Origin of the sequence: Stenotrophomonas sp. AG209 (assembly GCF_003550055.1) — a bacterium.
Taxonomy (GTDB): Bacteria; Pseudomonadota; Gammaproteobacteria; order Xanthomonadales; family Xanthomonadaceae; genus Stenotrophomonas.
This window is the reverse complement of the sequence record NZ_QXDB01000001.1, coordinates 1,657,542-1,714,866: the sequence shown is the minus strand read 5'-3', so window position 1 is coordinate 1,714,866 and position 57,325 is coordinate 1,657,542. Positions and strand designations below refer to the sequence as shown.

Here is a 57,325-nt window from a genome sequence, read left to right as displayed (position 1 = left end):
AGGGCGGCGGCCGATGCCGGGGTGCGGGGCGTGCGTGGCATCGGTCAGTCGCTGTCGGATTGCCACAGCAGTGGATTCTGGCTGGCACGCGCGTAGCCTTCCTCGCCCAGCAGCAGGTCCAGCGCCAGTGTGCCGAGGTCATCAGCCACCGGTTCCAGTGACGGGTCCTTTTCCAGATACAGGATCTTGCGGTAGCTGTGGCAGTGGTCGCAGGTTTCCGCGCGCACCGCGCTCTCGCGCACGGCCTGGCCGGTATCGCCGTCGGCATCGGCCAGGGCGCGGTAGGCGATGTCCTTGCCGGCGGCACCACACTGGCTGCACTGCACGCGCACGTAGTGCCACTGGCAGGCGCACAGCGAGCACGACAGGTAGCGGTAGGAGGCGTAGGGCGGACGAGCCTGCACCACGCTGGTCACCGGCAACGTGCCGCACAGCGGGCATAGCCCCGGCGCATCGGCCAGCGGCTTCAGGTCGGTGGGGCGGAAGCTGGCCGCCAGCACTGTCCAGTACACCTGCAATGCATTCATCACCAGCAGCGCAGCGACTGCGTCGACCGCGGGCGCGTCATCGCGTTCCAGCACGGCGTGGGCCTGTGCATCCAACCAGGCATCCTCGGCGGCGGCGACGCGCAGGAGTTCGTGCCGGGTTTCCGCCGGCAGCCTGGCCTCGTCGGCGCAGTGCCGGCACAGCGTGCGCAGCCAGTCGCGCCAACGCCCATCCAGCTGAAGCGTATTGGCAGGTCGCAACGGCATGCCGGCGCCGGCCGCCGCACTCGACTGCTGCGTCCGCGCCTGCGCCTGAAGTTCCTCGCGCTGCTGCGGTGTCAGATCCTCCAGCAGCGCCTGCTGCGCATCGGCCAGTGCCGCCAGCAGCTGCAGGTAACCGCCGATGGCGCTGTTTCCCGCCAGACTGCGCAGCCGGTCCGCGCGCGCGGCGAACAGCGACTCGGTATCGGGCAGGATGATGCGCGGAACATCGCGCGAGGCCAGCGTCTCGATCTCACCGGGTTCAAGGATGCGTTGCGCCATGCAGGGCCAGCCAGAAGAACCAGCCTCCATCCTCGCCGTTGTAGGCGCCGGCGTCCAGCGCACAGACGGCCATTTGAAATGGTTGGGGTCAGATCCGTTTTCCATAGGAAAACGGATCTGACCCCATCGGTTGTTGCCGTGTTCATCGTGTCGACCAAGGTCGACACCCACCAACAGCACCGGGAAACTGTTGAAGGCGGAGTGGGTCCGGTTGCGGGGGTGTCCGCGGCATGGATGCCGCGGCCAAGCCCCCATGGACGGGTTTACGGCGTCCCCCGCAACCGGACCCACCCCGCCATCTCGCAGGAGACCTGTCTTTGACGTTGACGTTGACGTTGACGTTGCTTCTGCGGGTGCAGGGCCGCAGGCCCTGCCGCTACCCCTGTTCCCGCCGTCCGCGCAGGATGTCCCGGAACCACTGCCGGTGGTGCTTGTACGCCCACCCGTAGGTCACCTTGCCCTGGGTCATCGCCCGCACCGAGCCCTTGATCCAGATCGCTGCATAGATGTGCACCACGATCGCGCACACCAGCACCCAGCCGAACAACGCATGGGCGAGCACCGAGAAGCGGATCACCCCGATCGGGAAGAAGTGGCTGAAGTACTGCCGCCAGATCACGAAGCCGGTCAGCAGCAGCGCCGACAGGCAACCAATGATGGCCCAGAACAGCAGTTTCTGGCCGGCATTGAAGCGGCCCACCGGCGGCAGCTTCTCATCCTCGTTGCGCAGCACATCGCGCATGCCGCGCATCCACTTGCCATCGTCGGCGGTCGGCAGATTGTCGCGCCACATACGGAAAGCCAGCAGCGCAAAACCCACCACCATGGCCAGGCCGATGAACGGATGCAGGATGCGCGTCCATGGTCCGCCGCCGAACAGCTGGGTCAACGGGAACAGGGCAGGGTGGAACAACGCCAACCCGGACAGTGCCGTCAGCACGAAGCAGATCGCCACGATCCAATGATTGATGCGGGTCGGCGCGCGGTAGCGGATGATCTGCCGCGGGTGCGGGGCGTACTTCATGGCCGCTGCTCCTCTTCGATCTTCTTCGCCTCGTGCTCGGCTTCCTCTTCTTCCTCGTCATTGACCGTGTTGCGGCCGATGCCGATGTAATGCAGGAAGCCGGCGAAGGCGGTAGCGGCAATTGCAAGCACGCCCAGCGGCTTGGCCACGCCCTTCCAGACTTCCACCATCGGGCTGATACGCGGGTCCTTGGGCAGGTCGGCGTACAGCTCGGGCTTGTCCACATGCTGCAGCACGTACATCACGTGGGTGCCGCCCACACCCTGCGGGTCATACAGGCCGGCGTTCTCGTAGCCACGCGATTTCAGGTCCTCCACGCGGCCGGCGGCATGCTCGGTCATCGCCTGCTTGCTGCCGAAGGTGATCGCACCGGTCGGGCAGGTCTTCACGCAGGCCGGTTCCTGGCCCACCGCCACCCGGTCCGAACACAGCGTGCACTTGTAGGCCTTGTGGTCCTTCTTGGAGATGCGCGGCACGTCGAACGGGCAGCCGGTCACGCAGTAGCCGCAGCCGATGCAGTTCTCTTCCTGGAAGTCGACGATGCCGTTGGCGTACTGGATGATCGCGCCCGGCGACGGGCAGGCCTTCAGGCAGCCCGGGTCGCTGCAGTGCATGCAGCCTTCCTTGCGGATCAGCCACTCCAGCTTGCCCTTCTCGTCCTCGTACTCGCGGAACTTCATCACCGTCCACGACTGTTCGCTCAGGTCGGGCGGGTTGTCATAGCTGCCGACGCAGCTGCCGACCTCGTCGCGCAGGTCGTTCCATTCCATGCAGGCGACCTGGCAGGCCTTGCAGCCGATGCACTTGCTCACATCGATCAGCTTGGCGACCTGGCCGGTGTGCGCACCGCGCGCCTCCGGCGAGGGCGTGGTGGTGGCCGAGCGGCGGATGATGTCCAGGGATTGCAGTGACATGGCGTGTCTCCTACACCTTCTCGACCTTGACCAGGATGCACTTCGATTCGGGGGTCTGCGAGTTGCCGTCACCGATGGCGTTGGTCAGCGTATTGGCGATGTATCCGGGCTTGGCCGCACCCAGGAAGCCCCAGTGGATCGGCACGCCCACCTGGTGCACGGTCCGGCCATCGATCTGCAGGGCCTTGATGCGCTTGGTCACCATCGCCACCGCTTCGATATGCCCGCGCTTGGAACTGACCCGCACGCGGCTGCCGTTGTTGATGCCCAGCTCGTCGGCCAGGGCCGCGCCGATCTCGACGAACTGCTCGGGCTGGATGATCGCGTTGAGCTTGCCGTGCTTGGTCCAGAAGTGGAAATGCTCGGTCAGGCGGTAGGTGGTGGCCACATGCGGGAACTCGTCCGGGGAGCCGATCTGTGCGCGATCGCTGGCGAACACGCGTGCCGCCGGGTTGTTCAGCGTCAGTGCCTGCCCCGGGCTGAGCGGGTTGCTGCGCAGCGGGGTGTCGAACGGTTCGTAGTGCTCCGGGAACGGTCCCTCGGCCATGCCGGCCTTGGCGAAGAAGCGGGCGATGCCTTCCGGATTCATGATGAACGGGCCCATGCCGCCGGCGGGATCTTCGTCGGCCTTGAAGTCCGGCACGTCCACGCTGCCCCAGTTCTTGCCGTTCCAGGCCAGCAGCGTGCGGCGCGGATCGAATGGTTGGCCAGCCACGTCGCACGACGCGCGGTTGTACATCACGCGGCGGTTGGCCGGCCACGCCCAGGCCCAGCCCAGCGTGTTGCCGATGCCGGTGGGGTCGCTGTTGTCACGCCGCGCCATCATGTTGCCGGTCGGGCCCCAGGCGCCGATGTAGATCCAGCAGCCGGAGGACGTGCTGCCGTCGTCGCGCAGGTCGCCGAATGCGGCCAGCTGCTCGCCAGCCTTGCGCACCAGCTTGGTCGGGTCCTTCGGATCGAACACGTCGGCCAGCGCCTTGCCGTTGTATTCCATCGCCAGTTCTTCCGGCGTCGGCAGTTCCGGGTTGGAGTACTTCCAGGCCAGGTCGCGCACCGGCTCCCACCATGCACCGCCATCCTTCTCGTACATCGCCTTGATGCGATGGAACAGCTCGGACATGATCTCGATGTCGCTGCGCGCTTCACCCGGCGGATTGGCCCCCTTCCAGTGCCACTGCAGCCAGCGCGAGGAATTCACCACCGCGCCGTTCTCCTCGGCGAAGGAGGTGGTCGGCAGGCGGAATACTTCGGTCTGGATCGTGCTCGGGTCGACGTCGTTCAGCGCGCCATGGTTCTGCCAGAAGGCAATCGTCTCGGTTTCCAGCGGGTCCATGCTGACCATGAACTTCAGCTTGGAGAACGCACTGATCAGCTTGCCCTTGTTCGGCGCCGAAGCCAGCGGGTTGAAACCCTGGCAGATGTAGCCATGGATCTTCCCCTCGTTCATCAGCTCGTACGCCTGCAGCATGTCGTACGGCTTGTCGAGCTTGGGCAGGTGGTCGAAGCACCAGTTGTTGTCGGCGGTGGCGGCGTCGCCCCACCACGACTTCATCAGGCTGACGTGGAACTTCGGGTAGTTCTGCCAGAACGACATCTGGTTGGCGCGCAGCGGCTTCTGCGTGCGCTTGGCGATGTAGGCGTCGTAGTCCTGCTCGTCCTGTTTCGGCAGGGTCAGGTAGCCGGGCAGCAGGTCCGACATCAGGCCGATGTCGGTCAGGCCCTGGATGTTGGAATGCCCGCGCAGCGCGTTCATGCCACCACCGGCCACGCCGATGTTGCCCAGCAGCAGCTGCACCATGGTGCCGGCGCGCACGTTCTGTGCGCCGATCGAGTGCTGCGTCCAGCCCAGCGCGTACAGGATGGTCATCGCCTTGTCCTTGCCGGCGGTGGACGCGATCATCTCCCACACCTGTCGGATGCTGTTGGCCGGCGTGCCGCAGATGCGTTCGACCATCTCCACGGTGTAGCGCGCGTAGTGCTGCTTGAGCAGGTTGTAGACGCAGCGCGGGTCCTTCAGCGTCGGGTCGCTGCGCACGAAGCCATCGTCACCGTACGCGTAGTCCCAGCTGGAGCGGTCGTAGCTGCGCTTCTCCTCGTTGTAGCCCGAATACAGGCCGTCCTTGAAGGCGAATTCGTCCTTCACCAGGAACGACATGTCGGTGTAGTTCAGCACGTACTCGTGCTGGATGCGGTCCTCGGTCAACAGGTAGTTGATCAGGCCGCCCAGGAACACGATGTCGGTGCCGGTACGGATCGGCGCGTACACGTCGGCCACGGCGGCCGAGCGGTTGAAGCGCGGATCGACCACGATCAGCCGGGCCTTGTTGTGTGCCTTGGCCTCGGTCACCCATTTGAACCCGCACGGATGCGCCTCGGCGGCATTGCCACCCATGATCAGGATCAGGTCGGCATTCTTGATGTCGACCCAGTGATTCGTCATCGCACCACGGCCTAGCGTCGGGGCAAGACCTGCCACCGTCGGGCCGTGTCAGACACGTGCCTGGTTGTCGAATGCCAACATGCCAAGGGAGCGCACGACCTTGTGGGTCAGCACCGCGGTTTCATTGCTGGTGGCCGAGGCGGCCAGCATGCCGGTGGTCAGCCAGCGGTTGACCGTCTGCCCGGCCTCGTTCTTCTGCACGAAGTTGGCATCGCGGTCTTCCTTCATCAGCCGCGCGATGCGGTCCAGCGCATCGTCCCAGCTCAGCCGCTTCCACTCGTTCGAGCCCGGTGCGCGGTACTCGGGGTAGAGCAGGCGCGACTTGCTGTGGATGATGTCGGCCAGGCCGGCACCCTTCGGGCACAGCGTGCCGCGGTTGACCGGGTGGTCCGGGTCGCCCTCGATATGGAAGATGCTCGGCTCGGCATTCTTGGCACCGTCGCCGAGGCTGTACATCAGGATGCCGCAGGCCACCGAACAGTACGTACAGGTGTTGCGGGTCTCGGTCGCGCGGGTCAGCTTGTACTGCCTGACCTCCGCGAGCGCGATGCCGGGCGCGAAGCCCATCAATGCCAGGCTGGAGCCGACCAGGGTTGTCCCGGTCACTTTCAGGAACTGGCGGCGGCTCATCGATGGCATGCCGTTCTCCTGGGATGGCGGGGAGGCGCAGGCCTCCGGGCTGTCGTTGGGTACGGCCCGGTTATAGCACAGGCCCCCGGATGCCCATGTGGCACAAGGCCCGGCGCCTGCCGGACGGGCGCGCAACCGGGCCGCTCTGGTAAAGTTGCGTGCCCGCCCCCCGGGGAAGCGTCTGCCGGGCCTGGTTCCAGGATGTTCCGCGCAGCCCCCGCCGTCCTGGCGCGATCCTCCGCGCCGGATCTGGAACATCGAGGAAAAATCTTGCGAAATCAACCCGTTGGATCCCCCGCATGAGCGCCCCGTCGAAGCCGTCGGACGCCGTTGCGCGCGGCACGCTGTACATCGTCGCCGCCCCGTCCGGTGCCGGCAAGAGCAGCATCGTCAATGCCACCCTGGCGCGTGACCCGCAGATCGCCCTGTCGATCTCCTTCACCTCGCGCGCGATGCGCCCGGGTGAGGTGAACGGCCAGCACTACCATTTCGTCTCTGCGGAAAAGTTCGAGGAAATGATCGCCGCTGGCGACTTCTTCGAGCATGCCTGGGTGCACGGCGACTGGAAGGGCACCGCCCGCCAGTCGGTGGAACCGCAGCTGGCCGCCGGCCAGGACGTGCTGCTGGAGATCGACTGGCAGGGCGCGCAGCAGGTGCGCCAGCTGGTGCCGGGCACGGTCACCGTGTTCATCCTGCCGCCGTCCAAGCAGGCCCTGCAGGACCGCATGCGCAAGCGCGGCCAGGACAGCGAGGCGGTCATCGCCCAGCGCCTGGGCGCGGCCCGCGATGAGATGCTGCACTTCAACGAGTTCGACTACGTCATCGTCAACGAGGTGTTCGACACCGCGGTGGACGAGCTGTGCGCCATCTTCACCGCCAGCCGCCTGCGCCGGGAGGCCCAGAAGGTCCGCCACGCCGGCCTGATCCAGGCCCTGCTGACCCCCGATCCGGGCGCAACTGACTGATTCCAAAAGAATCGGGTAGGGGTTGGCTTGATTTTGTCCAGCCCCTGCCAGTACACTCCGTCCCCTTTCCCTCATTCGACTGAGCGGCCGACCGGTCGCCGGGAGCCCGTATGGCCCGCATCACCGTAGAAGATTGCCTGGAAGTCGTTAACAACCGTTTCGAACTGGTCATGATGGCTTCCAAGCGTGCCCGCCAGCTCGCCAACGGCGTGCAGGCCACGCTGGACAACAGCGAGACCGAGGACAAGCCGACCGTGCTGGCGCTGCGCGAAATCGCCGCCCGCAAGATCGACAACGCGCTGATCGACGAAGTCGAGAAGGCCGAGCGTGAGCGCGCCGAGCGCGAAGCGCTGGAGTGGGCCGCCGCGGAAGTGGTCGCCGACGAAGACATGTCCAAGAACGACGATTGATCGCATCGATCAACGTAATCGTTGGATGTGCCGAACAGCCCGCCCCGTGCGGGCTGTTTCGCATTCAGGATTTGCCGTAAACGTCGCGCTGGAATAGGCTGCGGGCATGAACCCAGGCCCCACTGCCAAGGTCGCCGCAGCCCCCACTGCCGCCGTACCCGACTACGTCCTCCAGCTTGAACGCGCCGCCCATTACCTGCCGCCGGAACAGCTGCCGCTGTTGCGCCGTGCCTGGGAAGTCGGAGCCTCCGCGCACGCTGGGCAGACGCGCAAGTCGGGCGAGCCCTATATCACCCATCCGGTGGCCGTGGCCCAGGTGCTGGCCGAGCTCGGCCTGGACGTGGAGGCGCTGATCGCCGCGATCCTGCACGACACCATCGAAGACACCCCGCTGACCCGTGAGGCGCTGGCCGCCGAGTTCGGCGAAGCCGTGGCCGAACTGGTCGACGGCGTCACCAAGCTGGACAAGCTGAAGTTCCGCGACCGCCAGGAGGCTGCCGCCGAGAGCTTCCGCAAGATGCTGCTGGCGATGTCGCGCGACCTGCGCGTGATCATGATCAAGCTGGCCGATCGCCTGCACAACATGCGCACGCTGGGCGCGCAGAGCCGCGAAGCACGCGGCCGCATCGCCCGCGAAACGCTGGAGATCTACGCGCCCATCGCCCAGCGCCTGGGCATGAGCCTGGTCAAGAGCGAGCTGCAGAATCTGGGATTCAAGGCGCTGTACCCGTGGCGCCACGCCATCATCGAAAAGCACATCCGCAGCCAGCCGGTGGTGCGCCGCGAAGCGATGGCACAGGTGGAAGTGCAGCTGTCGCAGCGCCTGGCCAAGGAGGGGATCGAGCATCGGCTGATCAGCCGCATCAAGACCCCGTGGAGCATCTACAACAAGATGCGCGACGAGAACAAATCCTTCGACCAGGTGATGGATGTGTTCGGCTTCCGCCTGGTCGTGCGCAGCGTGCCCAGCTGCTACCACGCGCTGGGTTCGGTGCACGCCACCTTCAAGCCGCTGGATGGGCGCTTCCGCGATTTCATCGCCATTCCCAAGGCCAACGGCTACCAGTCGCTGCACACCGTGCTGTTCGGGCCGTATGGCTCGCCGATCGAAGTGCAGATCCGTACCGAGGAAATGGACCTGATCGCCGAACGCGGCGTGGCCGCGCACTGGACCTACAAGTTCGGTGGCGATTCGCCCAACAGTGCACAGAGCCGCGCCCACGCCTGGATCGTCGAGCTGATCGACTCGCAGCGCGCCGCCGGTTCCTCGCTTGAGTTCCTCGACAACGTCAAGGTCGACCTGTTCCCGGACGAGGTCTACCTGTTCACCCCGAAGGGCAAGATCCTCGCCCTACCGCGCAACTCCACCGCGCTGGACTTCGCCTACGCCGTGCACACCGACGTCGGCAACATGGCGGTGGCTTCGCGCGTGGACAAGAAACTGGTGCCACTGCGCACCAAGCTGGTGTCGGGCCAGTCGGTGGAGATCATCACCGCGCGCTCGGCCACGCCGAAACCGCAGTGGCTGGAATTCGTGGTCACCAGCAAGGCACGCACCGCCATCCGCCACCAGCTCAAGCAGCTGGAGCACGAAGACGCCGTGCAGCTGGGCCACCGCATGCTCGACCGTGCGCTGGAAGCAATGGATTCGTCGCTGGAGCGGCTGCCGAAGGGGCGCCTGGATGCGTTCCTGGCCGAACACCGCTTCCCGCGCCTGGAGGCGCTGCTGGCCGAGGTCGCACTGGGCAACTGGATGCCGACCCAGGCCGCGCAGGCGCTGATGGCCTACGCCGAACTGCGGGGCGGCCCGCATTCGCGCCACCACTCGCAGGAAAAGATCCTGATCAACGGCAGCGAGCGTGGCGTGGTCACCTTCGCCGGCTGCTGCCAGCCGATTCCGGGCGACGAGATCATGGGATACCACACCGCCGGCAAGGGCATCGTGGTGCATCGCATGGACTGCCCGAACCTGGCCGAGCTGCGCAAGTCGCCCGAGCGCTGGGTGCCGATCGGCTGGGACACCACCGTTTCCGGCGACTACGACACCTCGCTGGTGGTGGAAGTGGAGAACGGCACCGGCGTGCTGGCACAGCTGGCCGCCGCCATCGCGCAGAGCCACTCCAACATCGAGCGCGTGGACTACCTGGACCGCGACTTCAACGCCGCCGTGCTGGCGTTCAACATCCAGGTACGCGACCGCAACCACCTGGCCGAAGTGATGCGCCGCCTGCGCCGCCTGTCGGTCGTGCAGTCGGTACGCCGCCAGTAGATCCACGCCATGCGTGGATGATGTCCCGCGCACACGACGCATGGGGTCGGATCCGTTTCCCGCCGGGAAACGGATCCGACCCCAGCCGATACCGCCCCCACCCGGTACAATCACCGCTCTGTTTTCCCCCAAGCACCGGAGCGACCCATGTCCCGCCAGATCATCAACACCGAAAAGGCCCCCGCCGCCATCGGCCCGTACTCGCAGGCCGTGCGCGCCGGCAACACCGTGTACTTCTCCGGCCAGATCCCGCTCGACCCGGCCACCGGCGACATCGTCGGCGCCGGCGACGTCGAAGCGCAGGCCCGCCGCGCCTTCGACAACCTCAAGGCCGTGGCCGAAGCCGCCGGCGGCTCGCTGGACAAGGTCGTGCGCCTGGGCCTGTACCTGACCGACCTGGGCGAGTTCGCCAAGGTCAACGCCGTCATGCAGGACTACTTCCAGGCCCCGTACCCGGCCCGTTCCACCATCGAAGTCTCCGGCCTGCCGAAGGGCGCCAACTTCGAGGTCGACGCGGTGATGGTCATCGACTGACCGCTACGTGGCACGCAAGGCGGCGGTCACCCCGGTCCTGTCACCGTCCGGCGAAGCATCCCTGGCGATGCTTGCGGGCGTGGGCCCGGCCGTGGCCGCCAAACTGCAGGCGCGTGGCCTGGCCACCCTGCAGGATCTCTGGCTTCATCTGCCGCTGCGCTATGAAGACCGGACCCGGCTGACCCGCATCGAAGACCTGCGCAACGGCGTGCCGGCGCAGGTGGAAGGGCGGGTGGTCGCGGTCGAGCGCGGCATGCGCTACCGGCCGATGCTGAAAGTGGCGATGGAAGACGAAGGGCAGGGCACCCTGGTGCTGCGCTTCTTCCATTTCCGCCAGCAGCAGGTCGGCCAGTTCGCGGTCGGCAACCGGCTGCGCTGCTTCGGCACCCCCAAACCCGGCCATCTCGGCCTGGAAATCGTCCATCCCAGCTACCAGGTGCTGGGCCGCAACGACGATCCCGAACTCGGCGACCGCCTCGACCCGGTGTATCCCACCGTCGAAGGCGTGGGCCCGATGACGATGCGCAAGCTGATCGGCCAGGCCCTGGATCGCCTGCCCGAGGAAAGCACGCTGGAACTGCTGCCCAGCGGCTGGCTGGATGGCCTCGGCCTGCCGTCGCTGCGCAGCGCGCTGCTGACCGTGCACCGGCCACCGCCGGATGCCGATCTGGCCGCCTTGGCAGCAGGTACCCACCCGGCGCAGCGTCGCCTGGCGATGGAAGAACTGCTGGCCCATCACCTCAGCCTGCGTCGCCAGCGCATTGCCTTGCAGGCGCACCATGCGCCGCCGCTGGCCGGCCCCGGCAAGCTGGCCAGGGCGCTGCTGAAGCAGCTGCCGTTCGCCCTGACCGGCGCACAGGCGCGCGTGTTCAAGCAGATCCGTGAAGACCTCGCGCGCCCCAGCCCGATGCTGCGGCTGGTGCAGGGCGATGTCGGCTCCGGCAAGACCGTGGTGGCCGCACTGGCCGCGATGCTGGCGGTGGAGCAGGGCAAGCAGGTCGCATTGGCCGCCCCCACCGAACTGCTGGCCGAGCAGCATCTCAACAATCTGCGCGGCTGGCTGGAACCGCTCGGCGTGCGTATCGCCTGGCTGGCCGGCAAGGTCACCGGCAAGGCGCGCGCCAAGGTGATGGAACAGGTCGCCAACGGCGAAGCGCAGGTGGTGGTCGGCACCCACGCGCTGATGCAGGAAGCGGTGGTGTTCCAGGATCTGGCCCTGGCCATCGTCGATGAGCAGCACCGCTTCGGCGTACACCAGCGTCTGGCCCTGCGCGACAAGGGCGCGGGCGGCAACAGCGTGCCGCACCAGCTGGTGATGACCGCCACGCCGATTCCGCGCACGCTGGCGATGTCCGAATACGCCGACCTGGATGTCTCGGCCATCGACGAACTTCCGCCCGGCCGCACACCGGTGCAGACCGTGGCACTCAACAACGACCGCCGTCCCGAACTGATCGAGCGCATCGCGCTGGCCTGCCAGGAAGGGCGGCAGGTGTACTGGGTGTGCACGCTCATCGAGGAAAGCGAAGAGCTGGATGCCACCCCGGCACAGGCCACCTACGAGTCGCTGCAGGCGCTGCTTCCGGGCGTGCGCGTCGGGCTGGTGCATGGCCGCCTGAAGGCCGCCGAGAAGCTGGCGACGATGGTGGCGTTCAAGGCGGGTGAGATCGACCTGCTGGTGGCGACCACCGTGATTGAAGTGGGCGTGGACGTGCCGAATGCCTCGTTGATGGTGATCGAGAACGCCGAACGCCTCGGCCTGGCCCAGCTGCATCAGCTGCGTGGCCGCGTGGGCCGTGGTTCGGCGGTGTCGCGCTGCGTGCTGCTGTACCAGGCACCGCTCTCGCAGATGGCGCGCGAGCGCCTGCAGACCATGCGCGAAACCAACGATGGTTTCGTCATTGCCGAGAAGGATCTGGAGCTGCGTGGCCCGGGTGAACTGCTGGGCACCCGCCAGACCGGCCTGGCGGGTTTCCGCATCGCCGACCTGGCCCGCGACGCCGGCCTGCTGCCCGGCGTGCACGAGTTGGCCGAGCGACTGCTGGACCAGCAGCCCGCGCTGGCCGACCGCGTGGTGCAGCGCTGGATCGGCACCGCCGTGCGTTACGCCTCGGCGTAAATTGCGGGGTCAGAGCCCTTTGCACAGCAAAGGGCTCCGACCCCATCCCCGGGACGCTCATCCACGCATGGCGTGGATCTACTGCACGCTGCGCGCGTGAGTCGAGCATGGCTCGACTCTACAGAGAGCCGATTCGATCAATCCGTGGATGTGTCGACCAAGGTCGACACCTACCAGAGCAGAACGCCGTTCCGACAGACCGCGGGAAATTGTCGAAGGCGGGGTGGGTCCGGTGGCGGGGGCGTGAGCGCCATGGATGGCGCGACCGAGGCTACATGGACGTATTCACGCCGTCCCCCGCCATCGGACCCACCCCGCCATCCCACGGATAGCCAGCTTTTGCTCTTGCCGTTGCTCCTGCCTCGGCGGGTGCAGGGCGCAGCCCTGCCAGAACCCCCACACCCGTACTTGCAACGGTCATCATCCCGGTCCACACTTCGTTGCCGATCTGAAGACGGCAACGATGACCCACAAGATCCCCCTGTTGATCGACACCGACCCCGGTGTGGACGACGCCCTGGCCCTGCTGATGGCCTTTGCCGATGAACGGCATGACGTGGTCGCCCTGACCATCGCCGCCGGCAATGTCGGCCTGCAGTACACCGTCCGCAACGCCCTCAAGCTCTGCGACATCGTCGGCCGCGCCGACGTGCCGGTGTTTGCCGGAAGCCCGGATCCGCTGCTGCATCCCTCCGTCGACGCTGCCCATGTGCACGGCCGTGATGGTTACGGCGACGTGGACCTGCCGCCGCCGAGCCGCCAGGCTGAGGCCGAGCACGCTGCGCTGGCCATCCTGCGCCTGTCGCACGAGCATGCCGGCGAACTGATGCTGGTGATGCTTGGCCCGCTGACCAACCTGGCGCTGGCATTGAAGCTGGACCCGACCCTGCCCCAGCGCATCAAGCGCATCGTGGTGATGGGCGGGGCGGTCACCTGCCACGGCAACATCACCCCGGCGGCCGAATTCAACATCGCCTTCGATCCGGAAGCGGCGCATGTGGTGTTTACCTCGTTCAAGCACCTGCTGGTGTCGGACTGGGAGGCCACCGTCGCCCACGGCCTGCCGCTGGAAGAAGCCGAGAAGTGGCTGCAGGCCGACTCCGATCGCGCCCGCTTCTACGAGCTGATCTCGCGCAAGACCCGTGGCCTGTCCGAAGACAGCAAGGGCGGCCGCTGGTACACCGCCGATGCGGTCGCCATGGCCTGGGCGCTGAACCCGGAAGGGCAGCTGCAGGTCGAATCGCGGCCGCTGAACGTGGAGCTGAACGGCACGTTCAGCCGCGGCGCCACCATCGTCGACTGGAACCGCCAGACCGGCCAGCCGGACAACTGCGATCTGCTGATGGCCTACGACCAGCAGCGTTTCGAGGCCCTGGTGCGCCAGGCCCTGGGCGCGGACTGAAGCCGATTGACCGGCACCGGTTGCCCCGGGCGGCAACCGGTGCTTATAATGCCGCTCTTGACCACCAGCCCATTTACGGTGTGAGCCCATGAAGGCCGATATCCATCCGAACTACCGCGACGTCGTCTTCCATGACGTCACCTCCGATTTCAAGATCCTGACCCGCTCGACCATGGCGACGAAGGAAACCATCAAGTGGGAAGACGGCAACGACTACCCGCTGGTGAAGGTTGAAATTTCCTCTGCTTCGCACCCGTTCTACACGGGCAAGCACAAGGTCATCGACACCTCGGGCCGTATCGACAAGTTCCAGAAGCGCTACGCGCGCTGATCTGTCGATCCAGCTTCGAACCGACGGCCGCGCTCTGCGCGGCCGTTTGTTTTTCCCCAACGCCAACCCAACGGGCGTTTGGATGGACGGAACACTGCGTTCGTGTGACAACGCTTTTGCCGATCCGGGCCGCTTGCTGGCCGGGTTCTGGCCGCCTGCCGTCTACGACTTCTGTCTAGCGCCGGGCAAATGCTGCTGTGCGATAATGGCGTGATCCCCGGCACAGGCCGAGGACGTCATTCACGTGCCTGACCAATGCGCTTGGGCAGGCGCCTTCCCATGAAGGAGCGCACACAGTGTCCGATCTTGATCAGGTCACGCTCAACGCCGGCGATAAGTCCGTCGTTCTGCCCGTCATCAAACCCACCCTTGGCAACGACTGCGTCGACATCGCGAAGCTGACCAAGGAAACGGGGTTCTTCACCTACGATTCCGGCTTCACCGCGACGGCCAGCTGCAAGTCCGCCATCACTTACATCGACGGCGACAAGGGCGTGCTGCTGTACCGCGGCTACCCGATCGAACAGCTGTCGGAAAAGTCGAGCTACGTCGAAGTGGCCTACCTGCTGATCAACGGCGAGCGCCCGAGCGCCGAGCAGCTGAAGGCCTTCACCGATGAGCTGACCGCCGAAGCCAACGTCGATGATTCGATCAACACGCTGATCGGCAGCTTCGCCAAGGATGCCCACCCGATGGCCATCCTGGCAGCCGCGATCGCGCAGCTGTCGGCCATCTACCACGACTCGCTGGACCTGTCCGACGCCGAACAGCGCCGCCAGGCCGCCGTGCGCCTGATCGCCAAGGTGCCGACCCTGTCGGCGCTGATCTACCGCCACGGCAAGGGCCTGCCGGCCAACAAGCCGGACACCTCGCTGGACTACGTCAGCCGCTTCCTGAAGCAGACCTTCGAGTCGGCTGACGGCCAGTACGATCTGAACCCGGACGTGGTCAAGGCGCTGGACCTGCTGTTCATCCTGCACGCCGACCACGAGCAGAACGCCTCGACCTCGACCGTGCGCCTGGTCGGCTCGACCGGTGCCAACCCGTACGCGTCGGTCGCCGCTGGCGTCACCGCGCTGTGGGGTCCGGCCCACGGCGGTGCCAACGAAGCCGTGCTGAAGATGCTGGAAGAGATCGGCAGCGCCGACAACGTCGAGTCCGCCGTGGTCAAGGCCAAGGACAAGACCTCCGGCTTCCGCCTGATGGGCTTCGGCCACCGCGTCTACAAGAACTTCGACCCGCGCGCCAAGGTCATCGGCGAGATGACCAGCAAGGTGCTCAAGCAGCTGGGCGTGCAGGATCCGCTGCTGGACGTGGCCGTGAAGCTGGAACAGGCCGCGCTGCAGGACGAGTACTTCGTCGCCCGCAAGCTGTACCCGAACGTCGATTTCTACAGCGGCATCATCTACAAGGCGCTGCAGATCCCGACCGAAATGTTCACCGTCATGTTCGCCCTGGGCCGTACCTCCGGCTGGGTCTCGCATTGGCTGGAACAGCAGGTTGACCCGGAAATGAAGATTGGCCGTCCGCGCCAGGTCTACACCGGCAGCGACGTGCGCGACTACCAGGGCTGATCGCCCCGCGTAGGTTGTGCCGAGAACGCCCCGCGTCCGCGGGGCGTTTTTTTTTGGAGCGGACCTGGTAGGTGCGGACCGTTGGTCCGCACGATTTCGGCGCCCGCGAAAAATCATCCACGCATGGCGTGGATCTACTACGGCCTTCCGCTTCCGGTAGGTGCCAACCTTGGTTGGCACGCTCTTCACCGCGGCAAGACCGCGTGATTCAAGGGTCTCGCCAGCTTCACAAGCGCTCGCGCAGCCTCAGGACGCCAGCTGCATCCGCAGCATCTGATCCGGAGCGTCCGTCCCATGAGTACCCGATTCGACCCACCCGAGCGCGGCCCGCTCGGCCCAGACGTCGCCACTGTTGTCACCGCCCCTGTCGTCGCCCCTCCCAGCGAAAGCGCCGTGTCCTGGGGCGCGATCTTCGCCGGTGCCGCCGCCGCCGCTGCACTCTCCCTCATCCTGCTGATTCTCGGCGTGGGCCTGGGGCTCTCCTCAGTGTCGCCGTGGTCGTTCGAAGGCGTCAGCAAGGAAACCTTCGGTTGGTCCAGCATCATCTGGCTCACCTTCACCGCGCTGGCGGCTTCGGGTCTGGGGGGCTATCTGGCCGGTCGCCTGCGTACCAAGTGGACGCAGATCCACGGCGATGAAACCTACTTCCGCGATACCGCGCATGGCTTCGTGTCGTGGGCGGTGGCCACGCTGCTCACCGCCGGTCTGCTCACGTCGGCCATCGGTGGGGTGCTGGGCACGGGCGCGAAGGTGGCAGGTGCCACGGCTGGTGCTGCAGTATCCACCGCCGGCGTCGCCGCAGCGGGCGCCGGTAGCGTTGCGGCGGCTGCGCCGGAAGGCGACCTCAACTACTGGGTGGACTCGCTGTTCCGCAGCGCCACCAGCGCAGGGCCGTCTGATCCTGCAGTGCCGCCGCCGGGTGCACCGATGGATCCGAATGCCGCCCCGCCGCCGCCGGCGGCAAGCGTCGGCCCGCGGGACACGCGCATGGCCGCACCGCCGCGTCCGACGCCCGGCAATGGCCCGATGGGTGATCGTCGCGAAGTGCGTGCCGAGGTGAATCGCATCATCGTCAACAGTCTGCAGGGAGATGGCCTGGATCCGGCCGACACCCAGTACCTGTCCCAGCTGATCGCGCGCGAGACCGGCATGAGTCAGGCCGAAGCGCAGGCGCGCGTGACCGATGTGCAGACGCGCATGCGTGCTGCGCTGGAGAAGACCAAGAACACAGCCAAGCAGGCGGCCGACGACGCCCGCAAGGCAGCAGCATATGCCGCGCTGTGGCTGTTCATCACGCTGCTGATCGGCGCGTTCTTCGCCAGCCTCAGCGCCACCTGGGGCGGCCGCCGTCGCGACCTGTAACCCCCGTTCCATGTAAGGAGACCTGCCATGAAAATGATTCTGCTCTGGTTGTTGGGCGTGCCGATCCCGCTGCTGATCCTGTACGCGATCTTCTTCTGATCGCGCGCCAATACGAGGTCCACGCGCATGCGTGGATGGCTATTTGTAGAGTCGAGCGGTGCTCGACTCCCGTGCGCAGCGCGGACAGCAGCCGAGCACAGGCTCGACTCTACAAAACCTTGCTTCAGGATCTGAACGAATTCTGACACTGAGTGTCGCTTTCACATCTTTTCGGATCTATTTCATAGGCATCACATCCGAGGCGATAGAACCTGAGGGCACTTACTCAGCCATGGAGAACACCATGAACCGACTGCTTGCCATTGCCCTCATCGCCACGCCGTTGGCCCTGCTGAGCCCACAGGCCTTCGCGCAGTACACCGGTCCAGGTGCAGGAAGCGCTGCAAGTACCGTCGCCGATGCGCGCGCCCAGCGCGACGACCACCCGGTGGTGCTGCGAGGCACCCTGGTTGCCAAGCTTGGCCACGAGCGTTACCAGTTCCGCGACGCCAGTGGCCAGATCGAAGTGGAGATCGACGACGAAGACCTGCCGCCGCAGGCCATCGGTGCCGATACCGTGGTCGAGCTGCGTGGCAAGGTCGACACGCATCGGTTCAAGCCGACCGACATTGATGTTGATCACGTCACCGTGGCGCCCGCCGGTTGAGGATCGCTCGCAATTGCGACATGTAGAGTCGAGCCATGCTCGACTCACGCATGCAGCGCGAACCGCAGTCGAGCACGGCTCGACTCTACAAAAGCAAAGCAATGAGGTTTTTTGCATTTACCGGATGAGGGAAATTGCATAACCCTCAAACATTGAACGCCTTCAAGGATTCTCCTTAACGTTCAATGTTTTAGGAAAGCTTGAATGGCCTGCACAGCAAGGGATTTCTAACATTCTCTCCGTCGCCCGCACCCATCCCCGCGGGCGGCGCTTCCCTCCCTTTTCTCCTTGGGGAGGGGAGCTTTCATATTCCCCCTTGTCCGAGAGAGACAACCCATGCACGCCACTATCAAGAAGGCCGCGCTCGCTGCAGCGCTGGCCACGGCTTCGCTGTCCGCGCACGCCGTGGAAACCAAGATCTCCGTCTACGCCGACGTCGACCCGACCCTGGCCCTGCTGCGTGATGATGGCAGCGCGCTGCCCGATCTGATCACTCTGACTCATGACCCGATGCGCGGCCTGATTCCGGACACTCAGCGCGTTCGCATCCATACCAACGATCAGGACGCCGATATCGAAGCCAAGATCGGCGGCGCATTCGTGCTCGCCAATGGTGACGGCAAGGTCACCGTGCCGATGACGGTCAGCCTCAACGGTCGCGATCTGGGCCTCACCCCGATTGAGTACGCTGCAGCCGATCTGTTCACCGGTGCCGGCTCCACCCCGGGTGCGTCGATCTCGATGCCGCTGGTCATCTCACAGACCACCCCGGCCCCGATCGCCACCAAGGGTGCGTATACCGGCGTCGTCAACATCGTGTTGAACCAGAAGGCCACCACGCCGTAATTCCCGCGCCGGCCCGTACGCCGGGCCGGCTGCCTTACCCGCGGTACCCCCATGACATCACACGCCCCCGCCGTCACCCGGCTGGCGGTCGCGCTCGCCCTGGCGCTGGCAACGCCGCTGGTGGCCGCGCGCGGCGTCCCGCCCGGCTTCGAGGATCTGGTCGAAGGCCAGACCGAGCAACTCGATATCCAGCTGTTCGGCCGCTCGGCCGGGCTGTCGCCGGTGCGCGTGACCCTGGACCACGTGCAGCTGGAAGATCCAGCAAGCGTGCTGCAGTCGCTCGACCTCCCGGCCGAGGCGCAGGCCGCACTGCTGCCCGCGTTGTCGCAGCCCATGCCGCGCAACAGCCATCTGGCCTGCCGCTTCGGTGGCGCCACCGCCGGCTGCGGCTATCTCGATCCGCCGGAAGACCCCGCCGCCGTGCGCGCGCTGTACGACGAAGGCGAGGGCGCAGTGCGCCTGTTCGTTGCCCGCCAGTGGATTCCCGGCAAGCCGGCCGCCGAGCGCTTCCACACCGTCAGCGCCAACGCCGAAAACGCGTTCCTGCACCAGCAGGTGATCAATGTGAGTGGCAGCCGCGACTACCAGACGCTGTCCGCGCGTGGCACCGGCGTGCTGGGCCTGTTCGATCGCGGGCATGTTTCCGCCGAATGGAACTTCAACCAGCAGCGCTATCGCAGCCGCGGCAGTGACAGCGCGTTCCAGTTCGACAACGTCTATTACCGCCATGACCTGGGGCAGGCGCACTACCTGCAGGCCGGGCGCATGGACCGCCGCAACCTGTCCAGCCCGCAGGGCGGCACTTTCAGTTTCAGCATGCTGCCGCTGGACCGCCTGCAGGGCCTGCGCGTGGGCACCACACAGGCCTATGTCGATTCCGACGCCGCCGTGCAGGCCACGCCGCTGACCGTGCTGCTGGCGCGCGATGCACGCGTGGATGCCTACGACGGCACGCGGCTGCTGCAGACCTCCTACCTGCAGGCCGGCATCAACCAGATCGACACCCGTAACTTCCCGTTCGGCAACTACACCATCACCCTGCGCATCTACGAAGACGGCGTGCTGGTGCGCAGCGAAGATGCGCCATTCGACAAGGGCGGGGACTGGACCAACAGCCAGTGGCAATGGTTCGTGCAGGGCGGCAAGCGCAACGAGCGCCGCAGTGACCGCTTCGATGGCGAACGCGTGGCCGTGGCCGGCATGCGCGTGCCGCTGGGCCGCGACGTGGCGATGGTGGCCGGCGCCGCCGACCTCGGCGGCTTCCGCTACGGCGAGCTGCGCGTGGACCTGCGCCGCGTGTACGCCACCCAGGAACTGCGCGCCAGTTTCGGCGGCATGCGCGGCAACGATGGCAGCACCGGCCAGCAGCACCAGCTGTCGTACCGCCGCACCGCGTCCTGGAACATCTACCAGCAGCGCATGCGCGGCAAGGCCTGCCAGTTCGAGGCCGACGCCCGCGACCAGCTGGGCTGCACCAACTCGCTCAGCGCTTCGATGGCGCTGCCGCTGGCTGGTGGCAGTGCCTATGTGGGCTACACGCGGCGCCAGACCTGGCGCGCAGGACGCATCCTGCCGGGCGCAGAAGACGATCCGCTGGCGGGGCTGGACCCGCTGCTGCCACCGCGGCCGCCATGGCAACCGCGCCGCGAGCCGCAGCTCAGTCGTACCTGGCAGGCCAGCTTCAGCCGCAGCCATCGCTGGCAGGATTTCAGTGTCTCCACCCGCGTGGGCGTGTGGCAGCAGCGCGCCAGCGACAGCCTGCGCGGCAGTGACCAGCGCGATCGTGGCATCTACTTCAACCTGAGTCTGACCCGCCTGCCGCGCGGCACCGCCGGCAGCGGCCAGCGCCGCTACAGCGTGGACGTGCGCCAGCCGCAGCACCAGCGCCCGGACATCAACTACAGCGTCGGCCACAGCCTGCGCCAGGACGTGGATGCGCAGTACCGCGAGCTGTCGGCCGAACTGCGCGCCAACAACAGTGACCGCTACAGCGCCACGCTCAGCGGCCAGCTTCAGAACAGCCTCGGCCAGAGTGGCGCCACGCTGGCGCACTACCAGCAGCGTGGCCGCAGCGAGACCGCCTACAGCGGCATGCACAGCTCCGGCTTCGCACTGGGCAAGCGCGGTTTCTATTGGAGCGGCAGCAACGGCGCCGACGCCGGCCTGGCCGTGCAGGTGGCCGACACCGACGACGTCGACCTGCGTGGCGTGGCGGCCGAACTGCAGGTGGGCGGCTTGCGCAGGCAACGCCTGCAGATTGGTGAGCGCCGGTTGCTGCCGCTGTCGTCGTATCAGTCGCACCGCGCCGAAGTACAGGACGCCAGCACGCTGGACAGCATCGCCGCCATCCGCGTGACCGGCGTGGGTGGCGCACGGCCGATGTTCCTCAGTCCTGGGCGGCTGATGCGCATGCCGGTGCCGATCGAGGTGACCTACACCTTCATCGGCAACGCCAAGGATCTTGCCGGAGCGCCGCTGGGTGGCGCCCGCATTCTCAATGCGCCGGTGCCCGGCACCAGCGCCAACGGCGGCTTCGTCGCCGATTTCCCGCGTCGCGAATCAACGCTGTACCTGCTGCAGGACGACCGCCTGCTGCATTGCCCGCTGCAGGTGCGCGAGCGCCGCCAGGTGGTGCTGCTGGTCGGCGCGGTGCATTGCGAGCCGCTGGCCGTGGCCCAGCTGCCGGCGGAGATCCGCCAGCAGGCCCGCGTGACCCGCCTGCTGCAGGAACGCGCGTTGATTGCCGCCACGCCCCAGACCGCTGCTGCAGGAGGAACGCCATGAACCGGCGTGTGTTGTTGGTGTTGATGCTGGTGTGTGCGCTGGTCGTGCTGGCGCCGAGGGCGTGGGCGCAGTGGCCGCCGGAGACGCATCCGGTGGATCAGAGCCGGGACATCGTGATGACCTGGGATCGCTCGGCGATGCCGGGTGATGTGGAGCTTTGGGCGCCGCGGACGGTGTTGGGATTCAGTCACGACCTGGCGATGAAGTATGGGCAGATCCATGTGGTTTGTGGGTCTGCTTCTGATAGTGAGTTTGGGAAGTGCCCTGTCGATGGTGAGCCGGGAGTGTCGCTTGGTAGTAGCAATGTCGATCTGCTGTTCGTGGAGCAGAGGACTGGCCTGCGCAGTGAACTTCGGGCTCAGGGATATTTGCAGAGAGTCATGTCGGATTGGATTTGCGCTGTCGACTACTGGGACACACTCAGAAGGCAGTTGAATGCGTCCTTTTGGTACATATGCAGTTCGGGTCAGCCAGTTGGCACAGGGGTGCATCTGGAGCTCCCAGCAACCGAGCTTTCCAGACTCGTTGCAGGCCACTGGAAGGCAACGATGCGCCTGAACATCAAAGCCGACCCAGCCGCAGCTCCGGCAGCCACCGCCGTCTTCAACTTCGACTTCACCGTCACCGACTACGACGCCATTTCGATTTACTTCCCCGGTTTCGACGGCGTTGCACCCCTGGTCAATATGGACCTGCGCTACGACCCCATCCGCAAGGTCGTCGCCGGGCGCAAGGACGTGGACATGTGCCTGTACGACGGCGTGGGTTCGCAGAGCGAGTTCCTCGGCGTCACCGTGCGCGACAGCGGGCCACGCCCACCGCCTGGGCGTGACTTCGCGGTCTGGCATCAGGACGGCGGCAGCGACGATACCCAGCGCCTCGACTACCAGGTCGGCCTGAACTACGGCGGCAACCTGCTGGCCATGAAGCACGGTGAGGAACAGCTGCTGCGCGGCATCGACAGCGCACAGCTGCGCATGGTGCTGCTGCCCGGCATCAGCCAACCCGTGTACTGCGTGCCCACGCCACTGACGCTGGAAACACCGCCCACGCCCATCGCCAGCAAGCGCCCAGGTCTGTACGAGGGCGGGCTGACGGTAGAGCTGCGCGTGCCGACCGCCAAACCCTGATCCCCACCGAGGCCCATCATGAAGAAGCTGCTGTTCTGCCTGTTGCCGTTGAGCGCACTGCTGGCCCCGCCGGCACAGGCCAATCTGTCCATTCATCCGATGCGTGCAGCGGTGGACGCCAAGCACGGCACGAAGATTCGCGTGTACTCGCAATCCACCCAACCGCAGTACGTGCAGGCGCGGCTGCTGCGTATCGACAATCCGGCACAGCCGGGTGAGGAAGAGATCGAAGTGGAAGCTGCCGATGCGGCGATTGCCATCACGCCTGGCAAGTTCGCACTCAGCGGTGGTGGCAATCGCCTGATCCGGGTGATTCCGCTGCAGACGGTGGAGAAAGAGGCGGCCTACCGCATCTACTTCGAGGGCGTGAAGGGCCCTGACGGCACGATCCTGGAAGGCGATGAGCAGGCGGCGCAGGCCAACGTCGGCGTCAGCCTGGTCTGGGGCGCGCTGGTGAACGTAGTGCCCGCCAAAGGCAGCGTGGATCTGCAACTGCAGGGCAACACCCTGCGCAACACCGGCACGCTGCGTGTGGGCATCACCGGTGCTGCCGAGTGCAACGCCGGTGGCGTGTGCACGCCGCTTGAGTTGTCCAGAAGTCTCTACCCCGACGCTGCGCTGACCTTGCCGTTCCAACTCCAGCCGGGCAGCACCCTGCAGCTGCAGTACCGACTGTCGAACGACAGCTATCGCGATCACGTAACGACCCTGGCGCCAAGCGCCTGACCTTCATCGCCCCGCGCAAGCGCGGGGCTTCATTTCCCTTGTCCTGTTAAGGAAAAAAATGAATCACATCTATCGTCGTATCTGGAATCACGCCAAGCAATGCTGGGTGGTTGGTAGTGAACTGAGTTCTGCGCGCGGAAAACGGGCGAGTGGTCGAGCCACCGCGCATGGGTTGATTGTGCTGTCGGTGATTGGTCTGGTGCCAGCGGGCGTTGCTGCCAGTGAGGTGCAGGAACAGGTGGAATAGCGGGAATACGCGAAATCACTAGGCCTCCGTAACACGGAAGCCAAGGATATCGTCAGCGTAGCCGTTCCTTTCTCTAGCGCGCTCGGCACTATGTCCGTCTCGCCGCTTTCAGCACAGATGTCCTCACAATACCTTCAGCTCGCCATTGTTTCCGATACCAACTATCGCGATTCGACTATAAGTGGAAACCACATGCTGGTCCTTGGTTCTCGCTCTTCGCTACGAGGGAACTACTCCGTGGGTTACGGAAGCGCGATAAGTACCAGCGGTGAATACAATACTGCGGTTGGCTACAATGCCGTGATAGGCAATGGCTACAGTACAGCGATTGGTGCTCGGGCCCAGACGAGCGGGATCGGCGCTACTGCGCTGGGTAACAACGCACTCGCCATGCAAACCAATTCAGTGGCGATTGGCAGCGGCTCCTACGCTAGTTCGTCCAATTCGATTGCTATCGGTGCCAATTCTGTTGCCGATAGTAGCTATACCGTCTCGGTGGGGAACAGCACTACAAAGCGAAAGATCGTGAATGTCGCCGCAGGCAATACTTCATATGGAAGCTCTGATGCGGTAACCGGTGGGCAGCTATACGAAACCAATCAAGCCGTTAGCTCGGTGAGGAATACTGCGAATTCGGCCTACTCAACCGCAAGTACGGCCCAGATTACGGCCAATACGGCGAGGACCAATGCCGACAGCGCGCTGAGCAAGGCGAACACGCTGGGTGGACTACTGAGCCAAGCATCCACGTCTGGGAATGTCCGCCTGGGCGGCGGCAACAGCGGTGCCGTTCTGGACGTCCGCAACAGCGCTAACGCCAACCGCAAGATCACCGGCGTGGCTGATGCCACGCTCAGCGCCACAAGCACTGAGGCCGTTTCGGGCAAGCAGCTCAACGCCACCAACAGCAACCTCACGGCCGCACGATCCGTCGCTGACTCCGCGAAGGTCAACGCGGATAGTGCGTTGTCGAAAGCCAACACGCTCACTGGGCTGCTGAGTCAGGCGTCCGCCTCGGGCAACGTCCGTGTGGGTGCAAGCAATAGCGGCACCGTACTGGACGTCCGCAACAATGCAAACGCCAGCCGCAAGATTACGGGCGTGGCAGATGCCGTGCTCAGTGCCACAAGCACTGAGGCCGTATCTGGCAAGCAGCTCAATGCTACCAACAGCAATGTCACGACCGCCCGATCCGTTGCTGACACCGCGAAGACCAATGCAGACAGTGCGCTGACCAAAGCCAACACTCTCTCCGGGCTTCTGAGCCAGACCTCTGCCTCGGGCAATGTCCGGCTGGGCGAGAAAAACAGCGGCACCGTACTGGACGTGCGGAACAGCGCCAATGCGAGCCGCAAGATCACCGGTGTTGTCGATGCTGCGTTGTCCAGCACCAGCACCGATGCGGTGACGGGCCGGCAGCTCAATGCCACCAACAGCAACGTCAGCACCGCACTGAGTGACGCCAGCGCAGCCAAGACTACTGCGAACACCGCTCTGACCCAGGTGGGAACACTCAACGGGCTGCTCAGCCAGGGCAGTGCCAGCGGTAATGTCCGGATCGGTGAGAAGAACAGCGGCACCGTTCTGGATGTGCGCAACAGCGCAAGCGTGAATCGGAAGCTGACTGGCGTGGCTGATGGAGTGGTCAGCGCCAGCAGCTATGAGGCCGTCAATGGTAGGCAGCTCAATGCCACCAATGACAAGGTGGCGATGGTGGAGGGCATTGCCAAGTCTGCGGGAGCGGAAGCTGCCGCGGCAAAGACGGATGCAGCCAAGGCGCTGGCCGAGACAGCAGTGCTGGGCGGGCTGGTGGCGCAGGTGTCTGCGTCTGGCAGCGTGCGTCTGGGTGAGAAGAACAGCGGTACGACGTTGGATGTGCGCAACAGCGTCAATGCCAATAGGAAGATTAGTGGTGTGGCGGATGGATTGTTGAACGCAAGCAGCAATGAAGCTGTGTCTGGGAAGCAGCTGTACTCAACCAATTCGCGAGTATTGGCTCTGGAGGGCGTAAGTCAATTTGTGAGTATTGGTGTGGCCCCCTCCAGCGAACGTGCTGATGCCGGGCCAGTTGGCGTTGCCTTAGGTAATTCGGCTAAAACGGGGAGCGAAGGTGGGACCGCAGTGGGAACGCACGCGAAGTCACTGGGCAGGAATTCGGTGGCAGTTGGGCGTGCTTCAACCGTGCATGAAGGTTCCGAAAATGGCTTCGCCCTCGGGGTTGGGGCCGAGGTTGGCATTGCGGAAGGTGGTGCGAGGGGAGGGGTTGCGATTGGCGCTGGAGCCAAGGTTGGGAAAGGGGCAGATGGCTCACTGGCGATTGGTGAAGGCTCGCAAGCCAATGAGGCTGGAGTTGCATCATTTGGAAGTGCAACTGCTTATCGCCGCCTAGTGAACGTTGCTCGAGGCACCGCCGACCACAATGCCACCACTGTCTCCCAGCTCAAGGATTCCCTCGCCACCCTTGGCGGCGGTGCCGGTCTGGACGGCAACGGAAGCATCATCGCCCCGACCTACGCGGTGCAGGGCGGAACGCAGAACACTGTCGAAGATGCGCTGATGGCACTCGATGGCGCCGTCATCACCGCCGGCCGCCGTGCAGACAAGGTAGAAAGTCAGCTCAGCTCGATCTTCCAGGATTCACCCTCGGCCCGTGCCGACGGCATGAGCCAGATCGCGCTGAATGGCGTGAACGGCATGGTGCTGACCAATCTTGCCGACGGCCGAGTGGCGCCAGGAAGCCGTGATGCGGTCAACGGTGGCCAGCTGCATTCGATGCAGCAGCAGCTCAACGGCCGCATGGATGGGCTGGAGCAGCGCATCGACGATGCCCCGCCGCCGCGTGCACTGGCGTCGTCCTCGGTACCGAAGCCACAGGCCGAAGACACCCCTGTGGTACCGGAAGGCAAGGACTCCCAGCAGGTCGCCTCGGTAGGCGAGGGTGACAAGCCCACACCGCAGCCGAAGGCCAACAAGGACGACTCACCCAAGCCGCAGGTGGACACCGCCGAGCTGGAGAAGATGCTGGCTCGCGCCAACGAGTACACCGATGGAGCGATCAGCAACTTCGAGCGCCGCCTGGACAAGATGGACAAGCGCTTCAACCGCATGGCGGCGATGAGCAGTGCACAGACGGCGATGGCGATGAACACTGCCGGCCTGGCCACCTACAACCGCCTCGGTGCGGGCGTGGGTTACAGCGAGGGTGAGTCGGCCATGGCGGTGGGCTACCAGCGTGTGCTCAACGAGAAGGGCTCAGCCACCTTCAGCCTCAATGGGGCGTTCACCAACAGCGGTGAGCGCAGCATGGGCGTGGGTGTGGGCATCGGCTGGTAAGCCATGGAGCCCTGGCGTGACGCGCGTAATCCACCCCGTCGCGCCGGGGTCCTTGCCGAGGAGATGGCAATGTATGGTTGGGTAAGCAGATTCATCAGCTACCGCACGTTCTATCTGTGGCGGGCGCGGTACTTCTACTACACCCGCAATCTGGACAGCTGGGTGCTGTTCACCCTGCTGTGCCTGACCGGCATGGTGCTGGTGCTCTGGTACCACTGGCGGGTGGTGAGCGTCCCGCCGCCGCGCGTGCACCCGGAGGTGGCAGCGCTGCGCGTGGAGAACATCACCGGCGAGGCGATCCATCGCATCGTGCTGGTGCAGCATGGCGGCACCACACCCGGCGAGCCGTTCACCACGCCGGAAGAAGTCCGGGCCGGTACGCTGCGCACGATGCGGGTACGGGAGCTGCTGGACAGTGGGATGGTGTGGCAGCTGAAAGCCCATATGCTGGCCGACATGGCGGCGTACATCGAGGCCACGGGAAGCTGCTTCCCGTACCCGTGCTGGCAGCTGAAGCATCGGCTGTCACTGCTCCGCGCAGCGCAGGCGGAAAACACGGCCATCAACGAGGCGCTGGCGCCGGTGCTGGAGGTACCGCTGGACAGGATGCCCAACCTCAACGGGGGGGAGCGCGCGCGGATACAGACGGCCTGGTCCGACACGTTCGGCGACGTCTACAACCAGACCTGGCTGTTGGCTGATCTGCAGGACATGCACGCCCGGATGATGGTGGAGTACCCACGGCGCGCGGGTGCGCCGTGGCTGGCACGCTTGCTGACTGGCGATGCAAAGGAGCCCCATGAGCTCCGGTAGGCAGCGCAAGCGCGCGCACCAGTAGAGTCGAGCCGCGCCGAAGGATCTGTGGGCGCACTCCTGATGAACGCATCGCCATGCGCGCGGAACCTGCCGCCGGGCCCAGGGCATGATTCGCGCTCGACTGCCCTCCGGCCAGACATCCGGACACCTGAAACACCGTGCGGACCAGCGGTCCGCACCTACCAAAGGCAAGAGCCATGCTCGACTGCTCTTCGGTCAGGTATCCGGACGCCTGAAGCACCGTGCGGACCAACGGTCCGCACCCACCAAAAGAACGGCGCTACCGTCACCCGCCGATGTACGCGGTGATCTCCGCCTCGGCCAGCACCTGCCGCAGCTGCGCCACGGACGCGCGCCGCATCGGCTTCTCATCCACCGGTGACAGCGGCGCCTGGCGCAGGGCGTCGTACGGCAACACCGCCAGGTCGAAGGTCAGCTCTTCGGCACTGAATACCCACACCGGCACGTCCAGGCAGCGCTCGCGGTCCATGCGCAGGCGACGCGTCCGCGACTCGGCGGGAATGCCGTGTTCGTCCAGGAAGCGGTGCACGGCCTCCGGGTCGTCGCTGTGCAGGTGCAGCTGCACGGGGCTGTTGGCGTCGGCGGTGCCATCCAGCACGGGACCGGCCAGGCGCGGCGCGAAGCCGTGCAGGAACTCCAGCGCGCGCATCGCGGCTTCGCGGCGGCGCTGCAGTTCGTTGCCATGCTGGGGCCCGGAGAACAGCCGCTGGTACTCGCGCAGGGCGTCCTCGATCTCGGTATTGCGGGGCAGGGAGGCATCATCGTGGATGCCGAGCCGGCTGGCGGCCTTCAACTTGGCCTGGTGGTAGTCGCGGATGCCGCCTTCGGCCATCAGGCGGGCGGCTTCGTGGGCGAGGCGGTGGCGCCGCTCGCGGGTCTGGCTGGCAGCATGCTGACGGGCGCGATGCATGCGATGACTCCCTGTTGCGACCTGGCTACAGACTAGCGCACGGATGTGACATCTGCGTGGGTATGGCGGATGCAACCGCTTTGGTGGGTGCCGACCTTGGTCGGCACGGGGCGCCAATCAAGGTTGGCGGCTACCAGGGGCAGCGTCGATGCCAACCCACGGTTGGCACCCACCAACGCTTCGGTAGGTGCCGACCTTGGTCGGCACGAGGCGCCAACCAAGGTTGGCAGCTACCAGAGCCGCGTTGGCGCCAACCGACGGTTGGCACCCATCAAACCGTTCCTCAGAAGATATCGAACGCGGCGGCGTCGGCCTGCGGCGTATTGAGGTTCAGGTCGTAGTCGGTCAGGCGATCCATGTCTTCCACCTTCACCCACTCGGTCGCGCCGTTGAGGGTGGCCTGGACCATGCCGCTGGGCGGGTCGTTCTGCGCGATCGGGGTGTCCTTCAGCGCGGTGCGCATGTAGTCGATCCAGATCGGCAGGGCGGCCTTGCCACCGTATTCGCGGTAACCCAGCGAGCGGAAGTCGTCGCGGCCCACCCACACGGTGGTCACGTACGGGCCGCCGAAGCCGGAGAACCAGGCGTCGCGGTGGTCGTTGGTGGAGCCGGTCTTGCCGCCCACGTCCTCGCGGCCGAGCACCTTGGCCTGGACGCCGGTACCGCGCTGGACCACGTCGCGCATCATCGACACCAGCTGGTAGGCAGTGCGGGCATCGATCGCGCGCGGGGCGGTGCGGGCATCCGGGTTGGCCGGTGCCGCCGGGGTTTCGACCTTGGCTTCGGCCTTGGCCGCGGCGGCCGGGTCCACCTTCGGGGCCGGGGCGCCGAAGTTGAAGCCGTCCACCACCTGGTTGACCGGCTGGTCGCTGCTGCCGGCGCAGTCGCGGCAGGCCAGTGCCGGGTTTTCCTTGAACACCAGGTTGCCGTCGCGGTCGTTGACCTGGTCGATCAGCCAGGTATCCACGCGCGAACCGCCATTGGCGAACACGGCGTAGCCACGCGCCACTGACAGCGGGGTCAGCGAGGCGGTGCCCAGCGACATCGACAGGTTCGGCGGCAGCTCCGATTCGGCAAAGCCAAATTCGCTGATGTACTTGCGCGCGTAGTCCACGCCCATGCCATCGAGCAGGCGCACCGAGACCAGGTTGCGCGACTGCACCAGCGCTTCGCGCAGGCGCATCGGGCCGCGGAAACCACCGCCGTCGTTCTGCGGGGCCCAGGTCTTGCCGCGGCGGTCGCGGAACACGACCGGGGCGTCGAGCACGATCGAGGCCGGGTTGTAGCCCTTGTCGAAGGCGGCTGCGTACACGAACGGCTTGAAGCTCGAACCCGGCTGGCGACGGGCCTGGGTGGCGCGGTTGAACTTGTTGCCGGAGAAGCTGAAGCCACCCACCAGCGCCTTCAACGCGCCGTTGTGGGCATCCAGCGAGACCAGTGCCGACTGGCCACGCGGAATCTGGTCCAGCAGCCACTCACCTTCCTTGGCGCCGGCGCGCACGCGCACGATGTCACCGCGCTGCACCAGCTTGCCCGGGGTCTTGTTGGTCCACTTGGCGGCACCGGCCGGCAGCACGATCTCGGTACGGTTGGCCAGCACCACAGTAGCGCTGCCGTCGGCACCGGTGCTGGCGACGATCGCCGGCAGCAGGCCGGCCTGGCCGAACATGCCACGCAGGTGCTCGGCGAGGGCGGCGGTGTCGTCACCGGCACCCAGCTGCACCTGCTTCTCCACGCCGTGCCAGCCGTGGCGGTGGTCGTACAGCAGGAGGCCGTCGCGCACCGACTGGTTCGCGGCGGTCTGCAGGGTGGAGTCGATCGTGGTGGTGACGTGATAACCCTTGTTGACCACGTCGCCGCCGAAGCGGGCGATCATTTCCTGGCGGACCAGCTCGGCCACGTAGGGCGCATCGACCTGCACCGGCGGCTCATGCGCGGTGGCGTGCATCGGCACGGCCTTGGCCGCGTCGGCCTCGGCCTGGCTGACGAACTTCAGGTCGGCCATGCGCTGCAGCACGTAGTTGTCGCGGCGCTGGCGGGCACGTTCCGGGTTGGAGATCGGGTTGCCCGACGAGGGGAACTTGGGGATGCCGGCCAGCGAGGCCATCTCGTCCAGGTCCAGCTCGTTCAGCTTCTTGCCGTAATAGAACTCGGCGGCAGCGGCCACGCCGTAGGCGCGGTTGCCGAAGAAACTCTTGTTCAGGTACAGCTCGAAGATCTCGTCCTTGCTCAGCTCGGACTCGATCTTCCGCGCCAGCAGGATCTCGGCCAGCTTGCGGGTGTAGCTGTACTCGGAACTGAGGAAGAACTGGCGGGCGACCTGCTGGGTGATGGTGGAACCACCCGGCACGCGCTTGTCGTTGGTGGTGGCCAGCAGCCAGACCGCACGGCCGATGCCCATGTAGTCCACGCCGCCGTGCTCGTAGAAGCGGGCGTCCTCGGTCGCCAGGAAGGCCTGCTTCAGCTTTTCCGGCACGTCCTTCATGGTGATCGGGGTACGCCGGGTCTCGCCGAACACCGCCATCAGCTTGCCGTCGGCAGCATAGACGTACATCGGCTCCTGCATTTCCACGTCGCGCAGGGTCTGCACGTCGGGAAGCTTGGAGGAAACGGCATAGTACAGACCGCCCACGGCGGCCGCGCCGATCAGCGCCAGGACCAGGACAATCAGGAAGATCCAGCGCAGCCAGCGGCGGAGTCGAGTCATCGGGTTCAGATTCCGATTGCGAATTTCGTGGTCGCAGAGTATAGATTACGCAAGGTGGCGGCTGGGGTCGGCACCGGGGAGCGCAAGGGGAATTGCCAGGGGCTGCATCGTGAATCCGTGAGGGATTTCACAGCAGGGCGGTTGCCATTTGCTAAGAATACGTTATTAATGCGCGGACGCAGCTCTTGCGTCCAAGTGCCCGTCGGCAGGGGAGAAACCGTGGGGCTCATCCCAAAAAGTCAGTCGCCGCTTGTTGGCGTCGACATCAGTTCGACTGCGGTAAAGCTTTTGCAGCTGTCCCGCAGCGGCAATCGTTTCCGCGTGGAACATTACGCTGTGGAACCTCTTCCGCCGAATGCGGTGGTGGAGAAGAACATCGTTGAAGTGGAGGCCGTGGGTGAGGCCATCCGCCGGGCGATGAACCGTTCAGGCAGCAAGGCCAAGTTGGCCGCTGCCGCCGTCGCGGGGTCGGCGGTGATCACCAAGGTGATCCCGATGCCGGCCGATCTCGACGAAAACGACATGGAAGCCCAGATCGAGCTGGAAGCGGTCAACTACATTCCGTATCCGATCGAGGAAGTGAACCTGGACTTCGAGGTGATCGGGTCGATCCCGAACAACCCGGAGATGGTCCAGGTGCTGCTGGCCGCGTCGCGTTCGGAGAATGTCGAGCTGCGCCAGTCCGCGCTGGAACTCGGTGGCCTGCAGGCCAAGGTGATGGACGTGGAGGCCTTCGCGGTCGAGAACGCCTACGCTCTGGTCGCCAGCGAGCTGCCGGTGTCCATCGACGGCGTGGTCGCGCTGGTCGACATCGGCGCCACCATGACCACCCTCAATGTCCTGCGCGGCGGCCGTAGCCTCTACAGCCGTGAGCAGGTGTTCGGTGGCAAGCAGCTGACCGACGAGATCATGCGCCGCTACGGCCTGAGCTACGAGGAAGCCGGGCTGGCCAAGCGCCAGGGCGGCCTGCCGGAAAGCTACGAGATGGAAGTGCTGGAGCCGTTCAAGGAAGCCACGGTCCAGCAGATCAGCCGCCTGCTGCAGTTCTTCTATGCAGGCAGCGAATTCAACCGCGTCGATCACATCGTGCTGGCCGGCGGCTGCGCCGTGCTCGGTGGCCTGCCGGAGATGGTCGAGGAACAGCTGGGCGTGCCGACCGTGGTCGCCAACCCGCTGGCGCAGATGACCCTGGGGCCGAAGGTGAACGCGCATGCGTTGGCCCAGGATGCCCCCGCGCTGATGATCGCGACCGGTCTGGCGCTGAGGAGCTTCGACTGATGGCACGCATCAATCTATTGCCCTGGCGCGCCGAGCGGCGCAAGCAACGCCAGCGCGAGTTCTACGCAATGCTGGGCATGGCCGCTGTCGGTGGCCTGCTGCTGTCGCTGATGATCTGGTTCTATTACGACCGCCAGGTGAGCGGCCAGATGGACCGCAACGCCTATCTGGAAGCCGAGATCGAGAAGGTCAAGGAACAGAACAAGGAGATCGATCGTCTCGACGCGCAGAAGGAACGCCTGCTGGCCCGCAAGAAGGTGATCGAGGAACTGCAGGCCAAGCGCTCGCAGATGGTCCACCTGTTCGACGCGCTGGTGCGCACCATCCCCGACGGCGTGGTGCTGACTGCGCTGAAGCAGGAAGGGGATGTGCTGACGCTGGAAGGCCGCACCCAGTCCAACGCCCGCGTTTCGGCCTACATGCGCAACCTTGAGACCTCCGGCTGGATGACCAACCCGGAGCTGTCGATCATCGAAGCGCGTGACCCGGAGAAGGACAAGGACGGCAAGGCCGGCCCGCTGGCCGACATCAAGGCGCTGCCCTACGTGTTCGTGGTCAAGGTGAAGCTGCCGGCACAGAGCGAAGAGGTTTCGGCGACGCCGGGCCTGAACGCCGATGGCTCGGTGGCGACGGCTGCTCCGGCACCGGTGGCTCCGTTGGCCGCAGGTCCGGATACCGCGACGCCTGCGGCTCCGGCAGCGGGCCAGCCGGCAGCGGCTCCCGCCGCACCGGCCGCTGCACCGTCGGCCACTCCGACCACTCCGGCCAAGCCCAACCAGCCGGCCGCACCGGCCGCCGCGCCGGCCCCGGCACCTGCCCCGAAGCCTGAGGGCAGCCGCTTGGCGCAGCCGCCGCAGGCCTTCAATGCGCTGCTGCAGGGGGACCGCGCATGAGCCAGAAGATCGACATCAAGAACCTGGATTTCAACGACATCGGCAACTGGCCGCAGAAGGCCAAGATCGTCTTCTGCTCGTTGCTGGCACTGGTCATCATGTTCGTGGCGTGGATGCTGCTGATCAGCGGCAAGCGCGAGGAACTGGCCGGCCTGGAATCGAAGGAAGTCGAGCTGCGCACCGAGTTCACCAAGCAGCAGGAACGCGCGGTGAACCTGGGGCCGCTGAAGCAGCAGCTGGCGCAGATGGAGCAGGTGCTGCAGCAGATGCTGCGGCAGCTGCCGAGCAAGACCGAAATGCCCGACCTGATCATCGACATCTCGCAGACCGCGCTGTCCAGCGGCCTGACCAACGAGCTGTTCGAGCCGGAGCAGGAGCAGATCAAGGAGTTCTACGCCGAGAAGCCGATCAAGCTGCGCATGGTGGGCAGTTACCACCAGTTCGGCGCGTTCGTCAGTGGCGTGGCCTCGTTGCCGCGGGTGGTGATCCTGACCATGCATGACATCAACCTCAAGCCCAAGGAAAAGACCGGCGGCAACGTCCGCAGCGGTGCACTGGAACTGTCCGGTACGGTCAAGACCTACCGCTACCTGGACGAGACCGAGGTGCAGGCGCAGCAGGCGGCCGACGCTGGCAAGGAGGGCAAGAAGTGATGCGCGCGCAGACCGTACGTGGTGCGATGGTGCTGGCTGTGCTGCTGCTGGCCGGTTGCGGCCGTGGCGTGACCAGCACGCCTGGCGACGCACCTAACCTTGAGAAGTGGGTGGAAGGCGAGCGTGCGCGACCGGCGCAGCCGCTGGAGCCGCTGCCGGTGATGCAGCAGTTCGAGACCTTTGAATACTCCGCGCAGGGCATGCGCGATCCGTTCACCGATGCCTGGACCAATCCGCAGCAGGGGAATGGCGGATTGCGACCGGACCCGAACCGGCGCAAGGAGCCGTTGGAAGGCTTCCCGCTGGATGCGCTGGACATGGTCGGCACCATCGGCACCGGTGCAGGCACCGTGGCGCTGGTGATGGGGCCGGACAAGGTCACCTACCGGGTTCGCCCGGGTGGTTACCTGGGGCAGAGCGACGGGCGGGTCACGGCGGTCTTCGAAGACCGCGTGGAGCTGATTGAACTGGTGCCGGATGGCGCGGGTGGCTGGTTGGAACGGCCGGCAACGCTCTCGCTTGAAGATCAATGATCGTTTACTGGGGATAGCACGATGACCTTTCACCAAGCCAAGGGGCTGCGTCCCATCCGGCGCTCTACCTTGAACCGTGTCAGCGCGCTGGGAGTCGCGCTGATGCTGGCCTGCGCTCCGGCGCTGGCTGCCGCACCGGCGGAAAAGCCGGTGGGCGCCACCGTGGCACCGGCCGCCGCGCCGGCTGGCCTGTCGGTGGCCAAGATCGATTTCAAGCGTGGCGATGACGGTGCCGGGCGCCTGATCGTGCAGTTCGACGGGCAGGGCGCGATCCCTGACCTGCGCACGCAGGGCAACAGCGTGGTGGTCGACGTCGGCAATGCCCGACTGCCGGCCAACCTGCAGAAGCCGATGAACGTCACCGACTTCGCCACGCCGGTGCAGCGCATCGACGCCAAGCCGTCCGGTGCCGGCACCCAGCTGGTGCTGAGCACTGGTGGCGCGGTGGAATCGCTGGCCTACCAGAGCGGCAACGAGTACGTGGTCGAGATCAGCCCGCGGCAGGCCCAGGCCGCCGTCGGCGCGGTCACCGCCGGCAGCGTTACCCAGGCGGCCAAGGCCGTCGGCCAGCGCGGCTTCACCGGCAAGCCGGTGACCTTCAACTTCCAGGACGTGCCGGTGCGCACCGTGCTGCAGTTGATCGCCGAGGAGTCCAACCTGAACGTGGTTGCGTCCGACTCGGTGCAGGGCAATGTGACCCTGCGCCTGGTCAATGTGCCGTGGGACCAGGCGCTGGACATCGTCCTGCGCGCAAAGGGCCTGGACAAGCGTCGCGACGGCAGCGTGATCTGGGTGGCTCCGCAGGCTGAACTGGCCAAGTTCGAGCAGGAGAAGGAAGACGCGCGCATCGCCATCGAGAACCGCGAAGACCTGCAGACCGACTACATCCAGATCAACTACCACAGCGCCACGCAGATCTTCAAAGCGCTGACCGAGGCCAAGGGCATCGGCGGCAGTGGCGGTGGTGGTGGCGGCGGTGGTGGTGGTTCCTCCTCGCAGGAAGACAGTGGCTTCCTGTCCTCGCGCGGCCGCATCGTGGCCGACGAGCGCACCAACACGCTGATGATCAGCGACATCCCGAAGAAGATCGCGCGCATGCGCGAGCTGATCAACGTGATCGACCGCCCGGTCGACCAGGTGCTGATCGAAAGCCGCATCGTCATCGCCACCGATACCTTCGCCCGTGAGCTGGGCGCGAAGTTCGGTGTCAGCGGCAGCCGTGACAACGTGTACTTCAGCGGCAGCCTGGATGCCAATGCCAAGACCCGCGAGTCGCAGGTCACGACCGACCTGGCCAATGCCAAGGCCGAGCGTGACTGGGAAGCCGGTGGCCGGGTCGGCCCGCCGCCGGTGAAATCCGGCTCGGCGATCACCCGTGGCCTGAACTGGAACCTGCCGGTGGCCGCCGCCAGCAACCCGGGTTCGCTGGCACTGTCGATCCTCAATGCCGGTTACCTGCTGGACGTGGAGCTTTCGGCCATGCAGCAGGAGTCGCGAGGCGAGGTGATCTCCAACCCGCGCGTGGTCACCACCAATCAGCGCGAAGCGATGATCAAGCAGGGCAAGGAAATCGGCTATGTCACCATCAGCGGTGGTACCGCTGGCGGCGTGGCGACGCCGAACGTGCAGTTCAAGGAAGTGGTGCTGGAGCTGAAGGTCACCCCGACCATCACCAACGACAACCGCGTGTTCCTCAACATGCAGGTGAAGAAGGACGAAGTCGACCAGTTGATCCAGCTGGAAGGCTACGGCACCGTGCCGTCGATCAACCGCCGCGAAGTCAACACCGCGGTGCTGGTCGAGGATGGGCAGACCGTGGTGATCGGTGGCGTCTACGAGTTCACCGATCGCAACAGCATCAGCAAGGTGCCGTTCCTGGGCGACGTGCCCTTCCTGGGCAACCTGTTCAAGAAGCGCGGCCGCAACAAGGACAAGGCCGAGCTGCTGGTGTTCGTCACCCCGAAGGTGCTGCGCGTGGCCAAGCAGAACTGAGCCCGCGCCACCCGCGAAACGAAGAAGGGCCGCCATGCGCGGCCCTTCTTCGTTTCCACAAGTAGATCCACGCCATGCGTGGATGGGCCGTTCAGCCGTTCTTGATGCCAATCGCAAGGCACCCTGCGATGATGTCGGGAACCCGTGCCGTCCTGCGCCGGTCAAAGGCCCCCATGAACCTGCCACCGCCGATGCCCGAAACTGTCTCGCCGCCGCCCGCGCCGGCAACCTCCCGCCTGCATGCGGCGTTCACCCAGTTGCGCGATGCGTTGTCGGCCGAGATCGTCGGCCAGGCGGCACTGGTCGAACGCCTGCTGATCGCGCTGCTGGCCGACGGCCACCTGCTGGTGGAGGGCGCGCCGGGCCTGGCCAAGACCACGGCGATCCGTGCACTGGCCTCGCGCCTGGAAGCGGACTTTGCCCGCGTGCAGTTCACCCCGGACCTGCTGCCGGCCGATCTGACCGGCACCGAGATCTGGCGCCCGCAGGAGGGCCGCTTCGAGTTCGTGCCCGGCCCGATCTTCCACCCGATCCTGCTGGCCGACGAGATCAACCGCGCGCCGGCCAAGGTGCAGTCGGCGCTGCTGGAAGCCATGGGCGAGCGCCAGGTCACCGTTGGCCGCCATACCTATGCGCTGCCGCCGCTGTTCCTGGTGATGGCCACGCAGAACCCGATCGAGCAGGAAGGCACCTTCCCGCTGCCGGAAGCGCAGCTGGACCGCTTCCTGATGCATGTGCGCATCGGGTACCCGGACCAGGCGGCCGAATCGGAAATCCTGCGGCTGGCCCGCGAGCGCGCCCGTGGCGCGTTGGGCGAGGCCGCGCCGGCGCCCGAAAAGATGCCGATGCAGGACGTGTTCGACGCCCGCCGCGAAGTGCTGGACCTGCACATGGCGCCGGCGCTGGAGCGCTACCTGATCGAACTGGTGCTGGCCTCGCGCGATCCATCGCGCTACGACGCCGGCCTCGGCCGCCGCATCGCCTGGGGGGCCAGCCCGCGTGGCTCCATCGCACTGGAACGCTGCGCACGTGCGCGCGCCTGGCTGGCCGGCCGCGACTTCGTCACCCCCGATGATGTGCGTGCGGTGGCCGCCGACGTACTGCGCCATCGCGTGCTGCCCAGCTATGAAGCCACCGCCGAGGGCTGGGACGGCGAGCGCCTGGTGCAGGAGCTGCTGGCCCGGGTGCCGGCACCCTGAGCCTGCGCATGACCGATCCATCCCTGGAACACGCACCGTCTGCGCTCGAAGGTGACGGGCTGCGCCCGCAGCTGGCCGAACTGGTCGCGCTGCGCCGGCTGGCGCAGCGGCCACCGCCGCCGCGACGTGGACGCACCGGCAATGCAGGGCAGGCGCCGTCCCCGCTGCGCGGCCGCGGCATGGAGTACGCCGAGTCGCGCGAGTACGTGGCCGGCGACGACGCGCGCCACATCGACTGGCGCGTGACCGCACGCACTGGCCGGGCCCACACCAAACTGTTCCAGGCCGAACGCGAGCGGGTCAGCCTGATCGTGGCCGACACGTCGCCGGCGCTGTACTTCGGTACCCGCGTGCGCTTCAAATCGGTGCAGGCCGCACGCGCGGGTGCTGTCGCCGCGTGGTCGGCGCAGCGCCGTGGCGATCGTGTGGGTGCGCTGCGTGGCAGCGACCGCGAAGCGCCGATCGCCCCCGCAGGTGGTCCACGCGGCGTGCTGCGCGTGCTCGACGCGCTGACCCGCTGGTACGCACAGCCGCCAGCCGACGATCTGGGCCTGGAGCGCGCGCTGGATCATGCCGGTCGCGTGCTGCGCCCGGGGGCACGCATGCTGGTACTGGCCGATCCGCAGCAGGCCATCCGCATTGCACCGGCGCGCTGGAGCGCACTGGCCCAGCATCACGACCTCAGCCTGGTGCTGCTGGTCGATCCGCTGGAACTGCATCCCCCCTCGGCGGCGCTGCAGTTCCAGACCGCACAGCAGCGTATCGGTCTCGACCTGCGTCGCAGCGAGGTGCAGGCACATTGGCAGGCACACTTCGTCGAGCCGCTGCAGGAACTGCGACGCCAGCTCGGCGCACGCCGTGTCGATGTGCAGGTGCTGTCCTCCGATGCGCCCAGCGACGCCTGGCTGGCGCCGTCGCCGACTGAGGTGCCGGCATGAGCGCCGCTCTGCCGTTGCGCGATGTGCAGCTGCCGCCGGCACCGTCATGGTGGCCGCCAGCCCCCGGTTACCTGATGATCGGCGCGGTGGTCGTGCTGGTGCTGCTGGTGATCGCCGTGGTGATGTGGCGACGTCGCCGCCGTCGCCAGCACTGGTTGCAGCAATTCGATCAGGAACTGGCAACTACCAGCGACGCCGCGGCCGAACTGGCGGCCATTGCGGGGCTGCTGCGCCGTGCCGCACGCCATGCGAAGCCGGGCAGCGAATCGTTGCGCGATGATGCCTGGTGGCAACGCCTGGACCCGCAGGGCACCTTGCCCGATGCGCGCCGCAGTCTGCTTGCCGAAGGCGCCTATCGCCCGCACGTCGACAGCAACGACGTGGCCGCTGTGCGCAGCTGGGCCCGCGAACGCTATCTGGCGATGCTGCTGGAGCGTCGTCGATGAACCTGTGGACGACCTATTGGCCATGGCCGGACCTGCAGCTGGCATGGCCGCTGGCTTTGCTGGCGCTGCCGTTGCCGCTGCTGATGCATTGGTGGAAGCGCCGTGCAGAACCGGGCGCCGCACTGCGTGTGCCTTATGCGGCTGCCGAACTGGAAGCGCTGTCTGGTGGCGGCCGTGTTGACGTGTCGTGGCTGCGCACGTTGCTGCTGTGGCTGGGCTGGTGTGCACTGTGCATCGCGCTGTCGCGACCGCAGCAGCTGGGCGAAGCGATCACGCCGCCGCAGCAGGGGCGGCAGATGATGCTGGCGATGGATGTGTCCGGCAGCATGGGCGAGGGCGACATGGTGCTGGGCGGCCAGGCGGTCGATCGCCTCACCGCGGCCAAGGCCGTGCTGGCCGACTTCCTTGATCGTCGTGCCGGCGACCGCGTCGGCCTGCTGATCTTCGGCGACCGCGCCTACACGCTCACGCCGCTGACCGCAGACTTGGCCAGCGTGCGCGACCAGCTGCGCGACAGCGTGGTCGGCCTGGCCGGGCGCGAGACCGCCATCGGTGATGCCATCGGCCTGGCAGTGAAGCGCCTGCGCAGCCAGCCGGAGGGGCAGCGCGTATTGATCCTGTTGACCGATGGTGTCAGCAATGCCGGTGTGCTGGAGCCGTTGCGCGCTGCGGAAGTGGCGCGCGCCGAGGGCGTGCGCATCCACACGGTCGCGTTTGGCGGCGATGGCAGCATGCGGTTGTTCGGCATTCCGATTTCCACCGACCAGGATCCGGTCGATGAGGCCACCCTGAAGAAGATCGCCAGCATGACCGGTGGCCAGTTCTTCCGTGCGCGGGACACCGCGCAGCTGGCCGGCATCTATGCCGAGCTCGATCGCCTGGAGCCAGTGGCCGCAAAGGGCCCGAGCCTGCGCCCGCGCGAGGAACGCTATGCGTGGCCGTTGGGCCTGGCATTGCTGCTGGGCGCATTGGCATGGCTGTGGCCGGAGCGTCGCCGATGATCGCGTTTGCTTCGAATCTTCCCGATTGGAACGCGCTGCACTTCCTGCGGCCCGAGTGGTTGTGGGCACTGCTGGCGCTGCCACTGATCATCGCGTTGGCGCTGTACCGGCAACGGCGCAGTGATGTGTGGCGGCAGGCGGTGGACGCGCACCTGTTGCCGCACCTGCTGGCCGCCGGTGCAAGGCGGCGGGCACGTTTGCCCTGGGTGTTGCTGCTCGGCTGGACACTGGCGTCGCTGGCCATGGCCGGGCCGAGCTGGCGCCAGCAGGCACAGCCGATGTTCCAGGCCAGCGCACCGTTGCTGGTGGTGCTGGACCTGTCCAGCCGGATCACCGCAACCGATCTGCCACCGTCGCGCCTGCTGCAGGCGCGGGCGAAAGTGGGCGAGCTGCTGCGCGCGCGCCAGGGCGGGCAGGTGGGGCTGGTGGTGTATGCCGATGATGCCTACACGGTGGCACCGCTGACCGACGACGGCAGCAACGTCGCGCTGTATCTGGATGCGCTGTCGCCGGACGTGATGCCGCGCGATGGCCAGCGTGCCGACCGCGGCATCGACTGGGCAACACGCTTGATGCGGCAGATCGGTGCGCTGCAGGGGCAGATCCTGCTGGTCAGCGATCAGGCGGATAGCGAAGCTGCACTGGCGGCGGCACAGGCGCGCGGCCTGGGCTTGCAGGTGTCGGTGCTGGGACTGGGCACGCCTGCCGGTGCGGCCTACCGCGATGGCAGTGGGCAGATCCGCCAGGCTGCGCTGGATGAGGGCAGCCTGCGTGCGGTAGCCACTGCAGGTGGCGGCCGCTATGCACGCATCTCCGCCGATGACAGTGATCTTCGTGCGCTCGGTGTACTCGACGCGCGCGAAGGCACGGCGGCGCAGCGGCCGGGCGAAGGCAAGCAGTGGCGTGACGAAGGCTTCTGGCTGCTGCCGCCGGTGATGCTGCTGGCATTGCTGGCCTTCCGTCGTCGCGCGGTGCTGGCCGCGGTGCTCGCGGTCGGCCTGCTGCCATGGATGAATGACGCGCAGGCGCAGGCCCCTGCGACGCCTGCCTCGCAGCCGGTGCAGGGCACGCTGTGGAAGCGAAGCGACCAGGTGCAGCACCAGCGCCTGGCCGAGGGGGTTCAGGCTTACCGCAAGGGCGACTTCGCCACTGCACGCAAACAGTTCGAAGGCATCGACAACGATGCCGGTTGGTACAACCTGGCCAACACACTGGCACGCGAAGGCAACTACGACGACGCGATTGCTGCCTACGACCGTGCGCTGGCACTGCATCCGGGCATGGCCGATGCGGTGGCCAACCGTGCCGTGGTCGATGCCGCACGCAAGCGCAAGCAATCCGGTGGCGGCCAGGGCCAGGATCAGCAGAAGCCGCCGCAGAACGGGCAGCAGAAGCAACCACAGAGCCCGCAGCGCCAGCAGAACCCACAGGGGCAGCCGCAGCAGGGCCAGCAGAATCCCAGCCAGGGCCAGCCGTCGTCGGGCCCGCAGGACCCGCCCAAGGCGGGTGACAACAACGCGCAGTCGAAGCCTCAGCCTGGCGAGCGTGGCCGCGATGGCCAGCAGGCACCGCCACAGGTGGAGGATGCCAAGGCGCAGGCGCAGGCCGATGAGCAGCAGCGCCAGCGCATGCAGCAGGCAATGCAGCAGGCACGTGAGGGCAAGGGCGAGCAGGAGGGCAAGCCCGTGCCAGGCAGCGAGGGCGCCACCCCGCGCCAGCGCGAGGAGCAACAGGCCGTGGAGGCGTGGATGCGACGTGTGCCGGATGATCCGGGCGCATTGCTGCGGGCCAAGTTCCAGCTGGAAAACGAACGCAGGAAGAGGGAAGGGCGATGACGCGGGCGATCAAGATGCACGGGCGCTGGCCACTACAGGTACTGGCGGCACTGCTGCTGTGGCTGCCGCTCCTCGCTTGGGCGCAGCCGCGCGCGTGGCTGGACCGCGACCGCATCGCGATGGGCGATACGGTGACCCTCAATGTCGAGAGCGATCAGGGCGCGCCGGATTTCACGCCATTGCGTACCGACTTCGATCTGAGCGGGCAGACCAGCAGCCGCCAGGTGGAGTGGAGCAATGGCAGCATGCAGCAGCGCAACCTGTATGGCGTGGCGCTGACGCCACGGCGCAGTGGTGCGCTGGTGGTGCCGGGCCTGCAGGTGGGCAGTGTGCGCACCGCGCCGCTGACGCTGCAGGTCGATGCGGCCGCCGTGGCGGGGCCCGACAGCAATGCGATGGCCTTCATCGAAACCGTTGTCGATGACGATACGCCGTATGTGCAGCAGAGCGTGGGCGTGGTGGTGCGCCTGTACTTCGCCTCGCAGCTTGCCTCCGGCGAACTGGTGCTGGATACCCCGGCGGGCGCGTCGTTGCAGCGCGTGGGCGACGACCGCACCGATGTGCGCCAGGTCAACGGGCGCCGCTACAACGTGGTCGAACGGCGTTTCCTGCTGATCCCCGAGCGCAGTGGCGCGTTGAAGCTGGCCGGTGCGCGTTTCAGTGGCCGCAGCGCCGGTGGCTTCTTCGATGATTTCTTCGGCGGTGGCGACGGTCGCATGAATGCCACCAGCGCCGACCGCACGCTGCAGGTGCAGGCACAGCCGGCGCAGGCCCCGCAGCCGTGGCTGCCCCTGCAGAGCCTGCAGCTGCGCTACACCAGTGCGCCGACCAGTGCCCGCACCGGTGAGGCGGCCAACGTGGTGGTCGAAGCGGTTGCCGAAGGCGCGACGCGTGCGCAGTTCACCGACCTGCCGGTGCCGGATGTCGGCGCCAATGCGCAGGTGTTCGCCGAACCGGCACAGTACGAAGAGACCTTCAACGGCAGCACGCCGCGCCTGAAGATCACCCGCCGCTATTCGATCGTGCCGCGCCAGCCGGGCGCGCTGGTGGTGCCGGGGCCGCGCCTGCCCTGGTGGGATGTGCGTAACGGCAAGGCGCAGGAGGCGAAGCTGCCGGACCTGACGCTTGCCGTCGCGGCCGGCACGGGTACTGGCACTGCCTCACCGCCACCGTTGCCACCGATCGACACCGACGCCGCGCTGCCGGGCGCCGATGGCCAGGACAGCCGCATCGCGGCGACCGATCCGCGTGCCAGCGGCCTGTCCGAGCGTCCGTGGCCGTGGATGGCGGCGGCCATCGGCCTGGCGTTGCTGTGGCTGCTGACCCTGCTGTGGGGCTGGCAGCGCGGTCGCCGCCCGCGTACGGCGGCACCTGCAGCCGGCAAACCCTCTGTGCCGACTGTGGCGAGCGGGCGTGCCGGCTTGGCCGAACTGCGCCGCGCGCTGGATGGCGAGGGCTTCGACCAGGTGGAAGCACAGCTGTGTGCGATGGCCGGCGTTGAACGCATCGAGCAGGTCATCGCGCGGCTTGGGGATGCAGCCCAGCGCCAGGTGCTGCAGGACCTGCAGCAGGCACGCTGGGGCGGGCAGGGTGATCTGGCGCCGCTGCGTGCGCGCCTGCGCGAGGTCTTCCGTGACGGACCGCACTGGTCGGCGGCCGCAGGCACCGCCGACACTGGCCTGGCGCCGCTGTATCCACCGCGGCGAACCTGAACCGGCGCCGCTTGCGCGCTTTGTTAGAGTGCATTCATTTTTCGAGGAAACCCGCGTATGACAGCAGCTGCTGCCGACAAGAAGAAGTTGCCCCTGCATTGGAAGATGGGCATCGGCTTTGCGATCGGCCTGGTCCTGGGACTGATCGTGCACGCCCTGGGCGGCAGCGTCGATGGTCTGCAGGCCGGTGCCAAGTGGGTAATGGACTACGTCACCACCCCGGCGTCGGGCCTGTTCCTCAACCTGATCTTCATGCTGATCGTGCCGCTGATCTTCTCGGCGCTGATCATGGGCGTGTCGGAGATGGGCGACATCCGCGCCCTCGGCCGCATCGGCTGGAAGACGCTGGCCTACACCGTGCTGCTGTCCGGCATCGCGGTGGGCATCGGCCTGGTGCTGGTCAACGTGCTCAAGCCGGGCGCCGGTGTCGACCCGCAGGTCGCCGCGATGATGCTGTCGGAGAACGCCGAGCGCAGCAAGGAGATCGTCGCGGGCATCCATGGCACGCCGAAGGGCATGGACATGTTGCTGTCGATCGTGCCGAGCAACGTGCTGCAGGCGGCCTCGGACAACGGCGCGATCCTGTCGCTGATGTTCTTCGCGCTGATGTTCGGTATCGGCATGGTGCTGACCGACAACGAGAAGGTCGCCCCGCTGCGCCGCGCCATCGAAGGCGTGTTCGAAATCTCGATGACCCTGATCAACCTGGTCATCCGCCTGGCCCCGTATGCGGTGGCCTGCTTCATGTTCAACCTGGCTGCACTGTTCGGCTTCGAGCTGATCATCCGCCTCGGTGCCTACGTGGGCGTGGTGGTGCTGGCGCTGGGCCTGCACATGATCGTGACCTACGGTACCGCGGTGTGGCTGTCCGGTCGCTCGCCGCTGTCGTTCTTCCGCGATACCCAGGAAGCGACGGTGATGGCGTTCTCCACCGCCTCCAGCAATGCCACCCTGCCGACCGCACTGCGCGTGGCCGACCAGATGGGCCTGCCGCAGCGCGTGTCGCGCTTCGTGCTGACCGTGGGCGCCACCGCCAACCAGAACGGCACCGCGCTGTTCGAGGGCGTGACGGTGATCTTCCTGGCCCAGTTCTTCGGCGTGGACCTGAGCATCGGCCAGCAGTTCATGGTGATGGCAGTCTGCATCCTCGGTGGCATCGGTACCGCCGGTGTGCCGTCGGGCTCGCTGCCGGTGGTGGCGATGATCTGCGCGATGGTCGGCGTGAACCCGCTGGGCATCGGCCTGATCCTGGGCGTGAACCACTTCCTGGACATGTGCCGCACCGCGCTGAACGTGACCGGCGACCTGGCCCTGACCACGCTGGTGGCCAAGGGCGAGTCCCACGACGGCCCGGCGCTGGGCCCGCAGCAGGACTGAGTCCGGAACCACTGCTGGCGACCTGATCGGGGTCGGATTCCTTTCCGCAGGGAAAGGGCTCTGACCCCTTTTCACATGCGGAATCCGGCGGAGATCATGAAGTGCCGGCCAGCGACCGGCACGACCAGGCAAGGTGAACCGACCCCCCGCCCGGCGACTATGGGACAATAGGCCGCCCGCACGTCCGCGGCCGCCTCCCGATTCCGACAGAACCATGACGCAGCCTACCCGTCGCCAGTTGGCCAACGCCATCCGCTTCCTTGCCGCCGATGCGGTTGAAACCGCAAAGTCCGGCCACCCCGGCATGCCCATGGGCATGGCCGACATCGCCGAAGTCCTCTGGAACGACTATCTCCGCCATAACCCGAGCAATCCGCACTGGTTCAACCGCGACCGTTTCGTGCTGTCCAACGGCCACGGTTCGATGCTGCAGTACGCGCTGCTGCACCTGAGCGGTTACGACCTGCCGATCGAGCAGCTGAAGCTGTTCCGCCAGCTGGGCAGCCACACCGCCGGTCACCCGGAACGCCACGAGACCCCGGGCGTGGAAACCACCACGGGCCCGCTGGGCCAGGGTTTCGCCAACGCCGTGGGCTTCGCTCTGGCCGAGAAGCTGCTGGCACAGCGCTTCAACCGCCCGGAGCTGGAAGTGGTCGACCACCGCACCTGGGTGTTCATGGGCGATGGCTGCCTGATGGAAGGCGTGTCGCATGAAGCGGCCTCGCTGGCTGGCACCTGGGGCCTGCACAAGCTGGTCTGCTTCTGGGACAACAACCACATCTCCATCGACGGCAACGTCGAGGGCTGGTTCACCGACAACACCCCGGAGCGTTTCGAGGCCTACGGCTGGAACGTGGTCCGCGACGTCGATGGCCACGACCCGGAAAGCATCAAGGCCGGCATCGAGGCCGCGCTGTCGCAGAGCGACAAGCCGACCCTGATCTGCTGCCGCACCACCATTGGTTTTGGTTCGCCGAACAAGGCGGGCAAGGAATCCAGCCACGGCGCACCGCTGGGCAAGGACGAGCTGGAAGCCACCCGCAAGCAGCTGGGCTGGGAATACGGTCCGTTCGAGATCCCGCAGGCGATCTACGATGGCTGGCGCGCCAATGGCGCCGGCACCCTGCGCCAGGCCGAGTGGGAACAACTGTTCGACAAGTACGCCAGCCAGTACCCGGCTGAAGCGTCCGAGCTGACCCGCCGTTCGCACGGCGAGCTGCCGGCCGACTTTGTTGCCAAGGCCGATGCCTACATCGCCCAGGTGGCCGCTGAAGGCCCGACGATCGCCTCGCGCAAGGCCTCGCAGCTGGCCATCGAAGCTTATGCCCCGCTGCTGCCGGAAATCGTCGGCGGCTCGGCCGACCTGGCGCATTCCAACCTGACCCTGTGGAAGGGCAGCAAGTCGGTCGCCAGCGACGACGCCAACGCCAACTACGTGTACTACGGCGTGCGCGAGTTCGGCATGACCGCGATTGCCAATGGCCTGGCCCTGCACGGTGGTTTCATTCCGTTCGACGCCACCTTCCTGGTGTTCAGCGATTACGCCCGCAATGGCGTGCGCATGAGCGCCCTGATCCCGGCCCACGCCATCCACGTGTACACCCACGACTCGATCGGCCTGGGCGAAGACGGCCCGACCCACCAGCCGGTGGAGCACCTGGCCTCGCTGCGCTACATCCCGAACAACGACGTGTGGCGTCCGTGCGATGCGGTCGAGTCGGCGGTGAGCTGGAAGGCCGCGATCACCCGCCAGGACGGCCCGAGCTGCCTGGTGTTCAGCCGCCAGAACCTGCCGCACCAGCCGCGCAACGCCGAGCAGATCGCCCAGATCGAGCGCGGTGGCTACGTGCTGGCCGATGCCGCCGGCACCCCGGACGTGATCCTGATCGCCACCGGTTCGGAAGTCTCGCTGGCCACCGAAGCCAAGGCCCAGCTGGACGCGGCCGGTATCAAGACCCGCGTGGTCTCGATGCCGTCCACCGACGTGTTCCTGCGACAGGATGCGGCCTACCGTGAATCGGTGCTGCCGAACGCCGTGCGCAAGCGCGTGGCCGTGGAAGCCGGCGTCACCGGTTTCTGGCGCCAGTTCGTTGGCCTGGACGGTGCGGTGATCGGTATCGACACCTTCGGTGCCTCGGCCCCGGCCGACCAGCTGTACAAGCACTTCGGCATCACCACTGCCCACGTGGTGGAAGCCGCCAAGGCGCTGTAAGCCTCCTCTCGGCGCAACAAAGGAAAGGCCGGCGCAAGCCGGCCTTTCTCGTTCTCCTGAGTAGAGAAAAAGGGGACGGAGGGGATTAAGTCGTTTGTGCACATGCGACTTAATCCCCTCCGTCCCCTTTTCCTTTGCCCGGAATGCTCCACCCGGCGGCACCAGTGTCGCGTTGGCCTCTTCATCTGAGCTGCATTCCTTGCGAAAAGAAGGACCTGCCGAGGGACCCTCAGAAGTGGTCATGGACAAGAAGAGCGGCGCAGAAACCCATGGTGGATTTGCGGGGTGTAAGGTGATGCCTTACACTGGCGCCGCATGATCGTCAGCTTCAGGCATAAGGGCCTGAAGGCGCTCTATGAGCGGGGCGACATTTCCGGAGTCCGTGCCGATCATGTGGCCCGGTTGCGGCGTTTGCTTCTGCAGCTGGATCAGGCCCGCGTGCCTGGGGACATGGGGCTGCCCGGAAATCGCTTGCACCCACTGCGCGGGAGCTATAGCGGCTACTGGGCTGTAAGTGTCTCGGCGAGTTGGCGACTGGTGTTCCGCTTTCGTGGGCTCGACGTCGAATTGGTCAATTATCTTGATTACCACTAGGAGTCTGCCCGATGCCGTTGCATGATCCGCCGCATCCCGGGGAATCGCTGCGCGAAGACATCCTGCCAGCAATCCGTATGTCGATCAGTGCGCTGGCGCAGCATCTTGGCTACTCGCGCGGACAGCTGTCGACGATCATCAACGGGCACGCCGGCATCTCCGCGGAACTCGCATTCCGCCTTGAGCTTGCAGGTCTGGGCAATGCCCGCATGTGGCTGGCGATGCAGGCGGCATACGACCTGTGGCAGGTCGAGCATCGAGCGCATCCACCGATTGCCCGTCTGTATCTTGAGGATGCAGTGAGGATAGAGCGGTAGATCCACGCCATGCGTGGATGAGAAAAAGGGACGGAGGGGATCAAGTCGTTTGTGCACAAACGACTTGATCCCCTCCGTCCCCTTTTCTCAGGCGGTGCGTGCCAGCGCCAGCCGCAGCAGGCGCGCGTCCAGGCGCTCTGCGAAATCCTTCGGCGCCTGCAGGCCCATGCGCTGCAGGTACACCGCATCGCCATCGCCGGCGGGTTGGCGCAGCGCTGCCCAGACCGTGCGCAGCTTGTCGCCGCGGGTCTGCGTGTTGGCCTTCAGCCAGCCCAGCGCCTTCACCAGCACCTGCTCGATCTCGTTGAAATCGCTGCCCAGTGGATAGTCGGGCAGGCTGCCATCGGCGCGGAATGGGGCCAGTGCCGTCGCCAGTGCCTGCGGCGTGTTGCGCTGCTGGCGCTGCGGATCCGGTTGCGTGGCCGCCAGCAGCTTGCGCGAAGCGTGTGCCTGCTGCAGCAGGCCGCCCTGGAACGGGGCCTCGGTGATCGCGGTCATCGCATGCACGCAGTCCTCGTCGGTCAGGCCGCGCAGATCGGCGATGCCGTATTCGTTGAGGTAGATGTCGCGCAGGTGGCGCGGAATGGTGGTGTGGCCGTAGTTCCAACGCACGTTCGATTCGCGCTGGCCCTTGTCATCGCGCGCGGCGCGGAACATCAGCACGCTGCGGGCTTCCGGCAGCGCATGTGCCATCGCCACGAAGTTGTACTGGCCGCCTACACCGGATACCACGCGTCCATCGTCCAGCGCGTCCGACACCGCCGCGCCCAGCGCGGTGGCCATCATGCAGGAGTTGAAGAAGCGCGCGTGCCGGCGCTGCAGGCGTTCCAGCGTCTCGTTGCCACCGTACAGCTGATTGATCTCGCTGATCCGGCGCATGCCGATCGCACGGCACTCGTCTTCCGGCAGCGTGCGCAGCCATTCGTAGAATTCCGGCGAACCCAGGTAGAACGCGCCGTGGAGGTACTCGCCTTCGGCAGCCAGGGTGGCGTGGTCGATCGACAGCGTGCTGCCATTCTCGATGCGCTGCATCAGCGCCAGGTCGTCGTGCACCTTGCGCTTGATCACCCCGGTCTGCACCAGCCTGCGGAAGCCTTCGTTGAGCATCTCGCTGCAGCCGTACAGTCCCACTTCGAACGGGTCCACACCACCGATTTCCTGCACCAGCGGATGGCTGGCCAGCTGCGGATCCAGCGCATGCAGCACGCGGCGGTAGCGCGCGTTGTCGGTGTGGCGCAGCACCAGCGCATGGCTGAGTGCATCAGCCAACGTGCCGATGCCGATCTGCAGGGTGCCGCCGTCGCGCACCAGCGTGCTGGCGTACAGGCCGATGGCGTAGTCGGCATCGCCGACCGGCTGCCGCGGCAGCCCGAACAGCGCCGGGTACGGCGGAGGCGGAGTGATCACCAGATCGAAGAACGACACATCGACCGTGGCCGTGCCGCCGAGGTAGGGCAGCTGCGGATCGATTTCGGCGATCAGCAGCGGGCGCGGCAGCCCGCGAGCGGTCATCGCATCCAGCGTGTCCTGGGTGATGTCGTTGTTGCACGACAGCGAAAGCCGACGGTCATCCGGCCGCATCGCCACTTTCTGCACGATCACCTGCGGCGCGCGCTGCGCCACCGCATCGGCGGCGTGGGTGTAGTTCAGGCTGGTATAGCTGGACTGCGCCTGGCGCGAACCGAGCAGGGCGCCGGACTGCATGTAGAACTCTTCCACCTGCACATGCGCTGGCAACGCGTCGCGTGCGATCGCATCGGCATAGGCCAGGCGCGGGAAATCGTCGCCGAAGTGACGCTGCGCGAACGGGGCCATGAAGCGTGCTTCCAGGCCGTTGCCGCGCGCCTTCGGTGGATTCAGTGACAACGCGGTATACAGCTGCAGCGGCCGCGAAGGGTCGTGCTCGACACGTGCGTAGAGGGCATTGAGCAACCGATGCGGCTTGCCCAGTGCCAGCGGTGCCCCGATCCGCAGCGGCCCGTCCACGCGCGCAAACAACCAGTCGACGGCGGCGTCCAGGTCGGTGAGGTGTTCGGTCATGCGCGGCGGTCCTGCGTGTGGGGAGTGCGGGCATTACAGCATGTCGGGCTTGAACCGCCGTCGACGCGAGACTTCCGCGCCGGACACCATGAACTGCCCATCGCCGCGGTAATGCACCGTGCGCGGCAGCTTCGGCCGGGGCGCAACATGGGCGCGCACGATTTCCCAGATGAACAGATTGCTCGCTGCCACCTGGCTGTCGTCGTAGAGGCGGCATTCGAAGCACGAATGGCATTGCCCGACCAGCGGCGCACCGACCTCGCGTGCGGGCAGTGCGTCGAGCCCGAAACGCGCGAACTTGTCGACCTCGCGGCCGCTGCAGTTGCCGATGTCCACCACGGTATCGAGCAGCTCTATCCCGGGAACATTGATTACGCACTCGCCGCTGCCGCGCGCCAACGCGTGGCTGTAGTTCTCGTGCCACAGGTAGGTGGCGACCAGTGAAGGCGAGAAGCCCATCACCATGTGCCAGCCCATCGTCATCAGGTTGCGCTGGCCGCGCCACGCCGTGCTGACCAGCACGATCGGGCCGGGTTCGAGGAAGCGGCGGGCCTGCTCGACCGGGAACTCCTTCTTGGGCAGCGCCTTCATCCGATGCCTGGGGCGGGAGGAATCGATGCTCGCGCAGCCGGGATGAACCCGGAGTCGAGGGGCTTGACAGGAGATTTGATTACGCGCGTAATCGAAACGTCGATTACGGATGTAAACCATGACCCCGATCAGCGAAGCCGAAGCCGTTGTGATGGAGGTGCTGTGGCAGCAGGCACCGCGTAGCGCCGACGAGGTAGTGGCCGCGCTGGCCCATCGTGACTGGGCCGAGCCGACCATCAAGACCCTGCTCAACCGCCTGCTGACCAAGGGCGCGATCGCCGCCGAGCGCGATGGCCGACGCTACCTGTACCGGCCGCTGCTGCAGCGCCAGGCGTGGGTGGAGGCGCAGAGCCAGGACTTCATTGGCCGTGTGTTCGAAGGACGCGTGGCGCCGTTGGTGGCGCACTTCAGCGAGCGCGGCCAGTTGAGCGCGCAGGACATCGCCGAACTGAAGAAGCTTATCCAGGAGCTGGACCATGACTGAGCTGCTCGACGGACTGTGGCAGGCCAGCCTGTGGCTGGCAGTGGGGGTGGTCCTGCTGGCGATGCTGCGGCCATTGCTGGTGCGGATGGGGGGCGCTGGGTTGGCCTACCGCAGCTGGTGGCTGCTGCCGATGCTGCTGGTGGCACTGATGCTGCCGTTGCCACAGGTTGCGTTGTTGCAGCAGGTACCCACGCTGCCGCTGAAAGTGATGCCGGGGGCCACCGACGGTGGAGCGGGTGGGTCGGTGCCTGGGGCTGGACTGTTGCTGCTGGCCTGGGCGCTGGGCATGGGCCTCTGCCTGCTGCGCGACCTGCGCGCACAGCGTCGTTTCGAACGATGCATGGGCCCACTGAAGCCGCGCACCGATGGCAGCTGGCAGGCCAGCGGCGATCCTGGCCTGCCCGCGCTGGTTGGCCTGTGGCGCCCACGGATCGTGGTCGGTCCCGACTTCGACCAGCAGTTCACTGCGCAGGAACAGGGCCTGATCCTGCAGCACGAGCACAGCCACCGGCGCAATGGCGATCACTGGGCCAATGGGGCGCTGCTGCTGGTGCGCGCGGTGTTCTGGTTCCACCCGCTCCTGCCGTGGGCTGCGGGCCGCTTCCTGCGCGACCAGGAACTGGCCTGCGACGCCCGCACCATGGCCCCGCAGCCGGCGCTGCGCGGCCTCTACGCCAGCACGCTGCTGAAGGCGCAGCTGGTCCATCCGGTTGCGCCCGCGGTCTGCCATTGGCGCAGCCAACCCGTGTTGAAGGAGCGTGTTGCCATGTTGAAGCAGTCCAAGCGGAAGGCATTGCCGTGGGTGTCCGGACAGGTGCTGGTGGTCGGGTTGTGCGTGGGCATGGGAGCGGTGGCGTGGGCGAGCCAGGGCGGCACGGCCGGGAGTCCGAGGATCGGTGTCGAGCCGTACGCGACTGCGGAAGAAGATGCGGCCAAGGCTGGACTGGATCGTCCGATCCAGGTCGACAAGATGCCACCGCCGTCCTATCCGAAGTCTGCGGTCGAGCAGCGCCAGGTGGGCGTGGTGAACCTGCGCGTGGAAGTGGACGCCAAGGGCCATCCCACTGACGTCCAGGTGCTCAGTGCTACCAATCCGGGTGTGTTTGATGCGGTCTCGATTGCTGCGGCGCGCAGCTGGACCTATCGGCCGGCGATCAAGCATGGCCAGCCGGTTGCAGGGGCGGTGAAGATTCCGATCACCTTCGCCATGGACGACGCTGAGGACGCGAAGTGAAGTGTGCGCCGCTGCTCATGACGGTGGCGCTGTTGGCAGGATGCGCGAGCCAGGAGCGGCTGACCATGGTGGATACCCGCAGTGAGAATGTCGGCCATCAGCGCCTGCAGCCACAGGCGGGCGGTGGCAGTGGACAGTTGCAGGTGTATTCGCTGGGTGCGACCGAGGGCTACCGGATGCCACAGCTGTACGCGGCACCGGACCCGGAGGTCGGCGATCGTGACCCGCGCGCGGAACTGGCGCCGACCACCATCTGCCTGCAGGTGGTGGTTGATGCGCAGGGCAGCGTCGAACGCAGCATGCCGCTGACCGATCGCCAGGACTGCGCCGCAGGGGCTGCACGCGAGAATGCGCCTCTGCTGCAAGCTGCTCAGGAGGCGGTGGCGATGTGGAAGTACTCGTCCGCAGCGGTCTGCCACTTCGCGGCTGGCAAGGTGCCTGCCAACCGCGGCGACTGTCGCGGCGCCGAACGGGTCGAGCCGGTGGCGGTGACCCTGCAGTACGCCTTCACCTTCGAGATCGTGAAGGGCCGGCATGTGGTGCGGACGCAGGGAAAATGATCGCTCACGGTCCGTGATGGAAACCGATGGCGCCGGGCTCTGCCCGGCGTACCTCAGGCCCCGCCCTGGATGTTGGCCTTCACCGCCGGTTGCATCAGCTTGGGTTCTTCCAACGTGGCATCGCGTGCCTGGCGCACGCTGACGAACTCCGCCTCGGCCACGCCGTCATGCACGTGGATGTTGTGCGCGCGCTGTTCGCCGACGGTGGTTTCGTTGGCGAAATCACGGCCGCCTGGGCCGTAGTCGTGGCAGACGAACACGCGGGTGGCATCGGGCAGCGCCAGCAGACGCTGGATCGAGCGGTACAGCTGTGCGGCATCACCGCCCGGGAAGTCGCAGCGGGCAGTGCCGCCGTCGGGCATGAACAGCGAGTCGCCGGTGAACAGCGCATCGCCGATCAGGTAGGCGATGCTGTCGCTGGTGTGGCCGGGCACGGCGATCACCTGGCCGCGCAGTTCGCCAAGCGCAAAGGTCTCGCCATCGCTGAACAGGTGATCGAAGATCTCATCTGCACCTGGAAGCTGCAGGCCATAGCGTGGCGCGAAGGTCGCCTGCACCGCGCGGATGCCCTCACCGATGGCCAGCGTGGCTTGCGGAAAGCGCTGCTTGAGCCGGCGCCCGGCCGACACATGGTCGGCGTGGGCATGCGTCTCCAGCAGCCAGCGCAGCTGCAGGCCCTGTTGCTCGATGGCCTGCAATGCCGCGCGCAGCGGTGATTCGCTGCTGGCGTCGGTATCCGGGTCGTAGTCTAGGACCGGGTCGATCAGCGCCGCCTCGCCGCTGGCCGGGTCGCTGACCAGGTAGCTGAAGGTATTGCTGTCACGGTGGAAGAACGACTGCACCTGGACCGGCATCGGAACCCTCCTCAGCGCGTGCCGAGCACGCGGTTCAGCAACTGCGCCAGGTTTTCACCGGCCAGTCGCAGCTGCGCTTCGGCCAGCGGCCGGTAGCGCTCGGTATATTCGTCACCGATTTTATGCGAGGCCGGATAAACGCCAGCTTGCATGGAGATGCGGCAGCTGGCTTCGGCCCACGTCTGCGGGTCGCGCTGCGGGTTGGACTGGCGCGCCAGCTTCGGTGCGCGCTGGCTCTGCAGAAGCGGCAGGTAGCCGGCATCGTCCAGCTTGCGGGTGTTGAGCATGCCGCTGTCCCACAGTGAATGCAGGTTGGTACCACGGTTGCCGAACTGCAGCTGGAAATCGTTGCCGCCCTTGTCGTGGGCATAACCGGCGTGCATCGGCTGGTGGATATCGCCGACCAGATGCACGACGAACTTCAGTGCCTGCAGGCGCTCGCCATCGGTCAGGCTGCGATCGCCGAGGATCGCGCTCTGTGCCTTCAGGGCCTCGACGATGCAGTTGCCATTCTTGCAGTGCTTCGGTGCTTCGTAATGGCAGTTGTCTTCGGCGATGTTGACGTAGTGCCAGCCGGCCGAACGACGGCCCAGGCCCGGGTCCTTGGCACGCAGCTGGTCGGCCCACGGCGCGATGCTGGCCAGCGTGGCGTCCGGTTCGGTGGCCAGCAGGCGGTCCACTTCGGCGCGGGCGGTGGGGGTGAGGCGGGCGTCGGCGACTTCGGCAACCAGGCGGTGGCCTTGCGCGCCCCAGGCATGGGCGGGGGCGGAGACGGACAGCAGGGCCGGCGCCAGGGCGGCGGCGAGGAAGAGGGAGTGCAGGGCTTTCATGCGCACATTCTAGCGGGGTAGGTGGATTGAGGAGCGGCGCGTTCCTGTTCCGAAGTGGGAGCACAGCGGGAGGGGCGGCGTGTCCCGGCTCTGCTCCCCGCCTCGCCCCAGCTCCGGAACCGCTTCAGTCCCAGCAACAAAAAAAAGCCCCGGCAATCACCGGGGCAACATGCTGCGAGGGTTTTGCTGGTAGCGGGGGAGCGGGGGCGAAGCCCCCGCACTCAACACACCGCTTAGAACTTGAAGACGTACGACGCGCCGTAGACCAGCGGATCGATGTTGACCGTGCCGATCTTCTCGCCGTTCAACTTCACCTTGCTGTCGATGTCGATCCAGCGCATGTCCACGCGCAGTGCGCCCTTCTCGCCGATCGCGAAGTCCACGCCGGCGTGTGCGGCCAGGCCCCACGAATCCTGCAGCTTCAGCTTGCTGCCAGCCAGCGCACCGGTGGTGTCTTCGCTGAAGAAGGTCGTGTAGTTCACACCCGCGCCCACAAACGGCGACACCTTGCCCTTGCTGTTGAAGTGGTACTGCAGGGTCACCACCGGCGGCAGCTGCTTGGTGCTGCCGACGCGGCCCAGGCCATTGATGTTGATGTCGTGCTTGAACGGCAGCGCGGCCAGCACTTCGATACCCAGGTTGTCGGCAATGAAGTACTCGCCGGTGATGGTCGGCTTGACGTCATTGTCGACGTCGACCTTCAGGGTGCCGCCGGCCAGCCAGCCGTTGTTCGACTTCGGCGCGACCTGGTGTACGCCGGCCGAGACGGTCCAGTCGCCCTTGGACTGGGCCATGGCCGGGGCGGCGGCGAGCGACAGGGCGGCGGCCAGGCTGGCCACGATCAGGGGGGAGCTCTTGCGCATGGGGGTGTTCTCGTTGCTGGGTGGATGGGGCCAGTGTCGGCCTCACGCCGCGCTAACGCTTTGATCCGGATCAAATCCTGTCCGCCGGCCTGCTGCCGGCCCCGGCCGGCCCACGGTGGCCAGCCCCGGTTTGCTAGACTTGTGGGCCCTATCCATCCCGCCGCACCTGTCGCGGCCGCAGGAGCTTGAGAACATGGCAATCAAGGTTGGTATCAACGGTTTCGGTCGCATCGGGCGTAACGTCCTGCGCTCGGCGGTGCTGAACTTCGGCGACGACATCGAAATCGTGGCCATCAACGATCTGCTGGAGCCGGACTATCTGGCGTACATGCTCAAGTACGACTCCGTGCACGGCCGCTTCAAGGCCGACGTGGCGGTGCAGGGCAACGACCTGCTGGTCAACGGCAAGAAGATCCGCCTGACCCAGGAACGCGACCCGGCCAACCTGAAGTGGGACGAAGTCGGCGCCGACGTGGTGCTGGAAGCCACCGGCCTGTTCCTGACCAAGGAAACCGCGCAGAAGCACATCGATGCCGGCGCCAAGAAGGTCATCATGTCGGCTCCGTCGAAGGACGACACGCCGATGTTCGTGTACGGCGTGAACGACAAGACCTACGCCGGCCAGGCGATCATCTCCAACGCCTCGTGCACCACCAACTGCCTGGCCCCGCTGGCCAAGGTCATCAACGACAAGTGGGGCATCAAGCGCGGCCTGATGACCACCGTGCACGCGGCCACTGCCACCCAGAAGACCGTCGATGGCCCGTCCAACAAGGATTGGCGCGGCGGCCGTGGCATCCTGGAAAACATCATTCCCTCGTCCACCGGTGCGGCCAAGGCCGTCGGCGTGGTCATCCCGGAACTGAACAAGAAGCTGACCGGCATGAGCTTCCGCGTCCCGACCTCGGACGTGTCGGTGGTCGACCTGACCGTCGAGCTGGAAAAGGAAGCCACCTACGCCGAGATCTGCGCTGAAGTGAAGGCACAGAGCGAAGGCCCGCTGAAGGGCATCCTGGGCTACACCGAAGACAAGGTCGTGGCCACCGATTTCCGCGGCGAAACCTGCACCTCGGTGTTCGACGCCGATGCCGGCATCGCCCTGGACGGTACCTTCGTCAAGCTGGTGACCTGGTACGACAACGAGTGGGGCTACTCGAACAAGTGCCTGGAAATGGCCAAGGTCATCGCCGCCAAGTAAGACTGGCGAAGATCGCAGACGGACCCCGGCTTGGCCGGGGTTCGTCGTTTATGGGACCCACCCTGTCGTAGCATGGGGCGGTCGACCGCTGCCGCTGGGGCGCGGGAACGCAATGGAAGCACGCAATGGAAGCACTGATCGCCCTGGTCGTACTGGTCCTGTTGGCCATCCCGCTGCTGCTGGTGGTGGCGCTGGTGATGATCGCCGGCCTGCGCCGCCGCGTCGCTGCGCTGGAAAGCGCCATGGCCGCCGCGCCTGCCACCGCCAGGCCGGCCGCTACCGCGCCCGCGCCTGAACGGCCTGTGGCCACGCCTGCGGCCGGCGCCGATCCACCGTTCCTGCGGCCGGTCGCCGCTGCTGCGCCGCAACCCCCGCAGCCACCGGTGCGCGACGCAGCGCCGACCGAGGCGCCTGTTCCCCGACCTGCTGCGCCACCGCCGGTACCACCCGTTCCGGTGCAGCC

At 66.3% G+C, this 57,325-nt stretch carries 49 protein-coding genes (2 of these 49 only partly in view); 37 read left to right on the top strand and 12 right to left on the bottom strand.

The genetic code is table 11. The features are described from left to right. The 5 genes from selA to fdnG form a co-directional block, all read right to left on the bottom strand. A protein-coding gene (gene selA, locus DFO63_RS07985) for an L-seryl-tRNA(Sec) selenium transferase (protein WP_101766019.1) crosses the window boundary here: on the bottom strand, positions 1-41 show its 5' end (the start). It extends 1,384 nt beyond the left edge of the window; 41 of the gene's 1,425 nt are visible here — the first part of the coding sequence; its start codon is at positions 39-41; its stop codon lies beyond the left edge, outside the window. 3 nt (positions 42-44) lie between these two features. Beyond that, positions 45-1,028 carry a formate dehydrogenase accessory protein FdhE gene (gene fdhE / locus DFO63_RS07980; protein ID WP_049446530.1) on the bottom strand — a complete coding sequence of 328 codons (984 nt, stop codon included), beginning with the start codon at positions 1,026-1,028 and terminating at the stop codon, positions 45-47. A 376-nt stretch (positions 1,029-1,404) separates the two neighbouring features. Then, positions 1,405-2,052, bottom strand: a complete 648-nt coding sequence (locus DFO63_RS07970; protein WP_014038337.1) for a formate dehydrogenase subunit gamma — start codon at positions 2,050-2,052, stop codon at positions 1,405-1,407. Further along, positions 2,049-2,966, bottom strand: coding sequence for a formate dehydrogenase subunit beta (fdxH, locus tag DFO63_RS07965; protein WP_012481154.1), 918 nt, complete (start codon positions 2,964-2,966; stop codon positions 2,049-2,051). Before fdxH ends, DFO63_RS07970 begins: the two co-directional genes overlap by 4 nt. A 10-nt stretch (positions 2,967-2,976) precedes the next feature. Next, positions 2,977-6,045 (bottom strand): formate dehydrogenase-N subunit alpha, encoded by a 3,069-nt coding sequence (gene fdnG / locus DFO63_RS07960; RefSeq protein ID WP_147416415.1) that lies wholly within the window; start codon positions 6,043-6,045, stop codon positions 2,977-2,979. A gap of 290 nt (positions 6,046-6,335) precedes the next feature. On the opposite strand from fdnG, the gene gmk reads away from it, so the two are divergent. From gmk to DFO63_RS07870, 17 genes are all read left to right on the top strand, one after another. Further along, positions 6,336-7,001 (top strand): guanylate kinase, encoded by a 666-nt coding sequence (gene gmk, locus DFO63_RS07950; RefSeq protein WP_014038334.1) that lies wholly within the window; start codon positions 6,336-6,338, stop codon positions 6,999-7,001. Positions 7,002-7,111: 110 nt separating this feature from the next. Continuing rightward, positions 7,112-7,411 (top strand): DNA-directed RNA polymerase subunit omega, encoded by a 300-nt coding sequence (gene rpoZ, locus DFO63_RS07945; RefSeq protein ID WP_005410877.1) that lies wholly within the window; start codon positions 7,112-7,114, stop codon positions 7,409-7,411. A gap of 106 nt (positions 7,412-7,517) precedes the next feature. Further along, positions 7,518-9,680: a bifunctional (p)ppGpp synthetase/guanosine-3',5'-bis(diphosphate) 3'-pyrophosphohydrolase gene (locus DFO63_RS07940; RefSeq protein WP_005418955.1), complete on the top strand. Its 2,163-nt coding sequence runs from the start codon at positions 7,518-7,520 to the stop codon at positions 9,678-9,680. Between the two features lie 147 nt (positions 9,681-9,827). Beyond that, a complete protein-coding gene (locus DFO63_RS07935; protein WP_005410875.1) occupies positions 9,828-10,214 on the top strand; it encodes a RidA family protein in 387 nt (128 codons plus the stop codon). 7 nt (positions 10,215-10,221) lie between these two features. Beyond that, complete coding sequence (recG, locus tag DFO63_RS07930) at positions 10,222-12,333, top strand: ATP-dependent DNA helicase RecG (protein WP_119006735.1); 2,112 nt, start codon at positions 10,222-10,224, stop codon at positions 12,331-12,333. Positions 12,334-12,796: 463 nt separating this feature from the next. Beyond that, positions 12,797-13,735 carry a nucleoside hydrolase gene (locus DFO63_RS07920; RefSeq protein ID WP_049442726.1) on the top strand — a complete coding sequence of 313 codons (939 nt, stop codon included), beginning with the start codon at positions 12,797-12,799 and terminating at the stop codon, positions 13,733-13,735. Positions 13,736-13,823: 88 nt separating this feature from the next. Further along, entirely contained in the window at positions 13,824-14,066 is a 243-nt protein-coding gene (locus DFO63_RS07915) for a type B 50S ribosomal protein L31 (protein WP_010484049.1), read from the top strand. 296 nt (positions 14,067-14,362) lie between these two features. Next, entirely contained in the window at positions 14,363-15,640 is a 1,278-nt protein-coding gene (locus tag DFO63_RS07910) for a citrate synthase (RefSeq protein WP_014038331.1), read from the top strand. A 294-nt stretch (positions 15,641-15,934) separates the two neighbouring features. Further along, complete coding sequence (locus DFO63_RS07905) at positions 15,935-17,002, top strand: hypothetical protein (RefSeq protein WP_119006734.1); 1,068 nt, start codon at positions 15,935-15,937, stop codon at positions 17,000-17,002. A gap of 343 nt (positions 17,003-17,345) precedes the next feature. Continuing rightward, entirely contained in the window at positions 17,346-17,708 is a 363-nt protein-coding gene (locus DFO63_RS07900; RefSeq protein ID WP_101766016.1) for a NirD/YgiW/YdeI family stress tolerance protein, read from the top strand. 336 nt (positions 17,709-18,044) lie between these two features. Beyond that, complete coding sequence (locus DFO63_RS07895; RefSeq protein WP_101766015.1) at positions 18,045-18,554, top strand: CS1 type fimbrial major subunit; 510 nt, start codon at positions 18,045-18,047, stop codon at positions 18,552-18,554. A gap of 51 nt (positions 18,555-18,605) precedes the next feature. Then, on the top strand, positions 18,606-21,338 hold the full coding sequence (locus DFO63_RS07890) for a TcfC E-set like domain-containing protein (RefSeq protein WP_119006733.1): 2,733 nt from the start codon (positions 18,606-18,608) through the stop codon (positions 21,336-21,338). Beyond that, positions 21,335-22,468 (top strand): CfaE/CblD family pilus tip adhesin, encoded by a 1,134-nt coding sequence (locus DFO63_RS07885; protein ID WP_119006732.1) that lies wholly within the window; start codon positions 21,335-21,337, stop codon positions 22,466-22,468. The genes DFO63_RS07890 and DFO63_RS07885 overlap by 4 nt, the downstream gene beginning before the upstream one ends. Before the next feature lie 18 nt (positions 22,469-22,486). Beyond that, a complete protein-coding gene (locus DFO63_RS07880; RefSeq protein WP_119006731.1) occupies positions 22,487-23,194 on the top strand; it encodes a pilus assembly protein in 708 nt (235 codons plus the stop codon). 58 nt (positions 23,195-23,252) lie between these two features. After that, on the top strand, positions 23,253-23,441 hold the full coding sequence (locus DFO63_RS22325; RefSeq protein WP_259337409.1) for an ESPR domain-containing protein: 189 nt from the start codon (positions 23,253-23,255) through the stop codon (positions 23,439-23,441). Positions 23,442-23,831: 390 nt separating this feature from the next. Further along, positions 23,832-26,774, top strand: coding sequence for a YadA-like family protein (locus DFO63_RS07875; RefSeq protein WP_259337408.1), 2,943 nt, complete (start codon positions 23,832-23,834; stop codon positions 26,772-26,774). A 69-nt stretch (positions 26,775-26,843) separates the two neighbouring features. Then, on the top strand, positions 26,844-27,587 hold the full coding sequence (locus DFO63_RS07870) for a hypothetical protein (protein WP_119006730.1): 744 nt from the start codon (positions 26,844-26,846) through the stop codon (positions 27,585-27,587). A gap of 289 nt (positions 27,588-27,876) precedes the next feature. On the opposite strand, the gene DFO63_RS07865 is transcribed toward DFO63_RS07870, so the two are convergent. Together DFO63_RS07865 and DFO63_RS07860 are read right to left on the bottom strand one after the other, a co-directional pair. Beyond that, positions 27,877-28,521, bottom strand: a complete 645-nt coding sequence (locus DFO63_RS07865) for a hypothetical protein (protein WP_012511978.1) — start codon at positions 28,519-28,521, stop codon at positions 27,877-27,879. A gap of 283 nt (positions 28,522-28,804) precedes the next feature. After that, on the bottom strand, positions 28,805-31,228 hold the full coding sequence (locus DFO63_RS07860) for a penicillin-binding protein 1A (RefSeq protein WP_119006729.1): 2,424 nt from the start codon (positions 31,226-31,228) through the stop codon (positions 28,805-28,807). 219 nt (positions 31,229-31,447) lie between these two features. Here DFO63_RS07860 and DFO63_RS07855 point away from each other — a divergent pair, with 219 nt between their 5' ends. The 15 genes from DFO63_RS07855 to DFO63_RS07785 all read left to right on the top strand — a co-directional run bounded on the left by DFO63_RS07855 (position 31,448) and on the right by DFO63_RS07785 (position 48,208). After that, positions 31,448-32,506 (top strand): pilus assembly protein PilM, encoded by a 1,059-nt coding sequence (locus tag DFO63_RS07855; protein ID WP_014038321.1) that lies wholly within the window; start codon positions 31,448-31,450, stop codon positions 32,504-32,506. Next, complete coding sequence (locus DFO63_RS07850) at positions 32,506-33,399, top strand: PilN domain-containing protein (protein WP_049442716.1); 894 nt, start codon at positions 32,506-32,508, stop codon at positions 33,397-33,399. The genes DFO63_RS07855 and DFO63_RS07850 overlap by 1 nt, the downstream gene beginning before the upstream one ends. After that, the gene (gene pilO, locus DFO63_RS07845; RefSeq protein ID WP_005418916.1) at positions 33,396-34,052 is read left to right on the top strand and encodes a type 4a pilus biogenesis protein PilO; all 657 of its coding nucleotides are present in this window, start codon (positions 33,396-33,398) and stop codon (positions 34,050-34,052) included. Before DFO63_RS07850 ends, pilO begins: the two co-directional genes overlap by 4 nt. After that, the gene (locus tag DFO63_RS07840; protein ID WP_005418914.1) at positions 34,052-34,585 is read left to right on the top strand and encodes a pilus assembly protein PilP; all 534 of its coding nucleotides are present in this window, start codon (positions 34,052-34,054) and stop codon (positions 34,583-34,585) included. The genes pilO and DFO63_RS07840 overlap by 1 nt, the downstream gene beginning before the upstream one ends. Positions 34,586-34,606: 21 nt before the next feature. Further along, entirely contained in the window at positions 34,607-36,577 is a 1,971-nt protein-coding gene (locus DFO63_RS07835; protein ID WP_119006728.1) for a type IV pilus secretin PilQ family protein, read from the top strand. A gap of 173 nt (positions 36,578-36,750) precedes the next feature. Next, the gene (locus tag DFO63_RS07830; RefSeq protein WP_049442714.1) at positions 36,751-37,776 is read left to right on the top strand and encodes a MoxR family ATPase; all 1,026 of its coding nucleotides are present in this window, start codon (positions 36,751-36,753) and stop codon (positions 37,774-37,776) included. A gap of 8 nt (positions 37,777-37,784) precedes the next feature. Then, positions 37,785-38,714 (top strand): DUF58 domain-containing protein, encoded by a 930-nt coding sequence (locus DFO63_RS07825; protein WP_119006727.1) that lies wholly within the window; start codon positions 37,785-37,787, stop codon positions 38,712-38,714. Next, positions 38,711-39,160 carry a DUF4381 family protein gene (locus DFO63_RS07820; protein ID WP_049442712.1) on the top strand — a complete coding sequence of 150 codons (450 nt, stop codon included), beginning with the start codon at positions 38,711-38,713 and terminating at the stop codon, positions 39,158-39,160. The genes DFO63_RS07825 and DFO63_RS07820 overlap by 4 nt, the downstream gene beginning before the upstream one ends. Beyond that, positions 39,157-40,161, top strand: a complete 1,005-nt coding sequence (locus DFO63_RS07815) for a VWA domain-containing protein (protein ID WP_049442711.1) — start codon at positions 39,157-39,159, stop codon at positions 40,159-40,161. The genes DFO63_RS07820 and DFO63_RS07815 overlap by 4 nt, the downstream gene beginning before the upstream one ends. Beyond that, the gene (locus DFO63_RS07810; protein ID WP_049442761.1) at positions 40,158-41,996 is read left to right on the top strand and encodes a VWA domain-containing protein; all 1,839 of its coding nucleotides are present in this window, start codon (positions 40,158-40,160) and stop codon (positions 41,994-41,996) included. The genes DFO63_RS07815 and DFO63_RS07810 overlap by 4 nt, the downstream gene beginning before the upstream one ends. After that, positions 41,993-43,708 carry a BatD family protein gene (locus DFO63_RS07805; protein WP_049442710.1) on the top strand — a complete coding sequence of 572 codons (1,716 nt, stop codon included), beginning with the start codon at positions 41,993-41,995 and terminating at the stop codon, positions 43,706-43,708. Before DFO63_RS07810 ends, DFO63_RS07805 begins: the two co-directional genes overlap by 4 nt. Positions 43,709-43,765: 57 nt before the next feature. Continuing rightward, positions 43,766-45,085, top strand: coding sequence for a dicarboxylate/amino acid:cation symporter (locus DFO63_RS07800; RefSeq protein WP_119006726.1), 1,320 nt, complete (start codon positions 43,766-43,768; stop codon positions 45,083-45,085). 214 nt (positions 45,086-45,299) lie between these two features. Further along, positions 45,300-47,297, top strand: coding sequence for a transketolase (gene tkt / locus DFO63_RS07795; RefSeq protein WP_049442708.1), 1,998 nt, complete (start codon positions 45,300-45,302; stop codon positions 47,295-47,297). Between the two features lie 315 nt (positions 47,298-47,612). Continuing rightward, positions 47,613-47,891, top strand: coding sequence for a type II toxin-antitoxin system RelE/ParE family toxin (locus DFO63_RS07790; RefSeq protein ID WP_049442707.1), 279 nt, complete (start codon positions 47,613-47,615; stop codon positions 47,889-47,891). A gap of 11 nt (positions 47,892-47,902) precedes the next feature. Beyond that, a complete protein-coding gene (locus DFO63_RS07785; RefSeq protein ID WP_049442706.1) occupies positions 47,903-48,208 on the top strand; it encodes a HigA family addiction module antitoxin in 306 nt (101 codons plus the stop codon). A gap of 87 nt (positions 48,209-48,295) precedes the next feature. On the opposite strand, the gene DFO63_RS07780 is transcribed toward DFO63_RS07785, so the two are convergent. Both DFO63_RS07780 and DFO63_RS07775 read right to left on the bottom strand, forming a co-directional pair. Continuing rightward, a complete protein-coding gene (locus tag DFO63_RS07780) occupies positions 48,296-50,248 on the bottom strand; it encodes an acetyl-CoA hydrolase/transferase C-terminal domain-containing protein (RefSeq protein WP_049442705.1) in 1,953 nt (650 codons plus the stop codon). Positions 50,249-50,281: 33 nt separating this feature from the next. Beyond that, positions 50,282-50,839, bottom strand: coding sequence for a flavin reductase family protein (locus DFO63_RS07775; RefSeq protein ID WP_049442704.1), 558 nt, complete (start codon positions 50,837-50,839; stop codon positions 50,282-50,284). Between the two features lie 118 nt (positions 50,840-50,957). Between DFO63_RS07775 and DFO63_RS07770 the strand changes: the two genes are divergently transcribed. Genes DFO63_RS07770 through DFO63_RS07760 form a run of 3 tightly spaced genes read left to right on the top strand, consistent with a single transcriptional unit; the run spans position 50,958 to position 53,117 of the window. Beyond that, entirely contained in the window at positions 50,958-51,323 is a 366-nt protein-coding gene (locus tag DFO63_RS07770) for a BlaI/MecI/CopY family transcriptional regulator (RefSeq protein WP_012481135.1), read from the top strand. Next, a complete protein-coding gene (locus DFO63_RS07765) occupies positions 51,316-52,557 on the top strand; it encodes a TonB family protein (RefSeq protein ID WP_049442703.1) in 1,242 nt (413 codons plus the stop codon). Before DFO63_RS07770 ends, DFO63_RS07765 begins: the two co-directional genes overlap by 8 nt. Further along, on the top strand, positions 52,554-53,117 hold the full coding sequence (locus DFO63_RS07760; RefSeq protein WP_049442702.1) for a hypothetical protein: 564 nt from the start codon (positions 52,554-52,556) through the stop codon (positions 53,115-53,117). Before DFO63_RS07765 ends, DFO63_RS07760 begins: the two co-directional genes overlap by 4 nt. A 53-nt stretch (positions 53,118-53,170) precedes the next feature. Here DFO63_RS07760 and DFO63_RS07755 read toward each other — a convergent pair whose 3' ends face one another. The 3 genes from DFO63_RS07755 to DFO63_RS07745 all read right to left on the bottom strand — a co-directional run bounded on the left by DFO63_RS07755 (position 53,171) and on the right by DFO63_RS07745 (position 55,664). Then, the gene (locus DFO63_RS07755) at positions 53,171-53,971 is read right to left on the bottom strand and encodes an MBL fold metallo-hydrolase (protein ID WP_049442701.1); all 801 of its coding nucleotides are present in this window, start codon (positions 53,969-53,971) and stop codon (positions 53,171-53,173) included. Positions 53,972-53,982: 11 nt separating this feature from the next. Beyond that, positions 53,983-54,801, bottom strand: coding sequence for a S1/P1 nuclease (locus tag DFO63_RS07750; RefSeq protein WP_119006725.1), 819 nt, complete (start codon positions 54,799-54,801; stop codon positions 53,983-53,985). A 233-nt stretch (positions 54,802-55,034) separates the two neighbouring features. After that, positions 55,035-55,664, bottom strand: a complete 630-nt coding sequence (locus tag DFO63_RS07745) for an OmpW family outer membrane protein (protein ID WP_049442699.1) — start codon at positions 55,662-55,664, stop codon at positions 55,035-55,037. Between the two features lie 193 nt (positions 55,665-55,857). Between DFO63_RS07745 and gap the strand changes: the two genes are divergently transcribed. Further along, the gene (gene gap, locus DFO63_RS07740; protein ID WP_005414333.1) at positions 55,858-56,862 is read left to right on the top strand and encodes a type I glyceraldehyde-3-phosphate dehydrogenase; all 1,005 of its coding nucleotides are present in this window, start codon (positions 55,858-55,860) and stop codon (positions 56,860-56,862) included. Positions 56,863-56,987: 125 nt separating this feature from the next. Next, on the top strand, positions 56,988-57,325 hold the 5' portion of the coding sequence (locus DFO63_RS07735) for a DUF2339 domain-containing protein (protein ID WP_119006724.1). 2,341 nt of this gene lie beyond the right edge of the window; the window shows 338 of its 2,679 coding nt (coding positions 1-338); it begins with the start codon at positions 56,988-56,990; its stop codon lies beyond the right edge, outside the window.

What these genes read in the sequence shown, in the direction of transcription:
- fdhE (WP_049446530.1), bottom strand. Translation starts at nt 1,028, where the DNA reads ATGGCGCAACGCATCCTTGAACCCGGTGAGATCGAGACGCTGGCCTCG.
- DFO63_RS07970 (WP_014038337.1), bottom strand. Translation starts at nt 2,052, where the DNA reads ATGAAGTACGCCCCGCACCCGCGGCAGATCATCCGCTACCGCGCGCCG.
- fdxH (WP_012481154.1), bottom strand. Translation starts at nt 2,966, where the DNA reads ATGTCACTGCAATCCCTGGACATCATCCGCCGCTCGGCCACCACCACG.
- gmk (WP_014038334.1), top strand. Translation starts at nt 6,336, where the DNA reads ATGAGCGCCCCGTCGAAGCCGTCGGACGCCGTTGCGCGCGGCACGCTG.
- rpoZ (WP_005410877.1), top strand. Translation starts at nt 7,112, where the DNA reads ATGGCCCGCATCACCGTAGAAGATTGCCTGGAAGTCGTTAACAACCGT.
- DFO63_RS07940 (WP_005418955.1), top strand. Translation starts at nt 7,518, where the DNA reads ATGAACCCAGGCCCCACTGCCAAGGTCGCCGCAGCCCCCACTGCCGCC.
- DFO63_RS07935 (WP_005410875.1), top strand. Translation starts at nt 9,828, where the DNA reads ATGTCCCGCCAGATCATCAACACCGAAAAGGCCCCCGCCGCCATCGGC.
- DFO63_RS07920 (WP_049442726.1), top strand. Translation starts at nt 12,797, where the DNA reads ATGACCCACAAGATCCCCCTGTTGATCGACACCGACCCCGGTGTGGAC.
- DFO63_RS07915 (WP_010484049.1), top strand. Translation starts at nt 13,824, where the DNA reads ATGAAGGCCGATATCCATCCGAACTACCGCGACGTCGTCTTCCATGAC.
- DFO63_RS07905 (WP_119006734.1), top strand. Translation starts at nt 15,935, where the DNA reads ATGAGTACCCGATTCGACCCACCCGAGCGCGGCCCGCTCGGCCCAGAC.
- DFO63_RS07900 (WP_101766016.1), top strand. Translation starts at nt 17,346, where the DNA reads ATGAACCGACTGCTTGCCATTGCCCTCATCGCCACGCCGTTGGCCCTG.
- DFO63_RS07895 (WP_101766015.1), top strand. Translation starts at nt 18,045, where the DNA reads ATGCACGCCACTATCAAGAAGGCCGCGCTCGCTGCAGCGCTGGCCACG.
- DFO63_RS07890 (WP_119006733.1), top strand. Translation starts at nt 18,606, where the DNA reads ATGACATCACACGCCCCCGCCGTCACCCGGCTGGCGGTCGCGCTCGCC.
- DFO63_RS07885 (WP_119006732.1), top strand. Translation starts at nt 21,335, where the DNA reads ATGAACCGGCGTGTGTTGTTGGTGTTGATGCTGGTGTGTGCGCTGGTC.
- DFO63_RS07880 (WP_119006731.1), top strand. Translation starts at nt 22,487, where the DNA reads ATGAAGAAGCTGCTGTTCTGCCTGTTGCCGTTGAGCGCACTGCTGGCC.
- DFO63_RS22325 (WP_259337409.1), top strand. Translation starts at nt 23,253, where the DNA reads ATGAATCACATCTATCGTCGTATCTGGAATCACGCCAAGCAATGCTGG.
- DFO63_RS07875 (WP_259337408.1), top strand. Translation starts at nt 23,832, where the DNA reads ATGCAAACCAATTCAGTGGCGATTGGCAGCGGCTCCTACGCTAGTTCG.
- DFO63_RS07870 (WP_119006730.1), top strand. Translation starts at nt 26,844, where the DNA reads ATGTATGGTTGGGTAAGCAGATTCATCAGCTACCGCACGTTCTATCTG.
- DFO63_RS07865 (WP_012511978.1), bottom strand. Translation starts at nt 28,521, where the DNA reads ATGCATCGCGCCCGTCAGCATGCTGCCAGCCAGACCCGCGAGCGGCGC.
- DFO63_RS07860 (WP_119006729.1), bottom strand. Translation starts at nt 31,228, where the DNA reads ATGACTCGACTCCGCCGCTGGCTGCGCTGGATCTTCCTGATTGTCCTG.
- DFO63_RS07850 (WP_049442716.1), top strand. Translation starts at nt 32,506, where the DNA reads ATGGCACGCATCAATCTATTGCCCTGGCGCGCCGAGCGGCGCAAGCAA.
- pilO (WP_005418916.1), top strand. Translation starts at nt 33,396, where the DNA reads ATGAGCCAGAAGATCGACATCAAGAACCTGGATTTCAACGACATCGGC.
- DFO63_RS07840 (WP_005418914.1), top strand. Translation starts at nt 34,052, where the DNA reads ATGCGCGCGCAGACCGTACGTGGTGCGATGGTGCTGGCTGTGCTGCTG.
- DFO63_RS07835 (WP_119006728.1), top strand. Translation starts at nt 34,607, where the DNA reads ATGACCTTTCACCAAGCCAAGGGGCTGCGTCCCATCCGGCGCTCTACC.
- DFO63_RS07830 (WP_049442714.1), top strand. Translation starts at nt 36,751, where the DNA reads ATGAACCTGCCACCGCCGATGCCCGAAACTGTCTCGCCGCCGCCCGCG.
- DFO63_RS07825 (WP_119006727.1), top strand. Translation starts at nt 37,785, where the DNA reads ATGACCGATCCATCCCTGGAACACGCACCGTCTGCGCTCGAAGGTGAC.
- DFO63_RS07820 (WP_049442712.1), top strand. Translation starts at nt 38,711, where the DNA reads ATGAGCGCCGCTCTGCCGTTGCGCGATGTGCAGCTGCCGCCGGCACCG.
- DFO63_RS07815 (WP_049442711.1), top strand. Translation starts at nt 39,157, where the DNA reads ATGAACCTGTGGACGACCTATTGGCCATGGCCGGACCTGCAGCTGGCA.
- DFO63_RS07810 (WP_049442761.1), top strand. Translation starts at nt 40,158, where the DNA reads ATGATCGCGTTTGCTTCGAATCTTCCCGATTGGAACGCGCTGCACTTC.
- DFO63_RS07805 (WP_049442710.1), top strand. Translation starts at nt 41,993, where the DNA reads ATGACGCGGGCGATCAAGATGCACGGGCGCTGGCCACTACAGGTACTG.
- DFO63_RS07800 (WP_119006726.1), top strand. Translation starts at nt 43,766, where the DNA reads ATGACAGCAGCTGCTGCCGACAAGAAGAAGTTGCCCCTGCATTGGAAG.
- tkt (WP_049442708.1), top strand. Translation starts at nt 45,300, where the DNA reads ATGACGCAGCCTACCCGTCGCCAGTTGGCCAACGCCATCCGCTTCCTT.
- DFO63_RS07790 (WP_049442707.1), top strand. Translation starts at nt 47,613, where the DNA reads ATGATCGTCAGCTTCAGGCATAAGGGCCTGAAGGCGCTCTATGAGCGG.
- DFO63_RS07785 (WP_049442706.1), top strand. Translation starts at nt 47,903, where the DNA reads ATGCCGTTGCATGATCCGCCGCATCCCGGGGAATCGCTGCGCGAAGAC.
- DFO63_RS07780 (WP_049442705.1), bottom strand. Translation starts at nt 50,248, where the DNA reads ATGACCGAACACCTCACCGACCTGGACGCCGCCGTCGACTGGTTGTTT.
- DFO63_RS07775 (WP_049442704.1), bottom strand. Translation starts at nt 50,839, where the DNA reads ATGAAGGCGCTGCCCAAGAAGGAGTTCCCGGTCGAGCAGGCCCGCCGC.
- DFO63_RS07770 (WP_012481135.1), top strand. Translation starts at nt 50,958, where the DNA reads ATGACCCCGATCAGCGAAGCCGAAGCCGTTGTGATGGAGGTGCTGTGG.
- DFO63_RS07765 (WP_049442703.1), top strand. Translation starts at nt 51,316, where the DNA reads ATGACTGAGCTGCTCGACGGACTGTGGCAGGCCAGCCTGTGGCTGGCA.
- DFO63_RS07755 (WP_049442701.1), bottom strand. Translation starts at nt 53,971, where the DNA reads ATGCCGGTCCAGGTGCAGTCGTTCTTCCACCGTGACAGCAATACCTTC.
- DFO63_RS07750 (WP_119006725.1), bottom strand. Translation starts at nt 54,801, where the DNA reads ATGAAAGCCCTGCACTCCCTCTTCCTCGCCGCCGCCCTGGCGCCGGCC.
- DFO63_RS07745 (WP_049442699.1), bottom strand. Translation starts at nt 55,664, where the DNA reads ATGCGCAAGAGCTCCCCCCTGATCGTGGCCAGCCTGGCCGCCGCCCTG.
- gap (WP_005414333.1), top strand. Translation starts at nt 55,858, where the DNA reads ATGGCAATCAAGGTTGGTATCAACGGTTTCGGTCGCATCGGGCGTAAC.